Source organism: Comamonas sp. E6 (genome assembly GCF_001010305.1).
Taxonomy (GTDB): Bacteria; Pseudomonadota; Gammaproteobacteria; order Burkholderiales; family Burkholderiaceae_C; genus Comamonas; species Comamonas thiooxydans.
The window spans coordinates 1-57671 of record NZ_BBXH01000006.1 but is presented as its reverse complement, the minus strand read 5'-3'; the positions used below and the strand labels follow the sequence as shown (position 1 = coordinate 57671).

Here is a 57671-nt window from a genome sequence, read left to right as displayed (position 1 = left end):
TCACACACTCTGAAGAATGTCCGGACGTCATCGTCCGCCGGGCATACCGAAGGAGCAAGCGAGCAGCGCCGCAAGGCCCTGCCTCGTGAATCTCTCAGGTCCAGAACAGAGGGGGCGTCCGCTGCGCATGTTGCGCACGGGCTCCACCCTTGACGTGTCTGGAATCTGAATCATGAAGACAATCGCCGTCATCGGCGGTGGCATCACGGGCGTGACCACCGCCTACGCCCTCGCACGCCGCGGATTTGCCGTCACCCTGTTCGAGAAGCAGCGCTATGCCGCCATGGAAACCTCGTTCGCCAATGGCGGCCAGCTCTCGGCCTCGAACGCCGAGGTCTGGACCCATTGGTCCACCATCGTCAAGGGCCTCAAGTGGATGCTCAAGAGCGATGCTCCGCTGCTGCTCAATCCCAGGCCCAGCTGGCACAAGATTTCCTGGTTCTGCCAGTTTCTCGCTGCCATCCCCCATTACGAGAAAAACACCGTGGAAACCGCCAGGCTGGCGATTGCGGCACGCGAGCACCTGTTTGACTGGGCGTCCAGCGAAGGCATTGACTTCGATCTGAAGCGAAAAGGCATCTTGCATATCTACCGCGACCGAGCAGGCTTTGAACATGCGGGCAAGGTTTCCCGGTTGCTGGCCAAAGGCGGTCTGGAGCGCCGCGCCGTGACACCGCAGGAGATGCGCGCCATAGAGCCGACCCTGTCCGGAACCTTCTATGGCGGCTACTTCACCGAGAGCGACTCCACGGGCGACATCCACAAGTTCACCAGCGGCCTGGCTGCCGCCTGCGAACGACTGGGCGTGCAATGCCGCTACGGCCAGGAAATCATGTCGGTGAACAGCAACGGCAAGCAGGCCAGCGTGACCGTGCGCCAGGGCCTGGAAACCGAGACCTCGACTTTCGACGCCATGGTGGTCTGCGCAGGCACGGCAAGCCGCGCCCTGGCTGCCCAGCTCGGCGACAGCGTCAACATCTATCCGGTCAAGGGCTATTCCATCACGGTCAATCTGCCGGACGAAGCCAGCCGCGCCGCAGCCCCCGTGGTGAGTCTGCTGGACGACGAGACCAAGCTGGTCACCAGCCGCCTCGGCAACGATCGCTTCCGCGTTGCCGGTACGGCCGAATTCAACGGCTACAACAAGGACATCCGAGCCGACCGCATCCGTCCACTCATCGAATGGGTTCAGCAGTGCTTCCCGGGCGTCAGCACGCGCAGCGTCGTGCCCTGGGCGGGCCTGCGCCCCATGATGCCGGACATGCTGCCGCGCGTGGGCCCTGGCAACAAGCCCTGCGTGTTCTACAACACCGGCCACGGCCATCTGGGCTGGACCTTGTCGGCCGTCACCGCCGACATGGTCGGCGACCTCGTGCTGCAGTCCATGGGCAGCGCCAGCAGACAGCCCCGACCGGCCACGCTGAGCACCGCCAGCGCCTGACCACGACCTGAAAACCTCATCAACAAGCCAGACACGGCAGCCGCAGCGCCCCGTGAGGGGCAGCTGTTGCCGTGTGAATGGCAAAACGGAGACATACAACATGAGTCGAAATCATCCAAGCGCAGCCGGGGAGTCGCTGCAGCAGACAGGGGAGCTGGAGCGCGGCCTCAAGGACCGGCACATCCAGCTGATCGCCCTGGGCGGCGCCATTGGCGTGGGCCTGTTCCTGGGCTCGGCCAAGGCAATCCACAAGGCTGGTCCGCTGCTGCTGGTCAGCTACGCCATCGCGGGGCTGGCCATCTTCTTCATCATGCGGGCACTGGGCGAGTTGCTGGTGCACCGCCCGGTGGCCGGCTCTTTTGCCACCTATGCCGAAACCTATGTCAGCCCCTGGGCCGGATTCGTCACCGGCTGGACCTACTGGTTCACCTGGGTGGTGACGGGCATGGCGGAGCTCACTGCCATAGGCATCTACACCCATTACTGGTTTCCCGCCATTCCCGGCGCTCGCCACCCTGGCCGTGCTGCTGGGCGTGAATCTGATCGCGGTCAAGGTCTTCGGCGAGCTGGAATTCTGGTTCGCGCTGATCAAGGTCGTGACCATTGTTGCCACGCTGGTGCTGGGTGTGGCCATCATCACCACGGGCTGGGGACCGCTGGGCCAGACGGCAAGCTTCACCAACCTATGGTCGCATGGAGGCTTTGCACCCGTGGGCATGGTGGGCGTGGTCTTCACCTTGCAGATAGCCTGCTTTGCCTATACCGGCGTGGAATTGATAGGCGTGACAGCCGGTGAAGCCGAGTCGCCCGAGAAAGTGCTGCCCCGTGCCACCAACAGCATCGTCTACCGCATTCTGATCTTCTATATCGGCGCCCTGATCGTCATCATGTCGCTGGTGCCCTGGAACGAACTCAGCCCCGACATGAGCCCCTTCGTCCATGTCTTCGACAAGCTGGGCATTCCCGCCGCTGCCGGCATCATCAACTTCGTGGTCATCACCGCCGCAGCCTCTTCGTGCAACAGCGGCATCTTCAGCACGGGCCGCATGCTCTATACGCTGGCGCAATTCAAACAGGCGCCCGCCCGCCTGGGCCGGGTCAATGCGCGCCATGTGCCTGCGGCCGGCATTGTGCTGTCGGCGGCATTCATGCTGCTTGGCGTGGTGCTGAACTATCTGGTGCCCGAGGAAGCCTTCATCTACGTGACCAGCATTGCCACCATAGGCGCCGTCTGGACCTGGGGCATCATCGTCTTCTCCCATCTGCGCTATCGCCGCGCCGTCAGGCTGGGTCATGCCGCAGCCGTGGCCTACCGCATGCCCGGCGCGCCGTTCACCAACTGGTTTGTGCTGGCTTTTCTGGCCGTGGTGCTGGTCTGCCTGTCGCTGGATGCCAGCACCCGCGTGGCGCTATATATCGCGCCCCTGTGGTTTGCGCTGCTGACGATCGGCTACCGGCTCTACGCGGTCAAGCCCGAGCAGCGCCAAAGCCTGGCGCAAGCGCAGCAGCAAGCCGCCTGAGGCTCAGCACAGCCGCGCTGTCGATGCCCTGGCTGTAGCCAGCTGAGACCGCGACAGCCGCGGCGGCACGCTATTGATTCAGAAGCTTCTTGCGCTTTTTCATAGTTCATTTCAAAGACTTTTAGCTTTGAAAATGAGACTAGGCAAGCGCAGGAAGCTCTTGAAATCAGAGCTGCAGACAGATCAGCACCAGGCCCAGCATCATCAGCGCCATGCCCAGCTTTTCTGTCAATGAGAGCTTCTCGCTGAACACCTTGCGCGAGACGATATAGCTGAACACCACCTCCACCATGCCCAGGGTGCGCACGGCGGCTGCCCCCTGCATGGCATAGGCGGTGAACCAGGCCAGCGAGGCCGCAGCGCCCATGCTGCCGGCCAGCAGCGAGATGCGCCAGGCCTTGAAGATGGGGCGCAGGCCCTGTTCATGGGTTCTGGCAATCCAGGCGCTCATGACGACGGACTGCATGGTCTGCGCGATCAGCACGCCCCAGGCCCCCGACAACCAGGGCGAGCTCACGCCCAGTGTTGCGATCTCGACCGCGCCACCGCGAAAGCCCACCGTGGCCAGCGCAAAACAGGCGCCGCAGATCAGCCCGTAGACCGAGGATTTGCTGGTCCAGGCCGAGAGCGTGAACAGCTGCCCGCGCGGCGGCAGCGACAGCATCAGCACGCCCACGGTGGCAAGCACCATGGCCAGCAGCGCCAGCCGGCTCGGCAGCTCATGCAGGAACATGGCGGCAAACAAGGCCACTTGCAGTACCTCGGTCTTGGACAGCGTGACCGCCACGGCAAAATTGCGCTCCTTCATGGCCATGAGCAAGGCAGCCGTGGCCGCAACCTGAAAGAAGGCACCAAGTGCGATCCAGCCCAGATAGGCGGCGCTGAACTTCGGCAGCACCTGGGACGGATCGCCCAGACCATACAGCGCCAGCAGATAGATGGCAGCAAACGGCAAGCCATAGAGAAAGCGCACCAGCGTGGCTGGCAAGGTGCCGACCTGCGCCGTCAGCGAGCGCTGGGCCGTGTTGCGCACCGTCTGCGCCGCCGCCGCAAACAGCACCACCCCCACCCACAAATATTCCATTCCTATGCCCGGCATGAGACGCTTTCTTTTCTGTTAGCGCGCCAGCATAGCGCCGGCTGCCGGACGGTGCTGACGCGATTCGTGCAGTCCACCCGCTCAAGCCAAGGCGACGTGAAGCACGAACGGCTTCCGTTCTGATGACGAAGTCTCCACCCCGGCAAAATAACCTCAAATCCAGACCATTGCTGCGTCTTTAGCTACAATTTCAGCCGGGTGCCCGCCGCACGAGGTGGCGATGGCAGGTGAATGTTCATGCGCAGGTCGGGCCGCCAGCGCACCAGTCGTTTGCAGTGCAGACGGCACCAGCAGGCATTGCCTCAGGTGCCGCACGCCTTCAGCGTACGACTTCAGACACCTACCGACACATGGACCCACAAACACTTGTGCAGGCCCCTGCGCCTTTTGCATCCCAAAATTCACCCCGTGTTTCCGCACTGCAATCCGCGACCGAGCGCGTGCAGGCACAAATCTCGCACCTGCTGCATATCGAATCCTTTGCCGGCATGGTGCTCATGCTGGCCGCTGCGGCAGCCCTGATCTGGGCCAACTCCGGCGCGGCGCAAAGCTACTTTGCACTGTGGCATGCCCCCGTCGCGCTGACGCTTGGCCCCTGGAGCTTCAGCACCGATCTGCATTTCATCGTCAACGATGTGCTGATGACGGTGTTCTTTCTGGTCGTGGGCATGGAGATCCGGCGCGAGCTGCACAACGGCGCGCTGGCCAGCCTGCGTCAGGCCAGTCTGCCGCTGATCGCAGCCATCGGCGGCGTGGCCGTGCCCGCACTCATCTACGTGGTCCTGGCGGGCAACGACAGGACGCTGCTCAACGGCTGGGCAATTCCGACGGCGACCGACATCGCGTTTGCCGTGGGCGTGCTGGCCTTGCTGGGCCGCAATATCCCGGGTGCACTGCGTATCTTCCTGCTGGCCCTGGCCATCATCGACGACATCGTGGCCGTGCTCATCATCGCCTTCTTCTACTCCGGCGGCCTGCAGGCCATGGGCTTTGTGGTTGCCGCAGCCGGCGTGCTGCTGGTGCTGCTGTTCAACCGCATGGGCATTGCCGCCGCGCCCCTGTATGTGCTGCCCGGAGCCATTCTCTGGTTCGGCCTGCTCAAGACCGGCGCTCATCCCACTCTGGCAGGTGTGGTGCTGGGTCTGATGACGCCTGTATTTGTACGCCCCGCTTCCATGCCGCTGCTGATCACGGCACAGACGGCCATGCGCAAGGCCGGCGAGCAGATGCTGAGCGGCCGGCCCGATCCGCAGCACCTGCTGCAGGAGTTGCGCACTGCCCAGCTCGCACAGCGCGACCTGCTGCCGCCTGCTCTGCGCCTGCCCATGATTCTTCATCCCTGGGTGGCTTTTTGCATCATGCCCATCTTTGCGCTGGCCAATGCCGGCGTGCAGTTCTCGGACATAGACCTGAGCGCAGCCGCACCACAGACCACGGCCATGGCCGTGCTGGTGGCCCTGGTGCTGGGCAAGCCCCTGGGGGTCTTCATCTGCACCTGGCTGGCCGTCAAGAGCGGGCTGTGCAGCCTGCCCGAGGGCCTGAACTGGCGCGGTGTGCTGCTGGTGGGCCTGCTGGCCGGCATAGGCTTTACCATGTCCATCTTTGTCGGCGGTCTGGCCTTTGCGGATGCGAGCCTGCTGGGCGCGGCCAAGCTGGGCATTCTGGCCGGCTCGGCCATGGCAGCCTTGCTGGGGCTTGGTTATGGATTTGCCATGCGCAAGCGTTTCGAGCAGCCCTGAACGCCACGACACACCGCCGGAAATCAAAAAGGTCAGCCCTGCAAAGGACTGACCTTTTTTCATGCCGCAGAACAATCAGCTCTGCTCGAAAGGTTTCGGGTAAGTGCCGGGCAACAGAATTTCTTTGCCGACCTGGTTGATATTGGTGTGCCCGCAGAAGGCCATGGTGGTGTCCAGTTCCTTGTGGATGATCTGCAACGCCTTGCTCACGCCGGCCTGGCCATAAGCGCCCAGACCGTAGAGGAAGCTGCGACCTATCATCGTGCCTTGCGCACCCAGTGCACGGGCCTTGAGCACGTCCTGACCGCTGCGAATGCCGCCATCCATCCAGACTTCGATGTCCTTGCCCGCAGCCTCTGCAATCGATGGCAAGGCTGCAATCGAAGAAGGCGCACCATCGAGCTGACGGCCGCCATGGTTGCTGACCACCAGCGCATCAGCACCGCTTTGCGCGGCCAGACGCGCATCTTCGGCATCCATCACGCCCTTGAGAATGATCTTGCCGCCCCAGAGCTTCTTGATCCATTCCACATCGCTCCAGTTCAGTGACGGATCGAACTGATCTGCCGTCCAGGACGACAGCGAGGACACATCGCCCACACCATCCACATGGCCGACGATATTGCCGAAGCTGCGGCGCTTGGTACCCAGCATTCCAAGGCACCAGTGCGGCTTGGTCGCCAGATTGATGAGGTTTGCCAGCGTGGGCTTGGGCGGGGTGGACAGGCCGTTCTTGATGTCCTTGTGGCGCTGACCCAGGATCTGCAGGTCCAGCGTCACCACCAGCGCCGAGCAGTTGGCTGCCTTGGCCCGATTGATCAGGCGCTCCATGAAGGCCTTGTCGCGCATCACATAGAGCTGGAACCAGAACGGATGGCGATCGGTGTGCTCGGCTATGTCCTCCAGCGAGCAGATGCTCATGGTGGACAGCGTGAACGGCACGCCAAAGGCCTTGGCGGCCTTGGCTCCAAGAATCTCGCCATCGGCATGCTGCATGCCGGTCAGGCCCGTGGGTGCAATCGCCACCGGCATGGCGACCTCCTCGCCGATCATGGTGGTGCGCGTGCTGCGCCCTTCCATGTTCACGGCCACACGCTGACGCAACTTGATTGACCGGAACTCGTCTTCGTTGGCCCGATACGTGCCCTGGGTGTAAGAGCCCGAATCGGCGTAGTCATAGAACATGCGCGGCACACGACGCTTGGCCACCACACGCAGGTCTTCGATACAGGTGATTTTGGAAAGATCGCTCACGACTTCTAGCCTTGTAATTGGAGTTGAACCCGATGGTAGCCCTCATCGCCGTCATCGGCAGTTCACTATGGTTTGAAGTGATTTATGCCGGTTTTGAAATTTTCTTCAGCGAGGGGAAATCAAGGGCTAATGCTAGGTATGCAAGCCTATTCGCACAGCCACCATCCTTGTCACCACAACAAACAGGAGACAACAGAGATGGTTTGGCAACAGGTCTATGACCCTCTATCGAATATGTGGCTATCCACATTGCTGGCGGCCATTCCGGTCGTGGTGATGCTGGTGGGCCTTGGTTTTCTGCACATGAAGGCCCACCTGGCCGCAGGAGCAGGCCTGATTGCAGCGCTGCTGATTGCAGTCTTTGTCTACAACATGCCCGGCGAAATGGCGGGGCGCGCAGCCTTGTTCGGCGGCTTCACCGGCCTGCTGCCCATTGGCTGGATTGTGCTGAACATCATCTTCCTGCATCAGCTGACCGAGCAGAACGGCAGCTTCAAGGTGCTGCAGGACTCACTTTCCGGGATCACCGAAGACCGCCGCATCCAGTTGCTGCTGATTGCCTTTTCTTTCGGTGCCTTTTTCGAGGGCGCTGCCGGCTTCGGGACACCCGTGGCCGTGACGGCAGCCATCCTGATCGGCCTGGGCTTTTCTCCACTGGCGGCATCCGGTCTGTCGCTGATCGCCAATACCGCACCCGTGGCCTTTGGCGCCCTGGGCACGCCCGTCATCACGCTGGCCAAGGTCCATGGCTACGATCTGATGGAAGTGACCGCCATGATCGGCCGCCAGCTGCCTTTCTTCTCGGTGCTGGTGCCGTTCTGGCTGATCTGGGCCTTTGCCGGTCGCAAGGGCATGATGGAGATCTGGCCCGCGATTCTGGTCACCGGCCTGTCGTTTGCCATTCCCCAGTATCTGGTCTCCAACTTCATCGGCCCAGAGCTGGTGGACATCATCGCGGCCATTGTTTCCATGGCCAGCCTGATCCTGTTCCTGCGCGTCTGGCAGCCCAAGAAGATCTGGACCTCGGCCTCGCTGCGCGGTAAGGATATCAGCGCCTCCGAAGTCAAGCCGCCACAGCCTGTGGCCAAGCACAGCAAGAGCGCGCTGATCGCCGCCTGGACACCCTGGATCATTCTCTCGGTGTTTGTGTTCATCTGGGGCCTGCCACCGGTCAAGGCCTGGCTCAACAGCCTGTTTGCCCCCGCCTTCCCCATGACGGGCCTGCACAATCTGATCGAGAAAATGCCGCCCGTGGTGCCCCAGCCGACCAAGGAGGGTGCGGTCTACACGCTGAACCTGCTGTCTGCCACCGGAACCGCCATTCTGTTCTCGGCCATCGTCAGCGCCTTCGTCATGAAGTACAACCCGGTGACCATAGTGCGCACCTTCTTCAAGACCACATGGCTGGTGCGCTACTCGCTGCTGACCATCGTGCTGATGCTGGCCCTGGGCACGCTGACACGCTACTCGGGCACAGACACCACCCTGGGCCTGGCCTTTGCCAACACAGGTGTGCTCTACCCCTTCTTCGGCACGCTGATGGGCTGGCTGGGCGTGGCGCTCACAGGCTCGGACACGGCATCCAACGTGCTGTTCGGCGGCATGCAGAAGGTCGCCGCCGACCAACTGGGCCTGTCCCCCAACCTCATGGGCGCCGCCAACAGCTCGGGCGGCGTGATGGGCAAGATGATCGATGCGCAATCCATCGTCGTGGCTTCGACCGCCACACGCTGGTTCAACCGCGAGGGCGACATCCTGCGCTACGTATTCTTCCACTCCATCGCCCTGGCCTGCCTGATGGGCCTGTTCGTCACCATGCAGGCCTATGTCTGGCCGTTCAAGCTGATGGTGAACTGAGCCCCCGAGCCGCTTTGCGGCTTGCCCTGACGGGACACCCTAAAGGGCCACACTGACCCTTGCTCGGCATCTCTGGCCTGGGCCGCGGCAGTTTTCCACCGCGCATGTCCCTTTTCTCAACCCACCAGGTGGGCCCCCAGCAGCCGCAGCGCCTTCGGGCCTGCGGCTTTTTTGCGCCGTTTGCAGGGATCAGCGTAACACCAATCCGCAAATTGGTATTACCAATCAATTGCTCAAAACAAGGGAAAACCACTAATTCATGACCAAAACCCCATTTCTATAATCCATCCAACCCGAAATCGCCACATATTGGTCATACCAATTTAGCAAGCGAAGCCGAACAAGACTGCATGACAGCGTCCGGCGCAGGGCGGCATGGTTGTTTAAAGAATTGACGGGGAAGCTTCTGGACGCTCAGGAGGGTTGCCCTCCCCGCATAAATCCAGGAGATCAAGGCAATGCAAGAAATCTGGTCGCAGAACTACGACCCCGCAGGCAATGTGTGGGTGTCGGCGCTGGTGGCGCTGATACCCATCATCTTTTTCTTTCTCGCGCTGACCAAGCTGCGCCTCAAGGGCTATGTGGCGGGCACCATCACGGTGGCGCTGTCCCTGGCCGTGGCGCTGCTCTTCTACCGCATGCCCGTGGCCAATGCGCTGGCAGCAGGCGTCTACGGCTTCTTCTACGGCCTGTGGCCGATTGCCTGGATCATTGTCGCGGCGGTCTTTCTCTACAAGGTCTCGGTCAAGACCGGACAGTTCGACATCATCCGCTCGTCGATTCTCTCGGTCACAGAAGACCAGCGCCTGCAGCTCATCCTGGTGGGCTTTTGCTTCGGTGCCTTCCTTGAGGGAGCCGCCGGCTTCGGCGCCCCCGTGGCCATCACGGCGGCGCTGCTGGTGGGCCTGGGTTTCAGGCCTCTGTATGCAGCCGGCCTGTGCCTGATCGGCAATACCGCCCCCGTGGCCTTCGGCGCCATGGGCATTCCCGTCATCGTAGCCGGTCAGGTCTCGGGCGTCGATGTCATGGCCATCAGCCAGATGGCCGGCCGCCAGTTGCCGTTCATGACCATCATCGTGCTGTTCTGGCTCATGGCCATCATGGACGGCTGGCGCGGCGTGAAGGAAACCTGGCCTGCGGTGCTGGTGGGCGGCGGCAGCTTTGCACTCGGACAGTTTCTGACGGCCAACTACATCGGCCCCGAACTGCCGGACATCACCTCGGCCATCTTCGCCCTGGTGACACTGACCACTTTCCTCAAGTTCTGGCAGCCCAAGCGCATCTTCCGCTTCGACACCGAGCCGGGCGCAGCAAAGATCCAGACGACAGCCCCTGCCAAACTGACGACCGGCATGGTGATCAAGGCCTGGTCGCCCTTCATCATCCTCACGGCCATGGTGACCATTTGGAGCCTCAAGCCCTTCAAGGCGCTGTTCGCCTCGGGCGGTGCACTGTCCGGCACGGTCTTCAGCATTCCCGTGCCCATGCTGCACAATCTGGTGCAGAAAATGGCTCCCGTCGTCGCCGCGCCCACGCCCTATGGCGCGGTCTATTCCTTCAACTGGCTGTCGGCCACTGGAACCGCGATCCTGATCGCCGCCGTGCTCGCCATTCTTTTGCTGCGCCTCAAGCCAGCCGTGGCAGTCCAGACCCTGGGCGAGACCTTCAAGGAACTGGCCCTGCCCATCTACTCCATCGGCATGGTGCTGGCCTTTGCCTTCATCGCCAACTACTCCGGCCTGTCCACCACGCTGGCCATGGCCCTGGCCCATACGGGCAAGGCCTTTGCGTTCTTCTCGCCCTTCCTGGGCTGGGTCGGCGTGTTCCTCACGGGATCCGACACCTCGGCCAATGCGCTGTTCGGCGCCCTGCAGGCCACGACGGCAGCGCAGCTGGGGCTGCCCGAGGTTCTGGCCGTGACGGCCAACACCACCGGCGGTGTGACCGGCAAGATGATCTCGCCCCAGTCCATCGCCATTGCCTGCGCAGCCGTGGGCCTGGCCGGCAAGGAATCGGACCTGTTCCGCTTCACCGTCAAGCACAGTCTGGCCTTCCTGGTGCTAATCGGCATCATCTGCACGCTGCAGGCTTATGTGTTTCCGTGGATGATTCCCACCACCTGAAACTCCTGCCCGACCCCATGCCCGCCATCCGCCTGTCCGACCGCGTTGCCCAGCAGCTGCTGGAGCTGATCCAGAGCACCCAGCTCCAGAGCGGCGCCAAGCTGCCGACCGAGCGGGCGCTGGCCGAGCAGTTGGGGGTCTCGCGCACGGCGCTGCGCGAGGCCATACAGAAGCTGGCCAGCCGCGGCGTGCTCGAAAGCCGCGTGGGCGCCGGCACCTTTGTCGGCTCGCGCGTGCCGCTGTGGCACGAACAAGCCGTCGCACCGCTGGAATCCTTGCTGCGCGACGACCCCCAGTATCGCTACGACGTGCTGGAAGCACGCCAGGCGCTCGAGCTCAGCACCGCCTGGTATGCGGCCCAGCGTGCCACCGACAAGGACAGGGACCGCATCCGCCACTGCTTCGACGACATGCTGCGCCACCAGCAGGCGCGCGATGCCGCCAGCGCGGCCCGCTCCGATGCGCAGTTCCATCTGGCAATTGCCGAGGCTTCGCACAACGCCGTGCTGGTGCAGCTCATGGGCAGCCTCTTCGAGCTGGTGCTTGGCACCGTGGCCCAGAACCGGCGCCTGATGTTCGTGCATGATGATCTCTCGACGCTGGAGCATCTGACTGGACAGCACCGCAATCTCATGCAGGCCATTGTCGACGGCGAGCCGGAGCAGGCCAGAAGCGCTATCGGCCAGCACCTGGCCTATGTTCACGAAAAGCTGTCCGAGTCGGATGCCGAGGCGGCCCGACGCAAGCGGCTGGATCGTTTTTCCTCTTCCTCCGCCATTTTTTCATGATCATCTCCTCTACCACCGACTACCGCGCGGCTGCGCAAAAGCGCCTGCCGCCCTTTCTATTCCACTACCTCGACGGCGGTGCCTATGCCGAGAAGACGCTGGCCCGCAATGTCGACGACCTGGCCGACGTGGCCCTGCGCCAGCGCGTGCTCAAGGACATGAGCCAGCTGGACACCAGCATCGAGCTGTTCGGCGAGAAGTTCTCGATTCCCGTGGCGCTGGCTCCCGTGGGGCTGACCGGAATGTTCGCCCGCCGTGGCGAAGTACAGGCCGCCATGGCCGCTGATAAAAAGGGCATCCCCTTCACCATGTCCAGCGTCTCGGTCTGCCCCATCGAGGAAGTCGCGCCCAGGCTGGGCCGCCCGATGTGGTTCCAGCTCTATGTGCTCAAGGACCGGGGCTTTATGAAGAACGCGCTGGAGCGAGCCCAGGCCGCCGGCGTCTCCACCCTGGTCTTCACCGTGGACATGCCCGTGCCTGGCGCCCGCTACCGCGATGCGCATTCGGGCATGAGCGGCCCCAACGCCGCCATGCGCCGCTACCTGCAGGCCGTGACCCATCCGCACTGGGCCGTGGACGTGGGCTTGATGGGGCGCCCGCACACGCTGGGCAATATCTCCACCTACAAGGGTCAGAACGTCTCGCTCGAAGACTATATGGGCTATCTGGGCGCGAACTTCGATCCCTCCATCTCGTGGTCGGACCTGGAGTGGATCCGTGACTTCTGGAAGGGTCCCATGCTCATCAAGGGCATTCTCGATCCCGAGGACGCCAGGGATGCGGTGCGCTTCGGCGCTGACGGCATCATCGTCTCCAACCACGGCGGGCGCCAGCTCGACGGCGTGCTCTCCTCGGCACGCGCCCTGCCTGCCATTGCCGATGCCGTCAAGGGCCAGATCAAGATCCTGGCCGACTCGGGCGTTCGCAACGGCCTGGACATCGTGCGCCTGCTGGCCCTTGGAGCAGACTGCACCATGATAGGCCGCGCCTTCGTCTACGCGCTGGCTGCAGAAGGCGAAGCCGGCGTGACCAACCTGCTGAACCTGCTCGAAAAGGAAATGCGCGTGGCCATGACGCTGACCAGCGTCAAGAAGGTCTCGGAGATCACTGGCGATCTGCTGGTACGGGACTGATCCCGCACAGGCTCCGGCCCAGGGCCGGGCCTTGCGGGGATCAGCGCGCCGCACCCTTCTGCCCCAGCCAGATGCCGCCCAGGACCAGGGCCACGCCCGCCATCTGCACGCTCGTCAGCGTCTGGTCCAGGAACACCCACCCCAGCAAAATCGCCGTCAGCGGACTCAGAAAACCCAGCGGCGCCACCATGTTCGGCTCCAGCCGGGCAATGCCGCGAAACCACAGCACATAGGTCAACGCCGCGCCCACCAGACCCAGCCAGGCCAGTCCGATCAGATGGCCGGGCGTGGGCGCCGGAAAATCCGGTCCGGCCCACAGCGCCACCGGCAGCAGCAACACTCCGCCGGCCGTGAGCTGCCAGGCGGTGAAGGTCAACAGCGGCACGGGCGGGCGCCACTTGCGCGTGAGCACCGTGCCGCAGGCCATGGAAAGCGCTGCTGCCAGGCCTGCCGCAATACCTGTCGCATCCAGCGCCACGCCGGGCGTGAGCACCAGCAGGGCCACGCCCGCCAGTCCGGCCAGGGCTGCGAGAACCGAGGCCGGTCGCAGTGCACTGCCCAGCACCCAGGCCGCGAGAAACACCACCACCAGCGGCTGCACGGCCCCCACAGTGGCGGCCGCCCCGCCCGGCAGACGGTAGGCCGAGACGAACAGCATGCTCCAGAACACCGAGAAATTGAGTGCTCCCAGGATGAACACCCGCAACCACCACATGCCCTGCGGCAGACGCCGTGCAAATGCCAGCAACAACAGGCCTGCGGGCAGCGCGCGCAGCAAGGCCACGGTCATCGCGGGCACCTGCGGCAGTAGCTGCGTGGTGACGATATAGCTGCTGCCCCAGATGGCGGGCGCCAGCCCTGTCAGCAGCAGATCCCATGCCCGGGTCTGCCCCGGTGTTCGCACCGCTTGCCGGGCGCTCATGCGAACTCCAGCACCTGCTCCAGCGGCCGGCGCGGCTTCTGCGGCCAGTTGCCGGCTGCTGCACGGCCCACGGTGACAAGCATCACTGGAACCTCCTCGCTCGCCAGACCGAAGCTCGATGTCACGCCTTCGGCGTCGAAGCCCGTCATCGCACAGGACGCCAGACCCATGGCCTGCGCCGCATGCATCAGCGTCATGGCGCCAAAGCTGGCCGAGCGCAGGGCCTCGTCGCGCACCGCCTGCGCGCTGGCGTACTGCTGCTGCGCGGCCTGCAGCCATCCCTGCGCCATGGCGGCAGGCATGAAGCCCCCGTCCACAAAGGGCTGCAGCCGTTCGGCCAGCGCCTCGGGGTCGGCCAGCACGCCGCAGACGATGAAGCAGACGGCCGCCTCCTGCACCTTGGCCTGATCCTGGGCCAGGGCGCGCAGCCTGGCTTTGACTGCGGGCGTGCGCACGGCGATGAAGCGCCAGTTCTGAAGGTTGTAGGCCGTGGGTGCACGCGTGGCCAGTTGAACCAGCCGCGCTATCTCGGCATCGGCCAGGCTGTGGGAGTCATCGAAGCGGTTGGCCGAGATGCGCTGCTCGATGAGAGCGAGTGTGGGGTGAGGGGTAGTCATGGCATGACTGTAGATAATTCACTCTGAATTGATAATTGGCTTTTATAAAAACAAACCATTCACCAACAGAGAAGAATCACATGGACCGACTGACCGCCTTGCAAGTCTTTCATCGCGTCGCGCAGCGCGGCAGCTTTGCCGAGGCGGGCCGCAGCCTGGGCCTGTCGCCAGCCGCGATCAGCAAAAACATCGCCGAGCTGGAGGCCCATGTGGGCACGCGCCTGATCCAGCGCACCACACGGCGCATGGCGCTGACGGAGGAAGGCCGCCTGTATCTCGAGCATGTCACGCGGGCGCTGGATGCGCTGGCCGATGCCGACTCGGCGCTATGCCCCTTCAAGGCCGCGCCCAGCGGCCTGCTCAAGGTCAGCGCACCCATGACATTCACGCTGACGCAGATGTCTTCCGCCATTCCCGCCTTCCTGGAGCGCTACCCCGAGCTGCAGCTGGACCTGCACCTGGACGATCGGCGCGTCGACATCGTGCGCGAAGGCTTCGATCTGGCCATACGCGGCAGTGACCGGCTCGAGGACTCCTCGCTGATCGCGCGTCCGCTGACAAGCATGTCACATGTGCTGTGCGCCACTCCCGGCTATTTCGAAAAGCACGGCCGCCCGCACACGCCTGCCGACCTCAACGGCCTGGAGCACATACGCTTCAGTCTCTCGGGCCATGCGGATGCCTGGGAATTCGAGCAAGGCGGGCACATGGAGAGCGTGGCAGTCAACGCGCGCTATTCGGTGTCCTCAAGCCTGGCAGTGCGCGACGCACTGCGCGCGGGCTTTGGCGTCAGCCTGATCCCGCGACCCTATGTCGAGGAAGACCTGCGCACGGGCCGGCTGCAGGCCGTCCTGGAGGACTGGAGCACGGTGAAGACCACGCTCTATGCGATTTATCCATCACGCCAGCATGTGACGCCCAAGCTGCGCGCGCTGCTGGACTTTCTGGTCGCGCAGTTCGATTCCGGCAACTGAGCCTCCGGGTCATTGGCCAGCCTTCAGCGCCGGCGTTGACTCTGGATCTGCTCCGGCCCGGCCACCAGGGCGCCGGCACCGCGCACCTCGAGCGCAATGCTGTCCAGCACCTTGCCGGAGGCATCGAGCAGCTCCAGCCTGTGACGCCCCGGCCAGGGCAGCCAGCCCAGCTGACTGCCGCGCCCCAGCTCGCGCTGCACTTCTCGCATCACGGGTTGAGCGTTCTTGTCTGCTGTGGCCGGCGCTCCATATTGCCGGGTCACCAGCCGCCAGCGCAAGCTGCTGTCGCGCCAGTCCTGCTCGGCCGCCATGCCGGCCTGGCGCGCCACCAGCTGCACGCGCTGGCTATCGGGTGGAATATCGGGGTCCAGCGCCAAAATGGTGCCATTGGCCGGGCGCGAGATACGTACAGCGGCCGCAGCCACGGCACTGCCGGACTTGCTGGCTTTTTGCCTTGCAAGGTTTTTCTGTTCCGTGCCGCCAGCCACGTGATCCATGGCAAACAGTGATTGCTCGGTCCCTGCCACAAACCATTCGCCGCGTGCACTTTCGATAGGCATGCCGCCGCTTGCCAACGCACCGAACTGCACTTGCTGCTGCAGCACGCCGATCGGAGCCCTGGGCGCGCGGCTGGACAGGTTGCGATGCAAAAAGCCCATGATATCGGCCCATATGGGCGCTGCGCCGCTGGTGCCGCTGACCGAATGCATGGCCTCGCCACCCGCATTGCCCACCCAGACGCCCACGGTGTAGCGCTCGGACCAGCCCACGGCCCAGTTGTCGCGCATATCCTTGCTGGTGCCGGTTTTCACGGCCGTCCAGAAGCGCGTGGCCAGCACGCTGTCCGTGCCGAACGTCGGGGCCCGCGCCATATTGTCGGAGAGAATGTCGCCCACGATAAAAGCTGCCCGCACATCCAGTGCCTGCACCGCGTCGTCGCCGGTTTTGCCGCCGGCCTTGCGGCTTTCAGTCTGAGGCAAGGCCCAGCTCACGGGACGATATTGACCGCTATTGCCCAGTGCCCGATAGGCATTGGTCAGATTGAGCAGCGCGACCTCGCTACTGCCCAGCGCCAGGCTGAAGCCGTAATAGCCCCCGCTTTCACGCAGCGGCAGACCCAGTTTTTTGAGCTGCTCGAAGAAGGCGTCGGGCGTGACCATGACCAGCGTGCGCACCGCAGGCACATTGAGCGAGGACGCCAGCGCCGTGCGCGCCGACACCCAGCCCTTGAAGCGCCGGTCGTAGTTCTGCGGAATGTAGAGGCCGTTCTGCGTGGGAATATGGGCCGATGAATCCTCGATCAGCGAGGCGGCCGTGATGCGCTTTTCGGCAATCGCCTGGGCGTAGAGAAACGGCTTGAGCGTGGAGCCGGGCTGACGCAGCGCGGTCACGCCATCGACCTCGGACGCCTGGCTCAGCGTTCCTGAGGAGCCCACCCAGGCCAGAATCTCGCCTGTTCGGTTGTCCAGCACCACGGTCGCACCATCTTCCACATTGCGGCCCTGCAGCTCGCGCAGATGCTGCTGCAGGCTGGCCACGGCAAAGCGCTGCAAGGGTGCGCTCAAGGTTGATCGCACCTGCTCCTGCCCCCTGTTCTGGGGCAGCGCCAGCCAGCGCCGTGCGAAATGCGGGGCCACGCCCTCGCTGGCCAGCCATTGACGCCGCTGCAGAACGCTGGAGGTGTAGAGCTGCATGGCCGAGCAATCCCTGGCCGCCACATCATCGGGCACCATCACCTGCAGCACGCCGCAGGCACGCTGGGCCACCCGCTCCACCGAGGCATTGGGTGCCCGCACCAGGGCTGCGGCAATGGCGGCCTCGCGCGCGTCCAGCCCGTGTGCGGCCTTGCCGTACAGGCTTTGCGACAGCGCAGCGATACCCACGATCTCGCCGCGGAACGGCACCAAGTTCAGATAGGCCTCGAGAATTTGGTCCTTGCGCCAGCGCCTGTCCAGCACCTGGGCCGCCACAGCCTGCCCCACCTTCTGCACCACGCTGCGCCCACCCGGTCCCTGACGCCAGTCTCCATCCAGCAGACCGGCGAGCTGCATGGTGATGGTGCTCGCGCCGCGCGTGCGTGTGTTCCAGAGGTTGCCCCAGGCAGCTGCGGTGACGGCAGCCCAGTCCACGCCGCTGTGCTCGTAGAAACGCTTGTCCTCGCTGAGCACCAGGGCCGTGCGCAGTGCCGGCGAAACATCGGCCAGAGCCACCCAGGGTCCGCGGCGCACCGTGCTGTCGGTGCGCAAACGCTGCAGCACCTCGCCTTCGCGCGAAAGCAGCAGGGTCTCCGACGAGCGATGGTCGCTGCGCACCTCGTCATAGCTGGGCACGGCTTGGCTGCTGGCGGCAAGACCCAGCCACAAGGCGGCCGTCATGCCAACGGCTCGCCAGGACGGCTTCATTCTCGAGGGCTGGAAATACCGCTGCATGCCTTGTTTCATGTCTTTGTGCGCTGTTGAAAGTCAGCAGGCATTGTCCCAAAGATGGCACGGCAAACTGTCCGCTCAGACAAGCGGCAATAAAAAAGCGGCTCCAGCGAGCCGCTTTTTCCGGAACCACTGCCTTTTCTTCAGGCCGTGAACTTCTTGATCTTGAACGCCAGTATCACCATCAGCACGCCAAAGATGACGGCATAGGTCGCCAGCACCCACAGCATGGCCATCATGCCCGCGCCGGGTTGCATCAGCACGAAGATGCCGAAAAGCACCGAGAGCAGCCCCCCGAGCACCAGCACCCATTCGCCTTGAATTTCCTTGCGCAGACGCAGCGCCGCGACGATCTGCAGCACACCAGTCATCAAGGCCCAGACGCCGATATAGATAGTCAGAACCAGCGCGGTAATCGCAGGGTTGATGACCGTGAGCACCCCCACCACCACACCCGTCAGCCCCCACAGCAAAACCACCCACCAGTGGCGCGACTGCTGGCGGCTCTTGATGGCGGTGTAGATGCCTAGCAGGCCGTCGACAAACACATAGGCGCCAAACACCAGCACCAGCGCGGCGGCGGACGCCGCAGGCTGCATCCAGGTCAGCACGCCGAAGATGATGGCGGCGGCGCCGCGCAGCAACAGCACCCACCAGCTACGGTGCAACATGATGGACATGGACGGAATTTCTACAGGCATGAAGACTCCTCTCTTTTAGAACGTGTTTACGTTCTCAGGGTTTCACAACAGTGCGACTTGTGCAGCCACTCGTCTCTCGACTCCAGCTCCGAACCTAGCAACAAGCTCAGTCCAGCGTCAACATCACAGGCTGGTGGTCAGACGCCTGTGTGGCGCTGTCAACACTCCAAGTGTGCACTCTCTGACACAAGCTGTCGCTGACCCATATCAAGTCACATGCCCCAGGCTCTGCTCCCCAGGTTCGATCCACTAGTCTGAAGGTCGGAGGCTGCGGTTGTCCGGGATACAGCACATCCCAGCTATTGCGCCACTGCCCGGCCTGCAGACAGCCTTCCTCACCAGCAGCCCAAGGTGCGGACAGAACGGCATATTCGGGCTCGTGCGGCTCGAAGTTGAAATCCCCGCAAAGCACGGCATGACGGGTATGCGGCTTGGTTTGATAGGGCGAGCCATCGTTGGCCGGCTGGGGCGGGGCATCCGCCAGCGCACAGGCCTGCATCTGCAGGGCACGCAGTGCGCCGGCCTGCGCCATGCGCTGACGCGTCGAGAAATATTCGAGATGCGTGGTCATGATGCGCACCTGCCCCAGCGCCGCGTCATCGACCGTGACCACGGAACACATGCGCTGCATGCAGCGCATATCGGCTTCTGCCGGCATGGGCAGCAGATAGTGCTGAACCAGCAGCACCGGCAGCCGCGTGGCAATCAGATTGCCAAAACGCTGATGGCCCCGGGGCGTGAACTCATCGACCGATGCGCCAAAGAAAATCTGCCAGCCCGGCAACAGCGCCTTCAGCTCGGCCAACTGGTCGCCGGGCCTTCCTTGCAGATCGGGGTAGTTGACGGCGATTTCCTGCAGGCACAGCACATCCAGACCGCCGGACTGCTCGCCCATTTGCAGCGCGTGACGCACGATGCGTTCCACACTGACCAGTCCATCCATGCCGCAGCACCATTGCACATTCCAGGTCAGGATATTCATCTTGTCGCGTCTTTCCAGATTGAAAGTGGCTGAAGCCCCCGCAGCCACCATTTTTACAGCAGCTGATCAGGCCAAGTTCTCGCGCAACTGGAACACATTGCCTTCCTTGTCCATGGCATTGCAGGCCGCAAAGCCAGGACCTTGCCAACGCTCGTCAAACACCTGTCCGCCCAGCGCCTGTGCAGCGCTTTCGGCTTCGGCAATCGCCGGCACGGTGACGAAGAACTTGAGCGCCACATCGGCACGGCGCTGCGGTGGCGTGCCGATCTTGACCCGCGCCGCAATCTCGGCAGGCAGGGCGTGAATCACCAGTTGCAGGGCTGCGGACTCCAGCACGATGACGTGCGCATCTTCATGCAGTCGCCGCATGCCCAGAACCCGCTCATAGAAGCCTGCCAGACTCTGGAAATCCTTGGCATAAATCAGCACACCAGCAGCAGCGGGACCGGGCATCGTCAACTCCTCAAATGGTTTGACTGTATCCCAGTCACTTGATGCCTGCGCGCATGAAGCTTTGCACGAACTGGCGCTGGAACAGCAGGAATGCAATAAGCAGCGGCCCTGAAGTCATCAGTGTGGCGGCGCAGATAGTCGACCATTCCACGCCCGATTCCACGCTGGAGAAAACCTGCAGGCCCACGGTGAGCGGACGCGACTGCACGCTGTTGGTGATGATCAGAGGCCAGAGAAAATTATTCCAGTGAAAGCTCACCGAAACCAGCGCAAATGCCGTGTAGACCGGCCTGGCCAGCGGTACGTAGACACGCCAGAGAATCTGCAGCGTGCTGGCACCTTCCACGCGCGCAGCTTCGTCCAGCTCGCGGGGTATGCCCATAAAGGTCTGGCGCAGCAAAAAGATGGCAAAGGCCGAGGCGAAATACGGCAGACCTATGCCCGCCAGAGTATCGACCGCTCCCAGCCCGGACATGGTCTGATAGTTCGCCACCAGCAGAATGTCCGGCATGATCATCAGCTGTATCAGCACCAGCGCAAACGCCACATTGCTGCCGCGAAAGCGCAAGCGTGCAAAGGCAAATGCAGCCAGCGTGGACAGCAGCAGCTGCACCGCCAAAATCATGGCCACCAGCAAGATGGTGTTGAGAAAATAGCGCGCAAACGGCGCGGCTTCCCAGGCATGGCGGAAGTTCTGCAGCGTCCAGGGCGCGGACAGATCCAGGCGCGTGGACGCATCGGAGGGGTGAAACGCCGTCCAGACAGCATAGGCCAGCGGCAGCAGCCACAGCAGCGCCAGCGTCCAGGCGGCCAGGGTGTCCAGCCATGAAGCGCCATAAAAGCTCACGCCCTGGCTCTCCCGGGCGCTCCTGCGCCCCGGCAGAAATGAAGCAGCTGTCATTGATAGTGCACCTTTTTGTCCAGCACAAAGAACTGGAACAGTGCCACGGCAGCCAGCACCACGACCAGCACCACGGTGATGGCCGCGGCATAGCCGGTGTCCCAGAACTTGAAGCCCACTTCGTAGAGGTGATAGAGCAGCAGCGTGGAGGCATTGTCCGGCCCGCCACGTGTGAGGATGAACACATGGTCCACCAGCCGGAAGGCATTGATCACGGCGTTGACCAGGATGAACAGCGTGGTCGGCATGAGCAGCGGCCACTGCACGCGGCGCAGGAAATACCAGCGCGATGCGCCTTCGATGACCGCTGCCTCCTTGAGGCTGGGGTTGAGCGTCTGCAGCGCGGCCAGATAGAAGATCATGAAAAAGCCGGCCTCCTTCCACACGGCCACCAGCGTGATGCAGGCCAGGGCCGTGGACGGATCGCCCAGCCAGTTGTGCGCGTCCAGGCCCAGTGCGCCGCGCAACTGCTCCAGCAGTCCGTACTGAGGCGTGTAGAAGAACAGCCAGATATTGGCCACGGCAATCATGGGCAGCACCGTGGGCGTGAAATAGGCCATGCGCAGCAAGGCCCGCCCCGCGAGCTTCTCGTTGACCCACAGCGCCATCAGCAAGGCCAGCCCCATGGACAGCGGAATGGTGGCTGCGGCAAACCAGAGGTTGTTGCGCACGGCCTGCCAGAAGACGGGATCATCGACCATGAGCGCATAGTTTTCCAGCCCCACCCATTCGCCGGACTGGCCGCCACGACCCGTGGCATGCAGGCTGTCGATCAACGTGGACAAGGCCGGCCAATGTGTAAAGCCCAGCAGCAGCACCAGCGCCGGCATGAGCAGCAGCCAGGCATGCACGGCCTGCTTTCGCGCTGCGGCCTGCGCCAGCCTGCGGGCGGTCCTGGATGGCAAGGGCGCAGACATGACGCCCTTGTCGGTTTCAAGCGCCGGACTGCTCATTACTTGTAGCGACGCAGAATGCGCTCGGATTCCTTCTGCGCCTCTTCCATGGCCTGGGCTGCGGTCTTGGTGCCGTTCAGGGCCGCCTGAATCGCATCGTTGAGCACCTTGGTCACACGCTGGTTCTCATGGGTGGAATACTCGGCCACCGACACCGGCAGTTGATCGCGCGCCACCAGTGCCTGGGGAAATTCCTGGCCGTACTTCTTGAGTGCGGGAGTCTCGTAGGCTGCAGGCGAGACCGCCACATAGCCGCTGTCCATGCTCCACTGCGCGGCACGCTCTGGCTGGGTCACCCATTTGGCAAACTCGAACGCAGCCTGCTGCTGCTGCCTGGGCGCATTCTTGAAGATGTAGAAATTGCCCCCGCCCGTGGGCGAGCCCTTGCGGACATTGCCGGCGATCTGGCCCACGCCGAAGTCGAACTTGGCATTGGCACGGATATTGGTGAGATTGCCCGTGGTCGTCACGATGATGGCGGCCTTCTTTTCCATGAAGTCCCTGGGCGTCGTGCCCCACTCCACCACACCTGCCGGGTGCACGCCGTCCTTGACCAGGCCGACCCAGAAGTTCAGCGCTTCCACCACCTTGGGGTGGTTGAGCATGACGCGGGTGCCGGACTCGTTGGCCAGCAGCACATCATTGGGCGTGGTCAGGGTCTGCAGCATCCAGTAGCCAAAGCCGGTGGACGGAATCTGGATGCCGTATTGCACGACCTTGCCGCTGGCGTCCTTCTTGGTCAGCTTGTGGGCGGCCTCCTTGAGCTCCTTCCAGTTCTGGGGCGCCTGGTCGGGGTTCAGGCCGGCCTCCTTGAAAGCTTCCTTGTTGTAGTACATCACCACGGTGGAGCGCTGAAAGGGCACGCCCCAGGTCTTGCCACCGGTCTGGCTGTTGGCCATGAAGGCGGGGTAAAAGCCCTTGAGCCAGGCCTTGTCGGCATCGGTCTTCACGAAGTCGTCAATAGGCGCAATCGCGCCCTCGTCCATCAGCGTGAACATATCGGTGGACAGCAGCACCGAAGTCGCAGGCGCCTTGCCGGCCTTGTGCGCCGTCAGCGCCTTGACGATGGTTTCCTGATAGGTGCCGGCATAGATGGGCGTGATCTTGTATTGCGGATGCGCCTTGTTGAAGTCCGCCGCATAACCGTCTATCACCTTGGTGATGGGGCCGCCCACGGCCACGGGGTAATAGAAAGGCACTTCCAACGGGGACTGCGCAAGAGCAGTGCCCGCCAGGCCAAGGCCGGCGGCAGCGGCGATCACGCCATGAACAAAGGTTTGACGACGCATGGGAATCTCTCCTCGGGAATTGCAGACAATGGAAAACACCGGCGGCTCAGGCTGCGGCCAGCAAGGAGCGAGCGGATTCCACCGCCTGCCCGCAAACATGAATGCGCCCGCCCTGCGCATCGAACCAATGCGAAGCCTGCTGCGGCCAGTACAGGATCACGCCTTGTCCAGGCCGCAGATCGGCATGGGCATGGCCGGGCACACGCGCCGTCAGCAGCTCGCTGCCCACCCGGCAGCGCAGCACCAGATCGGCACCCAGATATTCAAAGCCCTGCACGGTGGCCGGAATGCCGTTGCCCAGACCCTCGTTGCCGCCGTCGGCATTACCTGCCACGGCAATCACCTCGGGCCGCACGCCCAGCGCCTGCGGATAGGCGCTGCCAGCCACCAGATCCGGGGCAACGACCACATCGCTGCCTGCAATCCGGTTGCCCTGCAGGGCCACGATGTTCATGGCGGGCGTGCCGATAAAGCGCGCGGCAAACGTGGTGGCGGGCTTGGCATAGATCTCGCGCGGCCCGGCCGCCTGTTCCACCCGGCCCTTGTTGAGCAGCACCACCTGATCGGCCATGCTCATGGCCTCGGCCTGATCGTGGGTCACATAGACCACGGTGAGGCCCAGACGCTGCTGCAGCTCGCGCAGCTCGGCGCGCATTTCCTGGCGCAGCTGGGCATCGAGATTGGATAGCGGCTCGTCCATCAGACAGACCCTGGCCTGCGCCACCAGCGCACGGCCCAGCGCCACGCGTTGCTGCTGGCCGCCCGAGAGTTGCCCGGGCCGGCGCTCCAGCAGTGCCGTCAGCCCCAGCAGCTCGGCCGTTTGCTCAAGACGCTGCTCGCGCTCGGCCTTGCCAAGCTTGCGTACCCGCAGACCGAACTGAATGTTGTCGGCCACGCTCAGATGCGGGAACAGCGCATAGTTCTGAAACACCATGGCAATGCCGCGCTCTGCGGGCGGCAGATGTGTGACGTCGCGACCATCGATGTGCACCGACCCCGAGGTGGGAATGTCCAGCCCGGCAATCATGCGCAAGGTGGTGGATTTGCCGCAGCCCGAAGGGCCGAGCAAGACGCAAAACGAGCCTGGTTCAATGCGCAGATTCACGGCATGCAGGGCCGTGGCGTCACCCCAGGATTTGGCGACGTTCTCCAGCTCGATCAAAGACATCACACCAGTCTAGAAAGACTGGATGACAGCCGCGTGTCAACCCGGATACTGTAAAAAACAGGAGCTGCCTTCGCTTTTCATTCATTGATTTCAGATAGAAATACCCTTGAATCATCCTTTTCAAAAGCGCAAGCAGCTTCTGTATTCATAGCATCCATGCATGAAAAAGCCCCGGCTGCTTGCGCAGACCGGGGCTTGGCGTACGGCCGAGAAGCCGCGGAGGGCTTACTTCGGCATCACCACCTTGAGCTTGGCGTTGGGAATCTCGCCAAACATCTCGGGCGCATACAGCGCTTCGGCACGCGTGGGCGGCAGGGCAAATTCACCGGCGTTGTTCAGGCGCACCGTGTATTCGACCTTGGTCGTCCCTGCGGGCAGGTACTGGTAGTAGGCACGGTAGGACTCGAAGCTGCGCTCCTCGTAGGCCAGCCAGCCGGCCCCCTCCTGCTTCTCGCCCTTGGATGCGATCTCGGAATCGCGGCCCAGGCCGCCACCCAGAATGGTCGCCCCCGTGGGGACGGGATCGGTGATGGCCACCCAGGTCATATCGGTCTTGGCCTGCACCTCCAGCGTCACGCGCAGCACATCGCCGCGCGTGTACTGGCCGCCACCAAACATGCCCTTGTCCGCCTGCTCCACGGGCGTGACGGTCTTCTTGATGGTGTAGCCGGCGCTGAAAGGCGCCTTCAGGGCCACGGCCGCCACGGACTGCACGGTCAGCCAGGGCTTGCCCGTGCCTTGCTGCGTCACGCTCAGCTGGCCCTTGCCAGCCTTGGCCCAGGGCATGAACATGGTGTTGTTCATCAGGCCGCCGGCACGCACGGGCTCGCCGAAGACGCTGTTGGAGTGGGCCGTGCCCTGCGCATCCTCGGACGTGGCACGCCTGACCTCGGCCCAGTTCACCTTGGCCTCGTTGCCGTTCATGCTGGCCACGGTACTGCCGGCCACGGGCTCGGACTCGAACTTCTGCGAGAAGCGGCGCAGGGCCAGAGCTCCCCAGAGGTTAGCCGTGGTCGTGTTCCAGGCACCGGACTGCTGGCGTGCGATAAAGCCGCTGACCAGGCGCGGCATGTCTTCGGCCCATGCCGGGTCGTTGATGGTCGCGAGGATCAGGCGTGCCAGATTCACGTCAGGGCCCTGCATCAGCCACCACCAGCTATCGTCCTGGTCGGTCGAGAAGCCGGCGCGCGTGCCGTTGTAGGTCAGGCGGGCACGCAGAATCTGCATGGCCTGTGCCAGGCGCTCGTCGCGCTGGGGCGCATCGCTCATGCGCTGCAGCAGCATCACCCAGTCGATGACCGTGTGCGTGGGCCACTGGTTGGGCGTGGCATTGATGCTGTCGAGCATGCGCGGCGTGGCCTTGCCCGACAGTGCCAGTGCAGCAATCGCCGCCAGCTTGCGCATTTCCAGATCCTTGCGCGGGCTCCAGAAGTTGCGCTGGATGCGGCCTTCCACAAACGCGATCAGGCCGTCCTCCATGCGCGCACGTTCGGCGGCAGGAATCACGAAGCGCTTGTCAACGCCCTGCGCCATGGCCGACAGGTTCAGCAGATGCGCGGTCAGCGTATCGCTGCCGCGGCTGACCGATCCGTCCTGGGGCGGGAAGTAGTTGGCCAGGCCGTCACCGTCCAGATAGTTGGGCAGCTGGGCCATGGTGCTGCCCCAGAGATCGGCGTTGTTCATGCCGACGGCCTTGCTGGTGGTCTGCTCCAGGCAGGAGTAGGGGTAGCGGGCCCACCAGTCGCGCACGCCGGGCAGGCCTTCGGTCAGCTTGGGCACCAGCGACATCTGCAGACCACCGCGACCGGGCAGGGCATCGGCGGGCGGATTCACGGGCACGCTATAGCTGCCGTTGACCTGCACCAGCGTGGCCTGCTGCACCGACAGTGGCACGGCGGGCACGATGCGCTGGCTGATCTTGAGCGCATCCTGCGCCGCATCGGCGCCGCCAGCGGTGTCGCGCGCGGAAATCTCCCAGATCAGCGCCTCGGCACGCGTGCCGGAGAGCTGGGCCGGAGCCTTCACATCCCAGGCCACTTCACGCGCCTCGCCGGCGGGAATCTCCACGGTCTGGGCCTTGAGCTCCAGCATGGTGGCGCGCGGCGTGACCTCCACCTTCATGGCCTTGGCCGAGGTGTTGCGCAGCGTGACCTGGGCGCGGAACTGATCGTCCTCGCGCACCAGGGGCGGCAGGCCGCTGATGATCTGCAGATCCTGCGTGGTGCGGATCGCCGCCTGGCCGGTGCCGAACAGGCTCACGCCCGCATCGGCCACGGCCACCACCTGGAAGGTGGTCAGGGCGTCGTTGAGCGGCACCTCGATCAGCGCCATGCCGTTGCCGTCCAGCACCACATCGGGCTTCCACAGCAGCAGGGTATCGAGCAGTTCGCGCGTAGGGCTGCGGCCACCGCCACCGCCCGCAGGCACGGCCTTCTTGCCGTAGTGGCGCCGGCCGATCACCTCCATCTGGGCCGTTGCCGTCTGCACGCCCCATTCGCGGCGCGTCAGCATGGCATCGAGCAAATTCCAGCTGCTGTTGGGCATCAGCTCCAGCAAGGCCTGGTCCACGGCCGCCAGCGCCACATGGGCACCTGCTGCAGGCTTGCCATCGGGCAGCGTGGCCTTGATGGTGACCTTGGCCGTGCCGCGCACCTTGTAGCTGGACTTGTCCGAGGAAACCTTGACGTCCAGGGTATTGCTCTTCAGGCCCACGCGAATTTCGGACATGCCGAAACGGAAGGCCGGCTTGGAGAGGTCCACCATGGAAGTCGGCGCGATGAATTCCTTGCCGTCATTCCAGAAGGCACGCCACCACTCCAGCGGCGACTTGAAGCCCCAGGTGAAGAAGCTGTACCAGGGCACTTCCATCAGGCGGCCGCGCAGCGCCAGCACGCTGACATAGGCATTGGGGCCCCAGTTGTCTTCGATCTTGACGTCCACCGTGGGGTTGTCACCCGCCAGCTCCACCACCTGGGTGCTGACGATGCCTTCGCGCTCCACGGCCACCAGCGCCGTGGCGCGGCGGAAAGGCATGCGCACCTGAAAGCGCGCGGTCTCGCCGGGCTCATAGCTCTTGCGCTCGGACAGCACGTCCATGCGGTCATGGTCTTCGCCGCCGAACCAGAGTTCGCCCTGGCCCGTGACCCACACCGAGGTCGCGGCCTGGCTGCTGCGGCCTTCCTTGTCGGCGGCCTTGACGATCAGCTCCACCTCGCCGGGCTGGGACAGCTGGGCCTCGCATTGAACAAGGCCATGACTGTCGCTGGTGCCCGAGCACACGGTGCCCAGATTCTTGAGCGTGGTCTGGTTGTCGTAGCTGTAGAAGCCGCCCACCAGCCGCTTGCGGCTGGAGGTGGTGATGCGCGCCACGGCCTCGACCTTGACGGGCACGCCGGCCTGGGCCTTGCCTGCCGTATCCAGCGTCAGCGCCTGAAAGCGCAGCTTGCGGTCCACCGAGATCCAGTTCTCGGAGCGCACGCCGGCCACCACGGCAGCCGGCCAGATGGTGCGTGTGCTGCGCAGGGTCTGCACCTCGCCGTTCGGGTCGGCGTAGGTCGCTTCCATCAGCAACTCGCGCGGCTCGCCGGACTTGGGCAGCTTGTCGATAGCGACCTTGCCCAGACCATTCTTGTCCAGCGTCACGGGAAGCTTGTCAGCCACGACCTTGGTGTCGTCGGCCGCCGTGCTTTCCTCATCGTCGCTGCTGCCCACGTCCTGGGCACTGCGCGGCGGGTTGAAGCTGAAGCCGTCCCAGCCCGCGAAATCCAGCGATTTGGAACGCAGCAGAGCCGACACCTTGACCGGCAAATTGGCGGCAGCGCCACCCGAGACATAGTTGATCTGCACTTCGGCAGGCACGCTGCTGACAGCGTAGAGCTGCTCCTTGCCGGCCGGGCCCACACGTCCCTCCATCACCGGAAGGCGGAACTCCTCGACACGGAAGATGCCCGTGCTGAAGCTGGAGCGACGGCCGCTGCCATTGGTATAGCCCAGCTCCACCGCATATTCGCCGAGCTTGGCGGCCTTGGAGATGGGGAACTCGCTGCTCGCGCTGCCATTGGCATTCCAGCTCAGGGCCTGGGTAAAGCGCTGGCCACTGCCCAGATGGGTGATGGTCAGGCGGTCAGGCTTGTCCTGGGTCTGTTCAAAGCCCGTGGAGTTCTTGCCGGGGCCCGTCAGGGCACGCAGAAAGTGCTTCATGGACACGGTTTCGCCAGCACGGAACAGCATGCGGTCAAACACCGTATGCGCGACTTCGTCGCGCTTGCTGCTGGAGCTGGTCGGCACATTGAAGCGCCAGGACTCTATGCCCTTGTTCCAGTTGCTCCAGACAAAAGCCAGTTCCTCGCCAGCCTCGGTCTTGGCACGCGCACTCACGAAATAAGAGTTGCTGCGGTAGTAGCCGTCTTCGTTGCTGCAGGAAGGCGGATTGGGATTGAGGCCGTTGAAGGTCACCAGACCCTGGGCATCACTGACGGCCGAAGCAATCGCCTGACCGTTGCAGTCCGAGACCTGCACTGTGGCGCCCGGCACCACCTTGCCCTTGTCCAGCGTCGTCACCCAGGCCACGGAGTTCTCGCGCCCCAGCTTGAAGTGCACGGCCAGATTGGTCACCAGCACCGAAGTGCGCACATACATGGTGCGGCCCGCTCCATAGCCTTCGTCGAGCAGAGACTGGCCCAGCATGGGCGAGGCGATCTCCACTACCTGGAAGCCCGGGTTCAGCGGAATGCCGACGACCTCGAAGGGGCGCGGGTCGCTCTTGGCCGCCTTGGGCAGCTCCAGCGTCTGGGTCTGGCTCTGGCCGTCCAGCAGCGACAGCATGCGGGTCTGCACCCAGTGCTTGTCGTCGTTGATGACAGGAGGCAAGACCTTTACATCACGCGCGGCGCGCTTGCGCTCAACGCTGTAGCTGTCATAGCGCTCGACTTTCTTGAGCCAGGCGATGATGTCGGCGTCCGAGCCGCCCTTCTTGGTACGCACCACGCTGGCGTCCAGCGACTTGCCCAGAAGCTGCGGCTCCACATTGCGCAGCGTCACGGGCAGCAGCGCCGGGCCCTTGGGGCCTTCGGCAAAGCGCTCGACGATGCCGAAGGGCGCGGCGGCAAACTTCACCAGCGGCGGCATATTGCCCGTGGCCGTGGCCAGCGGGAACATATTGGCATTGCTCAGCGTGCGACCCGCGGCATCCTTGAACTGCGGCGGCAGCTCCACCACATACTTGGTGTTTGGCTGCATGGTGGCGGGAAAGCTCACGCTGTCCACCAGCGAATCCTCGGCCAGCTTGTCGCCGTTCTGCTCGATGATGGGTGCCACGGCCGAGGCACCGCTCTTGAGGCGTATGCCTTCGATCAGCTTGCGCGGCACGGGCGCGCTGAATGACAGACGCATGGGGCGGATCGGCAGGCAGGCGGCGTTGGCGTTCTCGCGCTCGCAGCTGAAGTCGGCGCTGAAGGGCTGGCGCACCTGGTACTCGTAGCGCTGCTCGTCCTTGCTGACCAGGCCATTGGCCATGGCCACGCCCTTGCCATAGACCAGGGTCATCTTGCTGCCCGAGGTCAGACGGCGGTTACAGGCCAGCACCACGAAGTTCTGCGGGTTCTTGGCCGCATCCTTGTCCCAGTGGCGCTGCTCGAGCACGGCCTCGCGGTCCTTGCCCTCGATCAGTTGCACGGGAATGCGCTCGCCCACACCTTCGGAGGTACACCAGACGCGCTGCTTGAGGCTGTCGACGGATGCCGCACCCGTCAGGCGCAGAGCAAAGTACTGCTGCTCGTCCACCTCTTCATAGGTATCGGGCGCGATGCGGGCCACCTGCGGTCCGCCGGTCTGGAACTGATAGCTGGCTGCGCCCGTCAGGGCCGTACCCGCGACGCTCTTGAACTGAGGGTTGAGCTGGGCCGTGCAACGCACGCCGGCGGGCAGGTTCTGGGCAAAATCGAATACCCATTCCTTTTCGCTATTCCAGCGCCCCGTGCCCTTGGCGGCCTGCGCATCGCTGCACTGCAGATTGACCGGTGCAGCGGCCTTGGGGTCGCCAAAGCGCACGGCTGCCCCATCGAACTGCACCACCACCTGGCCCACCTTGCTTACATCGCCCTGCGGGCTGAACTGGCGCACCCCCACGGCATGGGCCGCCGTGGCCGCCAAGCCCCATAACAGGCCTGCCTTGAGCAGCACGCGCCAGTGCGGCGCGATCTGCTCCCTCTTCCTTCCCTCTGCATAAGGCACAGTCATACAGTCACTTCCTTTTGGGGCCGGCGTGGCCGGCCCTGGCTGTTTGAATCTGAAGTCTGGAGTCAGCGACGCAGCAGTGCGGGACGGCAGAATGCAAAAAGCCCTGCCTCGCAAGTGAAGCAGGGCCTTGAGCAGGTGCCGCACGCGCGAAACTACTGCGGCTGGAAACCGCTGCGCTGAATGATACCGGCCCAAACCTTGGAATAGGCAGCCTCACGCTCCCCCAACTGGCGGGGATTCATGTATCCAACTGTAAGCCCCAACGCCGTCAGCTGCGCGTAGACGTCACGCTGCTTGAGCACATTGCCCACGGCTGCAGAAAAGCGCTCGACAAAGGCCTGGGGCACGCCCTTGGGCGCAAAGATGCCGTAGTAAGGCATGTCCTCGAAGCCCTTGATGCCCTGCTCCAGCAAGGTCGGCACTTCGGGCATGGAGGCCTGGCGCTTGGCGCCCAGCACGCCGATCACGCGCAGCTTGCCAGCCTTCTGGTTCTCCATGAAGTCCGGCACCGAGGCAATGCCGGCAGGAATCTGATTGCCCAGCATATCGGCCAGCAAGGGAGCGCTGCCGCGATACGGTGCTGCCACCAGATCGAGCTTGTAGTGGTCGGCCAGGATCTTGACCAGAAATTCAGGCGTCGAGGCCGGAGCCGGAATGCCGATGGTGCCGTTCTTGGCACTGCCCCTGGCCCAGGCCGCGTACTCGGCCAGATTCCTCACCGGCGTGTTGCTGGACACGGCCAGCGCATTCACGAAAGTGGCGACCCCGGCCACGGGAATGAAGTCCTGCTGCGGATCGAAGCCCGGCTTTTTCACGACCTTGGGCAGGATGGAGATGGTGTGGTCATGCGTGAGAAACAGCGTATGCCCATCGGCAGGCGAGGCCTTGAGCAGTTGCGCTGCAATCTGGCCACCGGCGCCGGGACGATTCTCCACCAGCACCGTCACGCCGCCCAGTTCGTCCTTGAGCTTGTCGGCCAGCAGGCGCGCAATCGCGTCCGAGCCACCGCCGGGCGGAAAGCCCACCAGAATGCGGATGGGCTGGCCCGACGAGGCCCAGGCCAGCGGCCCCAGGGCCGATGCTGCCACCGCTCCCGCACCGGCTCTCAGCAATTGACGACGAGATTGCGTCATGTGTTTTCTCCTTATGCTTTTTCCAGACTAACCAAAACAAAAGCGCCCGGCAAAGGGCGCTTTCAAGGCGTGAACGTTACGCCACAGTGCTTGAGTCCATCAGGCCAGACGAGCGTGGTGCTTGGCCAGCTGCGCACGCACCTGCGCCGGTGCCGTACCGCCCAGCGTGTTGCGGGCATTGAGCGAGCCTTCCAGGCTCAGGGCGTCGAACACATCGGCCTCGATGTTGGGGTTGAAGGCCTGCAGCTCGGCCAGTGGCAGCTCGGTCAGGTCCACGCCCTTCATGGTGGCCAGCTTCACGGCGTGAGCCACGGTTTCGTGGGCGTCACGGAAGGGCAGACCCTTCTTGACCAGATAGTCGGCCAGGTCGGTGGCCGTGGCATAGCCCTTGAGGGCAGCAGCGCGCATGTTCTCGGCATTCACGGTGATGCCGCCTTCCTTGACGCCGCTGGCGGGGTTGAGCTGGCCGCCGATCATCTCGGCGAAGATGCGCAGCGTGTCCTTCAGGGTGTCCACCGTGTCGAACAGCGGCTCCTTGTCTTCCTGGTTGTCCTTGTTGTAGGCCAGGGGCTGGCCCTTCATCAGCGTGATCAGGCCCATCAGATGACCGACCACACGGCCGGTCTTGCCGCGTGCCAGCTCGGGCACGTCGGGGTTCTTCTTCTGGGGCATGATGGACGAGCCGGTGGTGAAGCGATCGGCGATCTTGATGAAGCCGAAGTTCTGGCTCATCCAGATGATCAGCTCTTCCGACAGGCGGCTCACGTGCACCATGCACAGCGAGGCAGCAGCAGTGAACTCGATGGCGAAGTCGCGGTCGGACACGCCGTCCAGCGAGTTCTGGCTCACGCCTTCCATGCCCAGGGTCTTGGCCACGCGCTCGCGGTCCAGCGGGTAGGTGGTGCCGGCCAGGGCAGCAGAGCCCAGGGGCAGCACGTTGACGCGCTTGCGCACGTCCAGCATGCGCTCGGCATCGCGCTTGAACATTTCCACATAGGCCAGCATATGGTGGCCGAAGCTAACGGGCTGGGCCACTTGCAGATGGGTGAAACCGGGCAGGATCACGTCCACGTTCTTCGCGGCCACGTCGACCAGCGAGCGCTGCAGCTCCTTGAGCAGGCCTTCGATCAGGTCGATCTCGCTGCGCAGCCACAGGCGCACGTCGGTGGCCACCTGGTCGTTGCGGCTGCGGCCGGTGTGCAGACGCTTGCCGGCATCGCCGACCAGCTGGGTCAGGCGCGCCTCGATGTTCAGGTGCACGTCCTCCAGATCCAGCTTCCACTCGAAAGTGCCGGCCTCGATCTCGGCCGTGATCTGCGCCATGCCCTTCTGGATGGAGGCGAAATCTTCGGCTGCAATGATCTTCTGGGCCGACAGCATTTCGGCGTGTGCCAGAGAGCCCTGGATGTCGGCCTGCCACATGCGCTTGTCAAAGAACACGCTGGAGGTGTAGCGCTTGACCAGGTCGCTCATGGGTTCGGAGAACAGGGCAGACCAGGCTTCGGCCTTGGAATCGAGCTGGTTGTGCGAAGGAGCAGATGTAGACATGTGAGGGCAACAATCCCGTAAAACCACAGGCCGCCCAATGCAGAAGTTTGGCGTGACGGCTGTGCAAAGCAGAAACAGGGATTTTATCGGCCTGACCCGGTGCCGGCGCCAGAGCACCCCAGAGCCATTGCCGGCCACTGCGACAAAGCGGCATTCACGCCCCACAAACTCACTAATCAATAGCACCATGTATTTGATGGAAAAGGCCTGCAAGCCTTATTCCCCCAAACCGGCAAATCCGGCTGCAGCCACCCGGTTTCTGGCTTGCGCGGACAATCACATCGTCCCCGTTCACTTCCCTCCCAGGCCGCTGCCCAAGCGGCTGACGCGCCTCCCGGCATGCATTCCCGCTCTTCCCTGATTTCCGGCCTCGGTTTTGCGCTGGCCGCCTGCGCGCTCTGGGGCGCGATTTTTCTCGTGCCGGCCATGCTGCCGGAGTTCTCGCCGCTGCAGATCACCTTTGGCCGCTTCGTGCTCTATGGCGTGGTGGCCTTATGCGTTTTTCTGCCTCGGGCCACCAGGTTGCTGCCCAGGCTGCAAGCGGCCGATATCCGGCATCTGGTCTGGCTGGCCCTGACGGGCAATGTGGTGTACTTTGCCCTGGTCGCCACGGCCGTGCAATGGATAGGCATGGCCGTGACCTCGCTGATCGTGGGCCTGGTTCCCGTCACCGTGCCGCTGCTGGGACGCAATACCCATGGCGCGCTTCCGTTGCGCCGCATGCTGGCGCCCATGGCACTGATCCTGACCGGCATCGTGCTCGTCAACGCCCATGCGCTGACCACAGGGTCCGAAGACAGCCAGGGGCGCTATCTGCTGGGCGTGCTGATGGCCGTGCTGGCCATGCTCTGCTGGAGCCGCTACGCGCTGGACAACACCCGCTATCTGGCGCAAAGCCGCTTCAACGGCACGGAATGGTCCACGCTCTGGGGCCTGGTCGTCGGACTCATCAGCGCCTTGCTCTGGGCGCTGCTCTGGCTGGTATCGCCGGAGGCCAGCGGCGCTGGCAGCCCCGATATTCCAGCCCAGCGCTGGCAGCTGTTCTGGCTGTTGAACCTGGCCGTGGCCGTGCTCTCGTCCTGGCTGGGCAACTGGATGTGGAATGCCGCCAGCCAGCGCCTGCCCATCACCTTCGTGGGCCAGTTACTGGTGTTCGAAACCCTGTTTGCCCTGGCCTACCACTTCCTCTACGAGCAGCGCCTGCCCCGGCTCGTCGAGCTGGCGCCCATGCTGCTGATTCTCGCAGGCCTGGTCTGGTCGCTCAGACGCTTTCAGGCCGCAGGCCGGGCTGCTGCCTAGTTTTGAGTCAGCACAAACGCTGATGCATCAAACCGACAGATGCCGCGCGAATTGCAGCTGCACAGCGGCTACTGGCCAATAATCACAGGACTTGCACAATTTCGAACCGGGCATGCATCCCTGTCGACAGGGATGCCCTTTGTGCTTTTTTCGCCCCAGTCTGCATCCAAGACAGCGCCCTGCTCCAGACCACCTGTGCTCATTTCACCGCTCATCGCCGCCACTCCCGCATCGGCCCGCACGGTCCTGGTGTTCGACGCCTGCAATGCCGGTGTGGTCCTGCGTGCCGTGCTGTTTGTACAGGTGGTGGTGAGCACGGCCGCCATCTATGGCGCGGACTCGTTCTGGGAGTGGTTTTCCAGCGCCGCCCTGCTCACCGGGGCTTGCCTGCCCGGTACCCTGGTCTGGCTGATAGCGGCCTGCAGCCTCAAGCACCAGTTGCAGCGCCTGGGCACGCGCGGCCAGTATCTGGCCGGCGTGCTGCTGGGTGCCCTCGCGGGGCTTTACGCCTGCGGCATGCTGCTCTTCATAGGCATAGCCAAAGTCCCCTGGCTGGCCAGTGCCGTCACGGGAGGCCTGCTGGCCGCGCTGCTCGTGACGGCGCTGGTGCTGCGCGCGCGCGGCAACACGCCGGCGCAGACCCAGGCCCGTCTCACCGAGCTGCAGTCACGCATCAGACCGCATTTTCTGTTCAACACCCTCAACAGCGCGATTGCGCTGGTGCGTGCCGAACCCGCCAAGGCCGAGGCCTTGCTCGAGGACCTCAGCGACCTGTTTCGCTATGCGCTGGCCGAACCCCATCTGACCACCACGCTGGCCCAGGAGATAGAGCTGGCCCAGCGCTATCTGTCCATAGAGCAGGTACGCTTTGGCGAGCGGCTGCAGATGCAGTGGCAGCTCGATGAAAGCGTGCATGGAGCGCTGCTGCCGCCGCTGCTGCTGCAGCCGCTGGTGGAGAACGCCATCCGTCACGGCGTGGAGCCCAATGCGCGCGGCGGCAAGCTGCAGGTCCGCACCGAAAGGCGCGGCAACGAGGCGCTGATCCAGATCATCAACACCTTACCGCCTGCCAGCGCCGAGCATCAAAGCACGGGCCATGGCATGGCCCTGGACAATGTCAAGGCCAGGCTGTCGCTGCTGCACGATCTGCAAGGCAGCTTCAGCGCCAGGGTACGCGATGGGCTGTATGTGGTGCGCCTGAGCGTGCCTTTGCTGCAGACCGACCCAAAACCGGGACAATCCCGCCATGCACATTCTGATCGTTGATGACGAAGCTCTGGCCCGCACCAGGCTGCGCACTCTGCTCGGCGACTGCGCACATGGCCCCCACCATATCCAGGAAGCCGCCGATGGCGAACAAGCCCTGCAGATGCTGCAGGCCGCACAGCCGGCCCCGGTGCAACTGGTGCTGCTGGACATCCACATGCCGGGCCACAACGGGCTGCGACTGGCAGCGGCTCTGGCCGAGCTGCCCAACCCACCCGCCATCGTGTTCGTGACAGCGCATGCCAGCCATGCGCTACAGGCTTTCGAGCTCGATGCCGTGGACTATCTGACCAAGCCCGTACGCCTGGAGCGCCTGCAGCAATCGCTGCAGAAGGCCGAACGTGCGCTGAGCACGCGCAGCGTCGTGGACAGCGGCCCCGTGCTGCTGATCCAGGAGCGCGGCGGCACGCTGCGGCTGCCGCTGTCCGAAGTGCGTTTTCTCAAGGCCGAGCAGAAATACATCACCGTGCGCACCGTGCAGCGCAACTACATCCTCGACGGAGCACTGGCCGATCTCGAAACCCGCCATGGCGAGCACCTGCTGCGCATACACCGCAACGCCCTGGTGCTGCGCGCGGCCCTGCGCGGCCTCGAAAAATATGACGACCCGCAGGAAGGCGAAGGCTGGGGTCTGCGCCTGCAGGGCGTGAGCGAGCTGCTGCCGGTCTCGCGCCGCCAGCTGGCGGCGGTCAAGACCGAACTCAAAGATATTTCCTGAATGAAAAAACCGGCTGAAAGCCGGTTTTTTATCGAATGCAGTTGCAATCAATGCTCATGCTTGTGCGCCGCTTCATGGGCAGCCGCGGGCGCGGAGGCGGGCTCGTGCGAATGCCCGACCTCGGCGCCATGATCGTGCTCATGCTCGTGTCCATGGTTGTGCGCCGCACCGCTCATCACCGTCACGATGACGATGCCCAGCAGCAGCCAGAAGACCTGGGCTGCGGTTTCCTTGGCGCTCAGGCGCTTTTGCAGCTGGGGAATCAGGTCGGCTAGCGCCACATAGATAAAGCTGCTTGACGCAATGACCAGGAAATATGGCAGCAGCTCATGCAGCTGTCCGATGAGGAAATAGCCGGCCACCCCGCCCAGCGTGGTCACGGCTCCTGCCATGGACACCTTGATCAGCGCCACGCGGCGATTGCTGCTGGACTGGCGCAGCACCACGATATCGCCCATGTGGTGAGGCACCTCGTGCGCCAGCACCGACAGCGCAGCGATCAGGCCCAGACGGATGTCGGCCACGAAAGCCGATGCAATCAGCACGCCATCGCCAAAGCAATGCACGCTGTCGCCCGTCAGAATGGCCCAGCCGCCCTTGCCATGGCTGTGGGCGTGCGTATGCTCGCCATGCTCATGGCGGGCGTGACCATGCTGGTGATCGTGGCCATGACCGTGAGCATGGTGCACGGCAACAGGCTGGTGGGCGTCGCCATGCGAATGCTCATGGCCGTGGTGCCAGAGCTCGGCCTTGGACAGCAGAAAGAAAAACACCAGCCCGATCAGCAGCACCACGAACAGATCATGGGACTTGCCGTGGCTCTCGAACGCCTCGGGCAGCAAATGCATGAAGGCCGTGGCGAGCAAGGCTCCCGCCGCCAGGCTCAGCAAACGCTGGGGCATCAGCCCTGGCGTGCGCCCCCCTCCCAGACTCATCAACAACGCGGCCACCCAGACGCTGCCGATACCAGCAGCCAGGGTGGCCAGAATAATTGCTACCAATGTCATAGCTTTATATGGCTTAACCGCAACCTTTCACAGGCGAATCCTGGGGATTTTCGCAGAATGCGCGGTCCAACGCGGCCCGCTTGCGACTATCCCCATACCGTCAGCCCCGGATGCACATGACGTGCATGGCATGCCGGGACTTCTTTCACCTTAGCAAAGCTGTCAAGCCCCCCGTGCCGAAAATTTCGGCGCATGAGGCATCAGGCCACGCCATGCTGGTTGAACCAGGTCAGCATGCGCGTCCAGCCGTCCTGCGCGGCCTGCTCCCGGTAGCTGGGGCGGTAGTCGGCATGGAAGGCATGGGGTGCATCGGGGAAGATCACGAACTCCGAGGCCCTGGCCGCGGCAGAGCCGCTCTTGAGGGCGGCCTTCATGGCATCGACCGACTCAAGCGGAATGCCGGTATCCTTGCCGCCGTACAGGCCCAGCACCGGCGCCTTGAGCTGCCCCACCAATTCCAGCGGATAGCTGGGCTGCAAATCGTTCTTGTTGCCCTGCAGCCGCCCGTACCAGGCCACGCCGGCCTTGAGCGGCGCATGCGCCGCATAGAGCCAGGTGATGCGCCCGCCCCAGCAAAAGCCGGTAATGGCCAGCTTCTTCACATCGCCGCCCTGCGTACCCGCCCATTGCACGGCCGCGTCCAGATCGCCCATGACCTGGGCATCGGGTACCTTGGCGATCACCTCGCTCATGAGCTTGGCCATCTCGGCATAGGCCATGGGATCGCCCTGGCGCACAAACAGATCGGGCGCTATCGCCAGATAGCCGGCACGCGCCAGGCGGCGGCAGGTGTCGGCAATGTATTCGTGCACGCCGAAGATTTCGGAGATCACCAGCACCACGGGCAGATTCTGCCTGCCCGCAGGCATGGCCCGGTAGGCCGGCAGCTTGAAGCCTTTGACATCGATGCTGACCTCACCTGCCGTCAGGCCGTCGACCGGAGTCTTGATGGCCGTCTGCGCCATGACCGGCCCGGCAGCGCAGGCATAGCCCACGCCCAGGCCGGCCCCCAGGGCTGTGCGCAAGGCCGCGCGGCGGCTGGGCCGGGCATCGGCGCGACCGCCAAGCAGCCCCTGCATATCCTGAGCGATGTCTTCGTACTTCATGGATCCTCCTTGGGTTGATGGAATCTCAAGCCAGCCCGGCTCGCGCAGCAAGCCGAGCTGGCCATGCAGTCTAAGGCCAGTGCCTTGCCGTCAGCTCAGACCAGCCAGCGCAGCAGCGCCGCAGCAGCTGCCCCCAGAATCACCACCAGCAGGAATGGTGCCCGCAGCCACAGGGCCAGCGCCGCCACCAGCAAGGCGCCCAGGCGCGCATCCAGGCTGATGCGCGTGCCGCTGGCCAGGGTGTTCATCACCGTCAGCGATGCCAGCAGCGCCACCGTCAGACAGGCCGCGATCTGGGCCATGCGCGGGCTGCGCATCCAGCGCTCGGGCAGGCTGTAGCCCAGCAGCTTGGTCACAAAGGCCAGCGCACAGGCCAGCAAGATCCATTGCCACAGGGACAGCGTCATTGCTCGGCCTCCGAAGGACGCACCCAGCCCCAGAAGGCGCCCAGGGCCGCAGCCAGCAGAATCGGCACGCCTGCGGGCACCCAAGGTATGGCCAGAGCCGTGACCAGGCCGCAGGCCAGTGCCAGCGCCACCGGCTCGCGCGCATTCAGGCGCGGCCAGAGCAGACCGAGAAAGGCCGCCACGGCGGCTCCGTCGAGACCGAAGCGGCGCGTGTCGCCCAGCGCATTGCCCATCAGCGCGCCCAGCAAGGTGAACAGATTCCAGAGCAGGAACACGCCCGCCCCGGCGACCCAGAAGCCGCGCCGCTGCTCGGCCAGATCTTCCTGCCCCGATGCCGTAGCTGCGGATTCGTCGATGGTCCAATGCGCGGCCAGCCAGCGCTGCAGCCCTTTGACACCCAGCAGACGGCTCATCTGCATGCCGTAGATGGCATTGCGCACGCCCAGCAGCGAGGCCGCGCTCACGGCCGCCATGCCGCTGCCGCCACCGGCAACCACGCCGATGAAGGCGAACTGCGAACCGCCCGTGAACATCAGCGCGCTCAGCGCCATGGTCTGCCAGAGATTGAGGCCAGCCGCCACGGAAAGCGCACCGAAGGAGATGCCATACAGCCCCGTCGCCACCGAAATCGACAGCCCCATGCGCACGGCGGGCGTCATTGCAAAGCCTTTGAACAAGATATTTCCCGCTACAAGCTAGAACAATTCAGGAGCTGACAGCGCATGTGAACAAAGCACTTCAGGTCAAAAACAACCTGAAGTTCTTTATTAGAAAGCGCAGGCAGCTCTCTTTTTTAAGGATTCGTCTCGGCAAGACCTAGTCGCCCCGGGACAAACGCATATCAGTGCGCCTGTTGATGAAAAGCTCAATGCGCCTTTTCCCAGCTGCTGCCAAAGCCGATCTCGGCCAGCAGCGGCACGGACAGGTCGGCCACGCCAGCCATGATGGCCGGGATCTCGGCCTGCACCCAGTCCCTGGCGGATTCAGGCAGCTCGAACACCAGTTCGTCATGCACCTGCATGATGACCAGCACCTCGGGCTTTTCGGCATCCAGCCTGGCCTGCACGGCCACCATGGCCTTCTTGATCAGATCGGCCGCCGTACCCTGCATGGGGGCGTTGATGGCGGCGCGCTCGGCCGCTTTCTTGCGCGGGCCGTTGCCGCCATTGATCTCGGGCAGCACCAGGCGGCGACCGAACACGGTCTCCACATAGCCCTGGGCGTGGGCCAGCTCCACGGTCTGGTCCATATAGCGCTTCACGCCGGGATAGCGCTGGAAGTATTTGTCGATATAGGCAGCCGCAGCCTTGGTTTCAATGCCCAGGTTCTTGGCCAGGCCGAAGCTGCTCATGCCGTAGATCAGGCCGAAATTGATGACCTTGGCATAGCGGCGCTGCTCGCTGCTGACCTCGTCCACGCTCACGCCGAAGACTTCGGCGGCCGTGGCGCGGTGCACGTCCAGGCCGTTCTTGAAGGCGCTCAGCAGGGCCTCGTCGCCCGACAGATGGGCCATGATGCGCAGCTCGATCTGCGAATAGTCGGCGCTGGCAATCAGCTTGCCCTCGGGGGCCACAAAGGCTTCGCGCACGCGACGGCCTTCGGGCGTGCGCACGGGAATATTCTGCAGATTGGGGTCGTTGCTGGACAGACGCCCCGTCACCGCCACGGCCTGGGCGTAGTGGGTGTGCACGCGGCCGTCGCTGGGCAAGGCCATCTGGGCCAGCTTGTCGGTGTAGGTGCCCTTGAGCTTGGACAGCGAGCGGTGCTCAAGCAGCTTGGCGGGCAGCGGATAGTCCTCGGCCAGCTTTTCCAGCACTTCCTCGTCCGTGCTGCGCGCGCCGGTGGCGGTCTTCTTCACGACGGGCATGCCCAGCTTGTCGAAGAAGATCTCTCCCAGCTGCTTGGGCGAAGACAGATTGAAGGGCTGGCCCGCAATCTCGTAAGCCTCTTCCTCGAGCTTGAGGATGCGCGCGCCCAGATCGTTGCTCTGGCGTGCCAGCTCGCCCGCATCAATGCTGACGCCATTGCGCTCGATGCGAAACAGCGCTTCGCTGGTCTGCATTTCCAGCTCGTAGATATGCAGCAGACCGGCATGGGCCTGGATGCGCGGCCACAAGGTGTTGTGCACATCCAGGGTCTGGTCGGAGTCCTCGCAGCTGTACGCCGCGGCCTTGTCCACGCTCACCTGGGCAAACGGAATCTGGTTCTTGCCCTTGCCGCACAGGTCCTCGTAGCTGATGCCGCTGCGACTCACATGGCGCAGCGCCAGGCTGGTCAGATTGTGCGGGCGGTCGGCTTCGAGCACATAGGACTGCAGCATGGTGTCGTGCGCATAGCCGCGCACGGTGATGCCGTGATTGGCAAACACATGCTGGTCGTATTTGACATGCTGGCCCAGCTTCTTCTTGCCGGCATCTTCCAGCCAGGGCTTGAGCCTGAACAGCACCATGTCCATATCGAGCTGCTCGGGCACGTCCATGCCTTCGTGGCGCAGCGGAATATAGGCGGCCTCGCCCACGGCCACGCTGAAGGAGATGCCGACGATGCGGGCCACCATCTCGTCCAGCGAATCGGTCTCGGTATCCAGCGCGGTCAGCTCGGCGGCGCTGATCTTGGCCAGCCATTCATCGAGCTGAGCCTCGCTCAGAATCGTGGTGTAGAGGACATCGCGCTGCTGGGCAGTCACGGCGACCTCGGTCGCCGCCGCGTCATCAGCATCGAACAGGCCGCCCTGGGCACTGTCGACCTTGGCAGCCTTGCCTGGCTTGGCCGCCTTGGCTTCGGCCGCCGCGGCGCCCAGCGTGCGCACCAGCCCCTTGAAGCCGTATTTCTCGTAGAAGGGCGCAAGCGCTGCGCTATCGGGCTCGGCCAGCGTGATGGCATCGAGCTGCGGCAGGCCGCTGATATAGGAGGACAGATCGCAGTCGGTCTTCATGGTCACCAACTGGCGGCTCAGCGCCAGCTGACCGCTGGCAATCGCATCGCGCAGGTTCTGACCGGCAACGCCCTTGATATCTGCCGCGTGGGCGATCAGATTGTCCAGCGAACCATGCTCCTCCAGCCACTTGGCTGCAGTCTTGGGTCCGACCTTGGTCACGCCGGGCACGTTGTCCACGGTGTCGCCCACCAGGGCCTGGTAGTCGATCATCAGCGCCGGCGGCACGCCGAACTCGGCCGTCACTCCCGCCACGTCGCGCTTCTTGCCGTTCATGGTGTCGATGATGGTCACATGCTCGCCCACCAGCTGGCTCAAGTCCTTGTCGCCGCTGGAGACGATGACCTGTATGCCCTGGGCCGCCGCGGTCTGCGCCAGCGTGGCGATCACGTCATCGGCTTCCACGCCGGGCACGGCCACCACCTTCCAGCCCAGCAACTGAACCACCTCGTGGATGGGCTCGATCTGGCTGCGCAAGTCATCGGGCATGGGCGAGCGCGTGGCCTTGTACTCGGTGTACATCTCGTCGCGGAAGGTCGGGCCCGAGGCGTCGAACACGCAGACGGCGTAATCGGCCTGCACATCCTTCCTCAGCGCCTGCATCATGTTCACCATGCCGCGGATGGCGCCCGTGGCCGGGCTGGCCGGGTCGCCTGGAATCGCCCGCAGGTCGGGCATGGCATGGTAGGCGCGGTAGAGGTAGCTGGAGCCGTCCACCAGCACCAGGGTCTTGGAATTGCTCATACCCCGGATTGTGCACGCGTGCCCGGCTCCTGCAGTCTGCCGCCCAAAGACAGGCTGCGCCTGGCGGGACAATTCGAAGTCGCCCTACAATCTATGCATCATGCGCGCTGCACCACTTTTCATCATCCTGAGCCTGGCTGCCGGATCCGTTCTGGCCCAGTCCCCCACTCCTGCTCCGGCCAATGCCGTGGTCGCTCCTGCGCCCCAGGGCCAGCAGGACAACGCGGCGGCGACCGGCAGGCACAACCAGCGGATCGAACATATCCGCGTGGAAGATGCTGGCAGCCGTGTGGATGAAACCCGTGTGGGCGGTCAGACCCAGAGCATCACCGTGCAACCCAAGGTAGGCTCCATGCCCGAGTACGAGGTGCAGTCCAACGACGGCGCCCGCGCAGCCCGCAACCGCGACAATAACAGCGGCGACACCACGGGCACCCGCGTCTGGAATTTCATCAAATTCTGAAGCGCGGCGCGCTTTCCCCCATTCATGACAGGGCAGTGCTTCACTGCCCTGTTGCATATAGACACCTTCTCCCCGCTAGTTCGGCCGGTCGCCCCAGACCGGCGTATTCACCATGGCTGTTTTCACCGAAGTTTCCGATAAAGATGCGCGCGAGCTGCTGCGCCGCATGTCCCTAGGCGCGTTCAAGGAATTGCGCGGCATTCAAGGCGGCATTGAAAACACCAACTATTTTCTGACGACCGACCAGGGAGAGTGGGTGCTGACACTGTTCGAGCGCCTGAGTGGCGAGCAACTGCCTTTTTACCTCTACCTGATGAAGCATCTGGCACAAGCCGGGATTCCCGTGCCGGACCCGCAGGGCGAGGCACGCAGCGGTGACATTCTGCTCAAGGTCTGCGGCAAGCCCGCATCCATCGTCAACCGCCTGGCCGGCAAGAGCCAGCTGACCCCGGCTGCCGTGCACTGCGCTGCCGTGGGCGAGATGCTGGCGCGCATGCATCTGGCCGGTCAGGACTACAACCGCCAGCAGCCCAATCTGCGCGGCCTGCCCTGGTGGAATGAAACCGTGCCCGTGGTCCTGCCCCATCTGGGCGAGGAAACCGCCGCCATGCTGCGCGCCGAGCTGGCCTACCAGAACCATATCGCCGCCTCGGCCAGCTATGCGGCCCTGCCGCGCGGCCCCATCCATGCCGACCTGTTCCGCGACAACGTGATGTTCGACGGCGACCGGCTGACCGGCTTTTTCGACTTCTATTTCGCGGGCGTGGACACCTGGCTCTTCGATCTTGCGGTCTGCCTCAACGATTGGTGTATCGATCACGCAACAGGTGCACATGATGCCGAGCGCGCCAAAGCCATGCTTGCGGCCTACCAGGCCGTGCGTCCGCTGACCGGGCCCGAGCGCGAGTTGCTCAACGCCCAGTTGCGTGCCGGCGCCCTGCGTTTCTGGATCTCCCGCCTCTGGGACTTCCATCTGCCGCGTGAAGCCGCACTGCTGCAGCCCCACGACCCCACCCACTTCGAGCGCGTGCTGAGCCAGCGCATCGCACATCCGCTGACGCTGGACTGAGTACCAGGCAAGCTGATTGCTCCGGGGCTTTTGATGGCCCCGCTCAGCCGTCTCGGGTACAGTGCAAGAAGCGACTTTTGCACGCTCTCGCAAAAGTATTTCAGCCTCTTCCATGAAACTTCAAATCGTTCCACCCGGCACCGGTCTGCAATGGGTGCTGCAGGGTCTGCGCACCTTCAAAAGCCAGCCCCTGGCCCTGGCCGCCCTGTTCTTTCTGGGCATGGCCAGCATGTCTCTGATCTCGGCCCTGCCGCTGATCGGCCCCGTCATTGCACTGGCACTGCTGCCATGCATCTCGCTGACCATGATGGTCGCGGCATCCGAAGCCGCCCACGGCCGCAAGCCCACACCGGCGCTGCTGCTGGTGGCTTTCCGCTCCGGCAGCCAGCATCTGCACTCCATGCTGATGCTGGGCGGCCTCTATGCCGCAGGCTTTTTGCTCATCATCGGTGCCTCCAGCCTTGTGGACGGCGGCACGTTTGCCAGCGTCTACCTGGGTCAGACTCCCATGACCCGCGAACTGGCCGAAGAGCCCGAGTTCCAGTCCGCCATGTGGCTGAGCATGTTTCTCTACCTGCCGCTGTCTCTGGCCTTCTGGCATGCTCCGGCGCTCATCCACTGGCATGGCATCAGCCCCGTCAAATCGCTGTTCTTCAGCTTTGTCGGCTGCATTCGCAATATCGGTGCCTATCTGGTGTTCGGTGTCTGCTGGATCGGCGTGTTCATCGTCTCCGGCATGGCCCTGGCCATCGTGACCGGCATCCTTGCCATGCTCATCGGCAGCATTGCCGGTGGCCTGATGGTGGCAACGGCACTGATGCTGGCAGCCATCTTTTTTACCTCGATTGTGTTTACCTTCCGTGACAGCTTCAGCCCGCCCGATGACGACCAGACTCTGACCGACTCCTCATCGGACACAGCGCCGCCATCATCGGACTCCTAAGCTCGAGCAGTACCCCGCACCAGCCCCGGCCCCAGGTCGGGGCTTTTTTATGGGCCGAACAAAGGCCCGCGCCAGCAGATCATTCATCCCGGCGTCATCAAGCCGCCACGGCACTGTCATATTTGTTTCCTAGGATTCGCAGGACTGACCAAGGCATGCATCTCATGTCCTGGCATTCATCCAATTCAGCGCGGCCCCAAGTCTGCGCTTCACCCCACACTGCGAAACTCTCATGGCACAAAATCTGCTCAGCCGTCGTAAGGCCCTGCAACTCTTTTCCGGCGCTCCTCTGCTCCCACTGGGTTCGGTCGTGTCCGCATCCAGCCTGCTGGCCGCATGTGGTGGTGGTGATGACGACACACCGACAACGCCTACGACGCCTCCCGTCACCAAGAACTATGTTTCCGCCACCTTCACCAGCATGGCCGCGCCTACGCTGAGCACCCCTGACAAGATGGCGACCATGTATGCGGCCTCGCAGCTCAAGGTCGCTTTCGACGACAAGAGCGAGCAGGTCTACGACCTGGGCTATCAGCCTTTCTTCGTGACCGGCGACATGGTCTCCAACGGCAAGGGCGACCAGGTGCTGGCCGGTGGTTACTACGACATCTACAACAACAAGATCATCGACAAGACGGTCGCTGGCAAAGAGCGCCACTTCTTCTCCGATTCGCCCGACGGCACCTCGCTGCTGACCGTTCCTGATGCCAAGGTAGAAGGCGTCAAGGGCAAGCCCGTCTTTGCCGTGGTGCAGTTCGAGTACACCACCTGGGCTCAGGACGGCAAGACCGATATGTACGGCAAGCTGCCCTCGCCCATCGCCGTGCTGACGCTGGACCAGGACCAGAGCACCGGCAAGCTGAGCCTGGTGAAATACCACAATGTGGACACCTCCAAGGTTCATGGACTGTGGATCACCTGCGGTGCCAGCCTGTCGCCCTGGGGCACCCATCTGTCGTCGGAAGAGTACGAGCCCGATGCCTTCAGCATCGGCAGCAACACCATGTTCCAGGCTTACAGCCAGAACCTGTATGGCGACCAGAACAAGGCTAACCCCTACCACTACGGCCACATGCCCGAAGTGATCGTCAATGTCGACGGCACGGCCACCATCAAGAAGCACTTCTGCATGGGCCGCATCTCGCACGAGCTGGTGCAGGTCATGCCCGACCAGCGCACCGCCCTCATGGGTGACGATGCCACCAACAGCGGCTATTTCGTTTTCGTGGCAGACAAGGAAAAAGACCTGTCGTCGGGCACGCTGTATGCCGCCAAGGTCGGCGCGGGCTTCTCCATCGACCCTGCAGCCAAGAGCGCTGCACCCCTGACCTGGATCAAGCTGGGTTCTGCCACCAGCGCCGAGATCGAGAACCTGGCCAACACGCTCAAGCCTGCGGACATCATGACCGTGCTCAAGGCCGACCCGAGCGACTCCAGCTACACCAAGATCGTGGCCAACGGCAAGACCGAGTGGATCAAGATCAACCCCGGCATGGACAAGGCCGCCGCCTTCCTCGAAACCCATCGCTATGCAGCCTTCAAGGGTGCCAGCCTGGGCTTCACCAAGATGGAAGGCACGACCGTCAACGCCAAGGACAAGATCGCCTACTCCGCCCTGCAGAACGTGCAGTCCTCCATGGTGGCCGGCAATGCCGCCAACGTGCCTGGCAACGGCGTCTCCGTGCCCAAGCAGCTGGTCGCCGGCGTGGTGATGGCGCTGAACCTCAAGGGCGGCCAGAAGGACACGACCGGCACGGCCATCAACAGCGAATGGATGCCCGTGGACACCGCTCCCCTGCTGGCTGGCGAGGATCTGCTGGACAGCGACGGCAAGACCCTCAAGGGCGACGCCCTGGGTAACACCGCCAACCCCAACAAGATTGCCAACCCCGACAACCTCAAGTTCTCGGAGAAAATGCGCACCCTGTTCATCGGCGAGGACAGCAGCCAGCACGTCAACAACTTCATGTGGGCCTACAACGTGGACACCAAGCAGCTGTCGCGCGTGCTGTCCGTGCCCGCAGGTGGTGAATCCACCGGCCTGCATGCCGTGGACGAGATCAACGGCTGGACCTACATCATGAGCAACTTCCAGCACGCTGGCGACTGGGGCGGCATCCACGCCAACGTCAAGACCCAGCTGGATCCGCTGATCAAGGCCAACTACAAGGACAAGTTCGGCTCCGCCGTGGGCTACATCACGGCCTCGCCCGCCCAGATGAAGCTCAGCGCCAAATAAGCGCCAACGCCTCATAAAAAAGCCGCCTTCTACAAGGCGGCTTTTTACTGGGCAAAGGCGCTATGCCTCAGTCCACAATCGTCAGCTTGGCAATCGCCAGCGCCAGCCACTTGGTGCCATGGCGGCCAAAGCTGACCTGGGCGCGCGCATCGTCACCCGTGCCTTCCACGGCCAGCACCTTGCCCTCGCCGAACTTGTTGTGGAACACCGCGATACCGGCCTTGATGCCGTGCGCAGGCTCGGCCTTTTGCTGCGGCACGGGCGGGCTGGCAAAGACTTCGGTCTGCTTGCCGCCCGAGCCCGAGCCGTATTGACCTCCAGCCCTTGATCCCCAGGCACCACCGGCGCCTGAAGAGGGCGCAAAACTGCCAAAGCCGCTTTGCCTGGGCGTGATCCACTTGAGCGCCTCTTCGGGCAACTCGTCAAAGAAGCGGCTCTTGACGTTGTAGCGCGTCTGGCCATGCAGCATGCGCGTCTGCGAATGGCTCAGATACAGACGCTTGCGCGCACGCGTGATGGCCACATAGGCCAGGCGCCGCTCCTCCTCCAGACCGCCACGATCCATCATGGCGTTCTCGTGCGGGAACAGGCCTTCCTCCACGCCGCCGATGAACACTGCATCGAACTCCAGGCCCTTGGAGGCATGCACGGTCATCAATTGCACCGCATCCTGGCCTGCCTGGGCCTGGTTGTCGCCGGCTTCCAGCGCCGCATGCACGAGAAAAGCCTGCAGCGGCGACAGCGTCTCGCCGGTATCGGCATTGACCATGGAGGCTGCAGTACCTGCCGGTGCCCTGAGCGCCTCGTCCAGCAGCGGCTGATTCGGGTCCAGCCCCTGGCTGACGGGCGACTGGCTCAGCTGCGGCGCATTCTGCTGCTCGTCCAGCGGCATGGCCACGGCATCGCGGCCAAAGCCTTCCTGGGTCACAAAGCTCTCGGCAGCCGTGACCAGTTCCTGCAAGTTCTCGATGCGGTCCGCGCCCTCTTTCTCGTTGCGGTAATGCTCTATCAGCCCGCTTTGTTCTTCCACGGTCTCGATGATTTCACGCAGCGTGCGCCCCTGCGTCTGCTCGCGCAGCACATCGATCTGGGCCACAAAGCCCTGCAGCTTGGTGCCGGCCGCGCCGCCCACGGCGGTGACGGCGTCGCTCAGCGAAGTGCCGCTGCTGCGTGCCGTGTCCTGCAGGACTTCGATCGTGCGCGCGCCGATGCCGCGTGCGGGAAAGTTCACCACACGCAGGAAACTGGTGTCGTCGTGCGGATTCTCCAGCAGGCGCAGATAGGCCAGGGCGTGCTTGATTTCGGCACGCTCGAAAAAGCGCAGGCCGCCGTACACACGGTAGGGAATTTTGGAATTGAACAGCGCCGACTCGATCACCCGGCTCTGCGCATTGCTGCGGTAGAGCACGGCAATTTCCTGGCGTGTGAAGCCGTCGTTTCTGACCAGCTGCTTGATCTCGTCGACCATCCACGCGGCCTCGGCCAGATCGCTGGGCGCCTCGTAGATGCGCACCGGCTCGCCCGGGCCCTGGCTGGTGCGCAGGTTCTTGCCCAGGCGGTTGCTGTTGTTGCTGATCAGCGCATTGGCGCAGTCGAGGATGTTGCTGAAGGAGCGATAGTTCTGCTCCAGCTTGATCTGGTTTTTGACGTCGAACTCGCGGATGAAGTCCGCCATATTGCCCACGCGCGCTCCGCGAAAGGCATAGATGCTCTGGTCGTCGTCACCCACGGCAATCACGCTGGCTGCCGACTCGTAGCGCCCGCCCACATCGTCGCCCGCCAGTTGCTTGAGCCACTGGTACTGCAGCTTGTTGGTGTCCTGGAACTCGTCCACCAGGATGTGCTGAAAGCGGCGTTGGTAATGGTGGCGCAGATGGGCATCGTCACGCAGCAGCTCGTAGCTGCGCAGCATCAGCTCGCCGAAATCGACCACGCCTTCGCGCTGACATTGCTCCTCGTAGAGCTGGTACAGCTCCACTTTCTTGCGAGTGTCGGGGTCGGTCGCCACCACATCGCCGGGCCGCATGCCCTCCTCCTTGCAGCCCGCGATGAAGTACATCAGCTGCTTGGGCGGAAAGCGCTCGTCATCCACATTGAACTGCTTGCACAGACGCTTGATGGCCGAGAGCTGGTCTTGCGTATCCAGAATCTGGAACGCCTGGGGCAACTTCGCGGCCTGATAATGAGCGCGCAGCAGTCGGTTGCACAAGCCGTGGAACGTGCCGATCCACATGCCGCGCACGTTGTAGGGCAGCATGGCCGACAGGCGCGTGAGCATCTCCTTGGCGGCCTTGTTGGTGAAGGTCACGGCCATGATGGAGCCGGGCGTGGCCTGCCCGGTCTGCAGCAGCCAGGCGATGCGTGTGGTGAGCACACGCGTCTTGCCCGAGCCGGCACCCGCCAGAATCAGCGCATGGCCCGCAGGCAGGGTCACCGCGGCCAGCTGCTCGTCATTGAGGCCGGTCAGCAGGGGCGAGTGAGAGGCGGGATTGGCGCCGGAATTTGCACCGTCTGGCGCGGAGTCAAGCAGGTCGATCGGGAACATAGCCCCCCATTGTAGAAATGCTGGCGACTCCCTTCGACTTGCTGCTGCTTTCGCGGCTTCATGCTCCTGAAAGAAAAGCTGCCTGCGCTTGATAAATATGGATTTCAGACATCTTCATATCTGAAATTCATGCATATCAAGCGCAAGCAGCTATCAATTCATTCAAGCCACGGCACTCACACTCAGTGGCCACCCGCACCGGGCTCGACCGTGCGGCTCGGCCTGGGTGCCAGCCAGATCGCGCAGGCCGCCAGCACAAAGCCGCCCGCGATGATGAACATGATCTGGTTGGTGGCCAGCATCACGCTCTGGCTGGTGATGAGCTGATCGAGCGCCGACAGCGCCGCATCGGGACTCATGCCCGACTGCTGCAGCCCGTGCAGCACCTCGCCGCTGGCATCGCTCAAACCCACCAGATCCGCATGCTTGCGCGTCGTGCCGTTCTCCCAGGCCGTGTTGACCACGGAGACCGCAGCCGCGCCCGAGAGGGTGCGCAGAAAGTTCATCAGGCCGGCGGCGTTGTCCATCTCCTGCGGCTCCACGCTGGCCAGCGCCAGCCCGGTGGTCGGTATGAAGAAGAACGGCAGACCCAGCCCCATGAACATCAGCGGCAGGGCGATGTCCCAATAACCCATGTCCGTGGTCGCAAACGCGCGCCAGCAGGTTATCACCCCCATCCAGAACACGCCGCCAAAGATCAGCCGGCGCGGGTCCACCCGGGCCGCCAGCCCGGCCGCAGCCGGCGCCACGAAGAGCGCGAACAAGCCCGTCCAGGCCGTGACCAGACCCGCCAGCGTGGCCGTGTAGCCCATGAAGCTCTGCAGCCACAGCGGCGTGAGCACATTGACGGCGAAGAAGGCCGCAAACGCGAGGCTGATCGTCAGCACGGCCATGGAAAAGCCGCGATGCCTGAAGACGCGCAGATCAACGATCGGGTGCTCGGCATGCAGCTCCCAGATCATGAAGGCCGCAAAGCCCACCACGGCGACCACGGCCAGCGCCACGATCATGGGCGAGGCAAACCAGTCCAGATTCTTGCCTTCGTCCAGCATCAGCTGCAGCGAACCCACCCAGACGATGAGCAACATCAGGCCCACGGTGTCTATGGGGTTCTTGAGCAGCGGCTGCTCGTAGCGCCTGACCAGATGCCAGACCGCGAACGCGCACACCAGGGCAACCGGGATGTTGATCAGAAAGATCCAGTGCCAGGTGTACTCGTCGCAGATCCAGCCGCCCACGATGGGGCCCAGCACGGGCGCGATCAGCGTGGTCATGGACCACAGGCCGATGGCCGCGGGCGCCATGCGCGGCGGAAAGATACGCAGCAGCAGCGACTGGGACAGCGGCATCAGCGGGCCGCCGGCCAGACCCTGCAAGATACGCGCAAACACCAGCATGCCCAGCGAATTGGCCAGGCCGCACAGCAGCGATGCCAGACCGAACAAGCCCATGGCCGTGGCAAACACGCGCACCGCACCGAAGCGCGCCGCCAGCCAGCCGGTCAGCGGCACGGTGATGGCCTCGGCCACCGCATAGCTGGTGATGACCCAGGTGCCCTGGCTGGTGGTCGCGCCCAGGTTGCCGGCAATGCTGGGCACGGAGACATTGGCCACCGTCATGTCCAGCACGGCCATGAAATTGGCCGCGGCCAGCACCAGGGCCGCCAGCCACAGCGTGCCCCCCGTCAGCGGCACCATGCCGGCGGCCATGGGCACGGCGGGCGCATCGGCCGCCGCGGCCGCACTTGCGTTGTGATCGCTCATGAGACGCTCACTGCGCGGCCGTGGTCGCCACGCCGGCTGCGTCGGCAGGGCCGCTGCGGGTGTCCACCGTCACCTGCATGGACAGGCCCACGCGCAGCGGGTTCTTGGCCAGCTCGGCGGCATCGAGCTGAATGCGCACTGGCAGGCGCTGCACCACCTTGATCCAGTTGCCCGTGGCGTTCTGCGCGGGAATGGCCGCAAACGCCGATCCGGAGCCGCCGCTGAAGCCCACCACAGTGCCGCTGTACTTCACATCGCTGCCGTACAGATCGGACTGCAGCTGCACGCGCTGGCCCACGCGCACCTTGCCCAGCTGGCCTTCCTTGAAGTTGGCATCCACATAGATCTGCTGCACCGGCACCACCGTCATCAAGGGTGCGCCTGCCTGCACGCGCTGCCCGATCTGCACGCTGCGCCTGGCCACCACGCCATCGACGGGAGCGCGCACCGTGCTGCGATCCAGATCGACCTGAGCCTGATCGCGCCGCGCCTGCGCCAGCTGCACCTCGGGGTTGGTCTCTGCATCTGCACCCTCGATCAAGGTGGCGTTGACCTGCTTGGCGCCCACGGCGGCTTCGCGGTTGGCCCTGGCCTGTGCCTGCGCGGCCACGGCCGATGCCAGCTGCGCCTTGGCTGCGGCAAAAGCGTTCTGCGCCTGCGTCAGCTCCTCGCCCGAGACCGAACCGCTCTTGGCCAAGGCCTGGCGGCGCTGCAGGTCGATGGTGGCACGCTCCATATCGGCCTCGGCCGCCAGCAGCTGCGCGGCCGCGCGCTTTTCATCGGCCTCGCGGGCCGTCACCTGGGCCTTGAGGCCGCCATCATTGGCCACGTAGCCCTTGACGCGGCGCATGGCGCGGGCCAGCTCGGCCTCGGCCTGGGCCAGTGCCAGCCTGGCGTCCGTGGGATCGATGCGCACCAGCACATCGCCTTGCTTCACGGCCTGGGTGTCCCTGACCAGTACCTCCAGCACCGTGCCGCCTATGGAGGGCGTGACCTGCGCCACCTCGGCCGCCGCATAGGCGTTGTCGGTGGAGACGAAGCGGGAGGCATGCAGCCACCAATAGGCGCCGGCAACCGCACCGCCAAGCAGTACCACGCCAGCCAGCCCGGCCAGCAACCGGTTGCGGCGCTGTTCGCGCGCAGCGGGATTCGCGCTCACGGAAGAAGCGTTTTCAGTCATACAAAAAAACCTCGGAAATATTCATGGGAGTCACGCAAACAAGACTGCAATCACAGCCTGCCTGCTGAGGCAGTCGTCTTGCCCGAACCTGTTTTGCGCAAGTCGTGATTCAGTTCTGGAAAGTGGCTCAGGCCTTTGGCGCGATCGCGTCAGAGGCGCCGGCGGACTCGCTCCAGCCGCCGCCCAGTGCGCGATGCAGACTGATATCGAGCGTCAGGGCGCGCGACTGCACATCGACCAGCTGGCGCACGCTGGCCAGCAACTGGTCTTCGGCCGACAGCACATCGAGATAGCGCGCCAGCCCGCCCTCATAGCGGTTGCGCGCCACGCGATGCGCCTCGGTCGCAGCCGTCACGGCCTGCTGCATGGCCGTCAGCTGCTGCAGCAGCGCTCGCTGGCTGACTGCGTTGTCCGCCACCTCCTGCAAGGCCCGGTTGAGCGTGCTGCGGTACTGGGCCACGGCCTCGTCATAACGGGCGCGCGCGGCACCCAGTTGCGAGCGCAAACGGCCGCCATTGAAGATCGGCAGGCTGACGGCCGGGCCCACGCTGGCGATGCCGGAGCCGCTGCGGCTCAGCATGTCCAGGCCCAGCGACTGCACGCCGACAAAGGCGCTGAGATTCACATCGGGATAGAACTCGGCCTGCTGCGATGCCACGCGCGACTCCAGCACCTGTGCCTGCAGTCGGGCGGCCACCACATCGGGGCGACGGCCCAGCAGATGCGCCGGCAACTGCTCGGGCAAGGCCCATTGCTGCTGCCACGGCGATTGCAGGCGCCCGGCATCGAGCACGATGGCCGCACCACGATCGGGAGCGGCTCCGATCAGCGCAGCAATGCTGTTGCGCTGCAAGGCGACCTGCTCCTGCATCTGTGCCAGCTCGGCCTGCGCGGCTGCCAGACGCGCCCTGGCGCTGTGCACGCTGCCCTGGTTTTCGAGCCCGTTGGCATAGCGCTGCTCAAACAACTCGGCCGTGGTCCGGCGCACCTGCACCGATTGCTCCAGCGTCTGCGCATTGGCGGCCAGACGCAGCAGCTGCGCATAGGCCAGGGCCACATTGCTGGACAGCAAGAGACGCGCCTGGGCTGCATCGGCCTCGCGCGCTGCCAGCTCGCCGGCAGCGGCGGCCACGGCGGCGCGCTGCTTGCCCCACAGGTCCAGCGACCAGCTCAGGTCCAGCGTGGCGCGGCCGTAGTCATTCATGCCGCGCGGCGCGAAGGCCTCTGGCGTCAGATGGTTGTAGCTGAGCTTGTCCTCGCTGACCGAGGCGCGGGCGGAAAGCTGCGGCGCAGAAGCCGCCTCGCTCACGCCCAGCATGGCCCTGGCCTGCAGCACGCGGGCTGCGGCGGCCGCCATATCGGGAGCGCCCTCCAGAGCCTCGGCGATCAGCTGATCGAGCTGTGCGTCGCCATAGCGCTGCCACCATTGCTGGGTGGGCCAGTCCATGGGCGGGGCATGGCTTGCAGCCTGCAGAGTCTCGGGCACGGGCTGCGCCAGCATGGCCTTGCCCTCCCATTCGGGAATCTGGGCACAGGCTGCCAGAACCGCCGGCAAGCCCAGAACCCACCAGCCATGGCGCCCGCGCCGAATCCTCTGCGGCGCAGCGGCTATGCATTGAGTCATGAAATACTTTAATAATGAACTGTACGGTACAGTATATGTTTCCAGCGTTTGAGATCGCAAGCGCTACACTGAAAGACATCACAACCGCCCCAGGACATTTCGCCCCATGCGCACCAAAACGGAAGAAAAGCGACAAGCCATCATTGACGTTGCAGCGGCCACCTTTGGCGAACTGGGCTTCGAGCGCACTTCCATGTCCGAGATCTGCACGCGGCTGGGCGGCTCCAAGGCCACGCTCTACAACTACTTCCCGTCCAAGGAAGCGCTGTTTCTGGAGGTGATGTTCCAGGCCTCCGAGGCCGACTTCCAGAACACCATGCTGGCGCTGCAGACCGGCAATGACGATGCGGCGCAGACGCTGTGCAACTTTGGCCAGCGTTTCCTGGGTCTGCTGTATTCGCCGGAGGTGATGGCCGTGCGCCGCCTGCTGGTTTCCGAAGGCGGGCGCGCCAATATCGGCCAACGCTGCTGGGACATGGGGCCGGCGCGCGGCAATGCTGCCATCAACGCCTTTTTGCAGCAGGGCATAGAGCGCAGCCTGCTGCGCCGCGCCGATACCGAGGTCATGCGCCATCATCTGCTGGCGCTGCTGGAGGCCGAGTTGCTGCCGCGCTTCATGTTCCAGCACCTGCCCGCCCCTACTGCGCAGGAGATTGTCCTGTGCACCGAGCGCGCCGTGGATGCCTTCATGCGGGTCTATGGCACATCGGGTGAGACGCAGGGCAAGAGCGACTCTATAAGAAAATCCTTATAACCCTCATAACGATGTCTGGACATACGATTTGCGCCAGCGCCGTATAGAATCAATCACCGGGCCCAAGTTTTTTGAGGTCCGGTTTTTTTTGCCTGCTGCATGCCGGCACCGCCAAAAACCGGGCTCCAAGCCAAGCGCCTATCCTTGAAAATTGAGGTGGGTGAGATTCCCGCCGTGACCTTTTCCGGAGCTTGGAACCATGGAAATCTTCGACTACGACAACATTCTTCTGCTGCCCCGCATGTGCCGCGTGGAAAGCCGTTCGGAATGTGACACCAGCGTGGTGCTGGGCAACCGCAGCTTCAAGCTGCCTGTGGTGCCCGCCAACATGAAGACGGTGGTGGACGAGAAGATCTGCACTTATCTGGCACAAAACGGTTTCTTCTATGTGATGCACCGTTTTGACATCGACAACGTGGCCTTCACCAAGGACATGCAGTCCAAGGGACTGTTTGCCTCCATCTCTCTGGGTGTCAAGCAGCCGGACTACGAGACGGTGGACCGTTTCGTGGCCGACGGCATCTGCCCCGAATACATCACCATCGACATTGCCCACGGCCATGCCGAGAGCGTGAAGAACATGATTGCCTACATCAAGGCCAAGATCCCTGCGGCCTTTGTGATTGCCGGCAACGTCGCCACGCCCGAGGCCGTGATCGACCTCGAAAACTGGGGTGCGGACGCCACCAAGGTCGGCGTGGGCCCCGGCAAGGTTTGCATCACCAAGCTCAAGACCGGCTTCGGCACGGGCGGCTGGCAGTTGTCGGCGCTCAAGTGGTGCGCCCGCGTGGCGACCAAGCCCATCATTGCCGACGGCGGTATCCGCAGCCACGGCGACATCGCCAAGAGCATCCGTTTCGGTGCCACCATGGTGATGATCGGCTCCCTGTTTGCGGGCCATGAAGAGTCGCCCGGCAAGACCGTGGAAGTGGACGGCCAGCTGTTCAAGGAATACTACGGCTCGGCCTCCGACTTCAACAAGGGCGAGTACAAGCATGTGGAAGGCAAGCGCATTCTGGAGCCCGTCAAGGGCCCGCTGATGAATACGCTGGTCGAGATGCAGCAGGACGTGCAGTCCTCCATCAGCTACGCAGGCGGCACCAAGCTCATGGACATCCGCAAGGTCAACTACGTCATCCTCGGCGGCGACAACGCCGGCGAGCATCTGCTGATGTAGGCCGTAAAGCGCGACTCACCAGCGCGAAGGTGAACCTCCAAAAAAAGCATCAAGGGCAGCTCAGGCTGCCCTTGTTGTTTTCAGCTGTCCCTTTTTCTGCATCCTGCGCGCACAACTGATCTGTGATCATGGCCGCGATTGCGGCCTTCACCAGGGCTTAGCATGTCGTCATTCATAAAAGCTCCAGGGAAACAACGCCATGAACACATTGAAGATCGCAGTTCTGGGCACGGGCATGATGGGCCTGCCCATGGCCCGCCGCCTGGCCCAGGCCGGCCATGAGGTCCACATCTGGAACCGCACCCGCGCCAAGGCCGAGCCGCTGGCTGCCGATGGCGCGAGCATCCATGACAGCGCGGCAGATGCCGTACGCGGCGTGGACTTCGCCGTGAGCCTGCTGGAGAGCGGCGCCATCGTGGGCGAAGTGCTGTTCACGCTGGGGGTTGCCGACGCCATGCCCAATGGCTCGCTGTTCATCGACATGGCCTCCATCCAGCCACGCGAAGCGCGTGAACATGCCGGCAAGCTTGCCGCGCTGGGCGTGCGGCATCTGGATGCCCCCGTCTCGGGCGGCACGCTGGGTGCGCAAGCCGGCACGCTGGCCATCATGGCCGGTGGCGAGGCTGCGGATTTCGAACATGCCCTGCCTGTCTTTGCCGCGCTGGGCCGTGCCACCCATGTGGGTCCGCATGGCGCAGGCCAGCTCGCGAAACTGGCCAACCAGATGATCGTGGGCATCACCATCGGTGCCGTGGCCGAAGCCCTGCTGCTGGCCGAACGCGGCGGTGCCGACCCTGCCAAGGTGCGTGAAGCCATCTCCGGCGGCTTTGCCGACAGCCGCATCCTGCAAGTGCATGGCGAACGCATGGTCAAGCACGACTTTGCGCCACGTGGGCGCATGACGGTGCAGCTCAAGGACATGCGCAACGCCATCGCCACGGCCGAGGAAGTCGGCTTTGACGCGCCCATCACCGGCCTGCTGGAGCAGCTCTATGCCGAGGGAGTGAAAAACGGCCTGGGCGACCTGGACCAGGCGGGCCTGTTCGTCGAATTGCAACGCCGCAACGCACTGGATTAAAAAAACCCGCGGGTTTTCCTGCAAGCCCTCCAGAATTAGCGCATAATTGCGGTCTCGCTTGCAGCGCAGGCGTTGTGTGGGGCTCTTAGCTCAGCT

The 57671-nt window shown here is 63.9% G+C and carries 41 protein-coding genes, 1 pseudogene and 1 riboswitch (1 of these 43 running past the window's edge); of the genes and pseudogenes, 18 read left to right on the top strand and 24 right to left on the bottom strand.

The features are described from left to right. Window position 1, top strand: a riboswitch (glycine riboswitch) (it extends 99 nt beyond the left edge of the window). A 171-nt stretch (window positions 2–172) separates the two neighbouring features. Together CSE6_RS03535 and CSE6_RS03530 are read left to right on the top strand one after the other, a co-directional pair. Next, the gene (locus tag CSE6_RS03535; protein ID WP_059439906.1) at window positions 173–1441 is read left to right on the top strand and encodes a D-amino acid dehydrogenase; all 1269 of its coding nucleotides are present in this window, start codon (window positions 173–175) and stop codon (window positions 1439–1441) included. A gap of 100 nt (window positions 1442–1541) precedes the next feature. Beyond that, a pseudogene (locus tag CSE6_RS03530) lies at window positions 1542–2961 on the top strand (amino acid permease). Window positions 2962–3127: 166 nt separating this feature from the next. Here the strand turns inward: CSE6_RS03530 and CSE6_RS03525 are convergent. Continuing rightward, window positions 3128–4060 (bottom strand): DMT family transporter, encoded by a 933-nt coding sequence (locus CSE6_RS03525; protein WP_034408578.1) that lies wholly within the window; start codon window positions 4058–4060, stop codon window positions 3128–3130. A gap of 350 nt (window positions 4061–4410) precedes the next feature. Here CSE6_RS03525 and nhaA point away from each other — a divergent pair, with 350 nt between their 5' ends. Then, window positions 4411–5799, top strand: a complete 1389-nt coding sequence (gene nhaA, locus CSE6_RS03520) for a Na+/H+ antiporter NhaA (RefSeq protein ID WP_059439905.1) — start codon at window positions 4411–4413, stop codon at window positions 5797–5799. A gap of 75 nt (window positions 5800–5874) precedes the next feature. Here nhaA and CSE6_RS03515 read toward each other — a convergent pair whose 3' ends face one another. After that, the gene (locus CSE6_RS03515; protein WP_045838343.1) at window positions 5875–7053 is read right to left on the bottom strand and encodes an alpha-hydroxy acid oxidase; all 1179 of its coding nucleotides are present in this window, start codon (window positions 7051–7053) and stop codon (window positions 5875–5877) included. 198 nt (window positions 7054–7251) lie between these two features. On the opposite strand from CSE6_RS03515, the gene CSE6_RS03510 reads away from it, so the two are divergent. The 4 genes from CSE6_RS03510 to lldD all read left to right on the top strand — a co-directional run bounded on the left by CSE6_RS03510 (window position 7252) and on the right by lldD (window position 12954). Continuing rightward, a complete protein-coding gene (locus CSE6_RS03510; RefSeq protein ID WP_003067746.1) occupies window positions 7252–8910 on the top strand; it encodes an L-lactate permease in 1659 nt (552 codons plus the stop codon). Window positions 8911–9368: 458 nt separating this feature from the next. Continuing rightward, window positions 9369–11033, top strand: coding sequence for an L-lactate permease (gene lldP, locus CSE6_RS03505; RefSeq protein ID WP_003067748.1), 1665 nt, complete (start codon window positions 9369–9371; stop codon window positions 11031–11033). Between the two features lie 17 nt (window positions 11034–11050). Continuing rightward, window positions 11051–11821 (top strand): transcriptional regulator LldR, encoded by a 771-nt coding sequence (lldR, locus tag CSE6_RS03500; protein ID WP_059439904.1) that lies wholly within the window; start codon window positions 11051–11053, stop codon window positions 11819–11821. Next, on the top strand, window positions 11818–12954 hold the full coding sequence (gene lldD, locus CSE6_RS03495; protein ID WP_034353288.1) for an FMN-dependent L-lactate dehydrogenase LldD: 1137 nt from the start codon (window positions 11818–11820) through the stop codon (window positions 12952–12954). The genes lldR and lldD overlap by 4 nt, the downstream gene beginning before the upstream one ends. A gap of 40 nt (window positions 12955–12994) precedes the next feature. Here lldD and CSE6_RS03490 read toward each other — a convergent pair whose 3' ends face one another. Further along, window positions 12995–13876, bottom strand: coding sequence for an EamA family transporter (locus CSE6_RS03490; RefSeq protein ID WP_059439903.1), 882 nt, complete (start codon window positions 13874–13876; stop codon window positions 12995–12997). Further along, window positions 13873–14493, bottom strand: a complete 621-nt coding sequence (locus CSE6_RS03485) for a nitroreductase family protein (protein WP_059439902.1) — start codon at window positions 14491–14493, stop codon at window positions 13873–13875. The genes CSE6_RS03490 and CSE6_RS03485 overlap by 4 nt, the downstream gene beginning before the upstream one ends. Window positions 14494–14573: 80 nt before the next feature. Here CSE6_RS03485 and CSE6_RS03480 point away from each other — a divergent pair, with 80 nt between their 5' ends. Then, entirely contained in the window at window positions 14574–15467 is an 894-nt protein-coding gene (locus CSE6_RS03480; RefSeq protein ID WP_059439901.1) for a LysR family transcriptional regulator, read from the top strand. Between the two features lie 23 nt (window positions 15468–15490). On the opposite strand, the gene pbpC is transcribed toward CSE6_RS03480, so the two are convergent. From pbpC to argH, 11 genes are all read right to left on the bottom strand, one after another. Next, window positions 15491–17869, bottom strand: a complete 2379-nt coding sequence (gene pbpC / locus CSE6_RS03475) for a penicillin-binding protein 1C (protein WP_059439900.1) — start codon at window positions 17867–17869, stop codon at window positions 15491–15493. A gap of 167 nt (window positions 17870–18036) precedes the next feature. Continuing rightward, complete coding sequence (locus CSE6_RS03470) at window positions 18037–18594, bottom strand: HdeD family acid-resistance protein (protein WP_012837236.1); 558 nt, start codon at window positions 18592–18594, stop codon at window positions 18037–18039. Between the two features lie 106 nt (window positions 18595–18700). Beyond that, window positions 18701–19576 carry an endonuclease/exonuclease/phosphatase family protein gene (locus CSE6_RS03465; RefSeq protein WP_059439956.1) on the bottom strand — a complete coding sequence of 292 codons (876 nt, stop codon included), beginning with the start codon at window positions 19574–19576 and terminating at the stop codon, window positions 18701–18703. A 66-nt stretch (window positions 19577–19642) separates the two neighbouring features. After that, entirely contained in the window at window positions 19643–20029 is a 387-nt protein-coding gene (locus tag CSE6_RS03460) for a VOC family protein (RefSeq protein ID WP_034353277.1), read from the bottom strand. A gap of 34 nt (window positions 20030–20063) precedes the next feature. Further along, window positions 20064–20930 carry a carbohydrate ABC transporter permease gene (locus tag CSE6_RS03455; protein WP_034378648.1) on the bottom strand — a complete coding sequence of 289 codons (867 nt, stop codon included), beginning with the start codon at window positions 20928–20930 and terminating at the stop codon, window positions 20064–20066. After that, window positions 20927–21847 carry a carbohydrate ABC transporter permease gene (locus tag CSE6_RS03450; protein WP_059439955.1) on the bottom strand — a complete coding sequence of 307 codons (921 nt, stop codon included), beginning with the start codon at window positions 21845–21847 and terminating at the stop codon, window positions 20927–20929. Before CSE6_RS03450 ends, CSE6_RS03455 begins: the two co-directional genes overlap by 4 nt. A gap of 35 nt (window positions 21848–21882) precedes the next feature. Then, window positions 21883–23172, bottom strand: coding sequence for an ABC transporter substrate-binding protein (locus CSE6_RS03445; protein ID WP_034378646.1), 1290 nt, complete (start codon window positions 23170–23172; stop codon window positions 21883–21885). 46 nt (window positions 23173–23218) lie between these two features. Beyond that, entirely contained in the window at window positions 23219–24340 is a 1122-nt protein-coding gene (locus CSE6_RS03440) for an ABC transporter ATP-binding protein (protein ID WP_059439899.1), read from the bottom strand. Between the two features lie 225 nt (window positions 24341–24565). Continuing rightward, the gene (locus tag CSE6_RS03435; RefSeq protein WP_059439898.1) at window positions 24566–30577 is read right to left on the bottom strand and encodes an alpha-2-macroglobulin; all 6012 of its coding nucleotides are present in this window, start codon (window positions 30575–30577) and stop codon (window positions 24566–24568) included. Between the two features lie 152 nt (window positions 30578–30729). Beyond that, window positions 30730–31710 carry a Bug family tripartite tricarboxylate transporter substrate binding protein gene (locus CSE6_RS03430; protein ID WP_034353263.1) on the bottom strand — a complete coding sequence of 327 codons (981 nt, stop codon included), beginning with the start codon at window positions 31708–31710 and terminating at the stop codon, window positions 30730–30732. Window positions 31711–31809: 99 nt separating this feature from the next. Further along, the gene (gene argH / locus CSE6_RS03425; RefSeq protein ID WP_059439897.1) at window positions 31810–33258 is read right to left on the bottom strand and encodes an argininosuccinate lyase; all 1449 of its coding nucleotides are present in this window, start codon (window positions 33256–33258) and stop codon (window positions 31810–31812) included. A 339-nt stretch (window positions 33259–33597) separates the two neighbouring features. Here argH and CSE6_RS03420 point away from each other — a divergent pair, with 339 nt between their 5' ends. From CSE6_RS03420 to CSE6_RS03410, 3 genes are all read left to right on the top strand, one after another. Further along, window positions 33598–34557 (top strand): DMT family transporter, encoded by a 960-nt coding sequence (locus CSE6_RS03420; protein WP_059439896.1) that lies wholly within the window; start codon window positions 33598–33600, stop codon window positions 34555–34557. Window positions 34558–34752: 195 nt separating this feature from the next. Then, a complete protein-coding gene (locus CSE6_RS03415; RefSeq protein WP_059439954.1) occupies window positions 34753–35823 on the top strand; it encodes a sensor histidine kinase in 1071 nt (356 codons plus the stop codon). After that, a complete protein-coding gene (locus CSE6_RS03410; protein WP_059439895.1) occupies window positions 35804–36541 on the top strand; it encodes a LytTR family DNA-binding domain-containing protein in 738 nt (245 codons plus the stop codon). Before CSE6_RS03415 ends, CSE6_RS03410 begins: the two co-directional genes overlap by 20 nt. Before the next feature lie 47 nt (window positions 36542–36588). Here the strand turns inward: CSE6_RS03410 and CSE6_RS03405 are convergent, their stop codons facing one another. The 5 genes from CSE6_RS03405 to polA form a co-directional block, all read right to left on the bottom strand. Then, window positions 36589–37548 (bottom strand): ZIP family metal transporter, encoded by a 960-nt coding sequence (locus tag CSE6_RS03405; protein ID WP_059439894.1) that lies wholly within the window; start codon window positions 37546–37548, stop codon window positions 36589–36591. Between the two features lie 200 nt (window positions 37549–37748). Beyond that, window positions 37749–38654 carry a dienelactone hydrolase family protein gene (locus CSE6_RS03400; protein ID WP_034408551.1) on the bottom strand — a complete coding sequence of 302 codons (906 nt, stop codon included), beginning with the start codon at window positions 38652–38654 and terminating at the stop codon, window positions 37749–37751. 95 nt (window positions 38655–38749) lie between these two features. Next, window positions 38750–39061, bottom strand: a complete 312-nt coding sequence (locus CSE6_RS03395; RefSeq protein WP_003067787.1) for an AzlD domain-containing protein — start codon at window positions 39059–39061, stop codon at window positions 38750–38752. Beyond that, window positions 39058–39720, bottom strand: coding sequence for an AzlC family ABC transporter permease (locus CSE6_RS03390; RefSeq protein ID WP_034353248.1), 663 nt, complete (start codon window positions 39718–39720; stop codon window positions 39058–39060). The genes CSE6_RS03395 and CSE6_RS03390 overlap by 4 nt, the downstream gene beginning before the upstream one ends. Window positions 39721–39926: 206 nt before the next feature. Continuing rightward, window positions 39927–42740 carry a DNA polymerase I gene (polA, locus tag CSE6_RS03385; RefSeq protein ID WP_059439893.1) on the bottom strand — a complete coding sequence of 938 codons (2814 nt, stop codon included), beginning with the start codon at window positions 42738–42740 and terminating at the stop codon, window positions 39927–39929. 100 nt (window positions 42741–42840) lie between these two features. On the opposite strand from polA, the gene CSE6_RS03380 reads away from it, so the two are divergent. The 4 genes from CSE6_RS03380 to CSE6_RS03365 all read left to right on the top strand — a co-directional run bounded on the left by CSE6_RS03380 (window position 42841) and on the right by CSE6_RS03365 (window position 47454). Then, window positions 42841–43203: a hypothetical protein gene (locus CSE6_RS03380; protein WP_003067794.1), complete on the top strand. Its 363-nt coding sequence runs from the start codon at window positions 42841–42843 to the stop codon at window positions 43201–43203. A gap of 112 nt (window positions 43204–43315) precedes the next feature. Then, window positions 43316–44272: a homoserine kinase gene (locus CSE6_RS03375; protein ID WP_059439892.1), complete on the top strand. Its 957-nt coding sequence runs from the start codon at window positions 43316–43318 to the stop codon at window positions 44270–44272. A 112-nt stretch (window positions 44273–44384) separates the two neighbouring features. Beyond that, a complete protein-coding gene (locus CSE6_RS03370; RefSeq protein ID WP_059439891.1) occupies window positions 44385–45215 on the top strand; it encodes a BPSS1780 family membrane protein in 831 nt (276 codons plus the stop codon). Window positions 45216–45447: 232 nt separating this feature from the next. Continuing rightward, window positions 45448–47454: a PhoX family phosphatase gene (locus CSE6_RS03365; RefSeq protein ID WP_034378624.1), complete on the top strand. Its 2007-nt coding sequence runs from the start codon at window positions 45448–45450 to the stop codon at window positions 47452–47454. A gap of 67 nt (window positions 47455–47521) precedes the next feature. Here CSE6_RS03365 and CSE6_RS03360 read toward each other — a convergent pair whose 3' ends face one another. The 4 genes from CSE6_RS03360 to CSE6_RS03345 form a co-directional block, all read right to left on the bottom strand. Beyond that, on the bottom strand, window positions 47522–49999 hold the full coding sequence (locus tag CSE6_RS03360) for a UvrD-helicase domain-containing protein (RefSeq protein WP_059439890.1): 2478 nt from the start codon (window positions 49997–49999) through the stop codon (window positions 47522–47524). A 182-nt stretch (window positions 50000–50181) separates the two neighbouring features. Beyond that, the gene (locus CSE6_RS03355; RefSeq protein WP_059439889.1) at window positions 50182–51762 is read right to left on the bottom strand and encodes a DHA2 family efflux MFS transporter permease subunit; all 1581 of its coding nucleotides are present in this window, start codon (window positions 51760–51762) and stop codon (window positions 50182–50184) included. 7 nt (window positions 51763–51769) lie between these two features. Then, window positions 51770–52942, bottom strand: coding sequence for an HlyD family secretion protein (locus CSE6_RS03350; RefSeq protein WP_059439888.1), 1173 nt, complete (start codon window positions 52940–52942; stop codon window positions 51770–51772). 127 nt (window positions 52943–53069) lie between these two features. Continuing rightward, a complete protein-coding gene (locus CSE6_RS03345) occupies window positions 53070–54566 on the bottom strand; it encodes an efflux transporter outer membrane subunit (RefSeq protein ID WP_059439887.1) in 1497 nt (498 codons plus the stop codon). 106 nt (window positions 54567–54672) lie between these two features. On the opposite strand from CSE6_RS03345, the gene CSE6_RS03340 reads away from it, so the two are divergent. From CSE6_RS03340 to CSE6_RS03330, 3 genes are all read left to right on the top strand, one after another. Then, window positions 54673–55320 carry a TetR/AcrR family transcriptional regulator gene (locus CSE6_RS03340; protein WP_059439886.1) on the top strand — a complete coding sequence of 216 codons (648 nt, stop codon included), beginning with the start codon at window positions 54673–54675 and terminating at the stop codon, window positions 55318–55320. Window positions 55321–55519: 199 nt separating this feature from the next. Then, window positions 55520–56497 (top strand): GMP reductase, encoded by a 978-nt coding sequence (locus CSE6_RS03335; protein ID WP_012837214.1) that lies wholly within the window; start codon window positions 55520–55522, stop codon window positions 56495–56497. A gap of 199 nt (window positions 56498–56696) precedes the next feature. After that, window positions 56697–57575 carry an NAD(P)-dependent oxidoreductase gene (locus CSE6_RS03330; RefSeq protein ID WP_059439885.1) on the top strand — a complete coding sequence of 293 codons (879 nt, stop codon included), beginning with the start codon at window positions 56697–56699 and terminating at the stop codon, window positions 57573–57575. Window positions 57576–57671: the final 96 nt, after the last annotated feature.

What these genes read in the sequence shown, in the direction of transcription:
- CSE6_RS03345 (WP_059439887.1), bottom strand. Translation starts at nt 54,566, where the DNA reads ATGACTCAATGCATAGCCGCTGCGCCGCAGAGGATTCGGCGCGGGCGC.
- lldD (WP_034353288.1), top strand. Translation starts at nt 11,818, where the DNA reads ATGATCATCTCCTCTACCACCGACTACCGCGCGGCTGCGCAAAAGCGC.
- CSE6_RS03335 (WP_012837214.1), top strand. Translation starts at nt 55,520, where the DNA reads ATGGAAATCTTCGACTACGACAACATTCTTCTGCTGCCCCGCATGTGC.
- CSE6_RS03380 (WP_003067794.1), top strand. Translation starts at nt 42,841, where the DNA reads ATGCGCGCTGCACCACTTTTCATCATCCTGAGCCTGGCTGCCGGATCC.
- CSE6_RS03390 (WP_034353248.1), bottom strand. Translation starts at nt 39,720, where the DNA reads ATGACGCCCGCCGTGCGCATGGGGCTGTCGATTTCGGTGGCGACGGGG.
- CSE6_RS03350 (WP_059439888.1), bottom strand. Translation starts at nt 52,942, where the DNA reads ATGACTGAAAACGCTTCTTCCGTGAGCGCGAATCCCGCTGCGCGCGAA.
- CSE6_RS03420 (WP_059439896.1), top strand. Translation starts at nt 33,598, where the DNA reads ATGCATTCCCGCTCTTCCCTGATTTCCGGCCTCGGTTTTGCGCTGGCC.
- CSE6_RS03450 (WP_059439955.1), bottom strand. Translation starts at nt 21,847, where the DNA reads ATGTCTGCGCCCTTGCCATCCAGGACCGCCCGCAGGCTGGCGCAGGCC.
- CSE6_RS03410 (WP_059439895.1), top strand. Translation starts at nt 35,804, where the DNA reads ATGCACATTCTGATCGTTGATGACGAAGCTCTGGCCCGCACCAGGCTG.
- CSE6_RS03510 (WP_003067746.1), top strand. Translation starts at nt 7,252, where the DNA reads ATGGTTTGGCAACAGGTCTATGACCCTCTATCGAATATGTGGCTATCC.
- CSE6_RS03460 (WP_034353277.1), bottom strand. Translation starts at nt 20,029, where the DNA reads ATGCCCGGTCCCGCTGCTGCTGGTGTGCTGATTTATGCCAAGGATTTC.
- CSE6_RS03375 (WP_059439892.1), top strand. Translation starts at nt 43,316, where the DNA reads ATGGCTGTTTTCACCGAAGTTTCCGATAAAGATGCGCGCGAGCTGCTG.
- CSE6_RS03360 (WP_059439890.1), bottom strand. Translation starts at nt 49,999, where the DNA reads ATGTTCCCGATCGACCTGCTTGACTCCGCGCCAGACGGTGCAAATTCC.
- CSE6_RS03535 (WP_059439906.1), top strand. Translation starts at nt 173, where the DNA reads ATGAAGACAATCGCCGTCATCGGCGGTGGCATCACGGGCGTGACCACC.
- CSE6_RS03490 (WP_059439903.1), bottom strand. Translation starts at nt 13,876, where the DNA reads ATGAGCGCCCGGCAAGCGGTGCGAACACCGGGGCAGACCCGGGCATGG.
- CSE6_RS03480 (WP_059439901.1), top strand. Translation starts at nt 14,574, where the DNA reads ATGGACCGACTGACCGCCTTGCAAGTCTTTCATCGCGTCGCGCAGCGC.
- nhaA (WP_059439905.1), top strand. Translation starts at nt 4,411, where the DNA reads ATGGACCCACAAACACTTGTGCAGGCCCCTGCGCCTTTTGCATCCCAA.
- lldP (WP_003067748.1), top strand. Translation starts at nt 9,369, where the DNA reads ATGCAAGAAATCTGGTCGCAGAACTACGACCCCGCAGGCAATGTGTGG.
- CSE6_RS03485 (WP_059439902.1), bottom strand. Translation starts at nt 14,493, where the DNA reads ATGACTACCCCTCACCCCACACTCGCTCTCATCGAGCAGCGCATCTCG.
- CSE6_RS03455 (WP_034378648.1), bottom strand. Translation starts at nt 20,930, where the DNA reads ATGACAGCTGCTTCATTTCTGCCGGGGCGCAGGAGCGCCCGGGAGAGC.
- CSE6_RS03355 (WP_059439889.1), bottom strand. Translation starts at nt 51,762, where the DNA reads ATGAGCGATCACAACGCAAGTGCGGCCGCGGCGGCCGATGCGCCCGCC.
- CSE6_RS03330 (WP_059439885.1), top strand. Translation starts at nt 56,697, where the DNA reads ATGAACACATTGAAGATCGCAGTTCTGGGCACGGGCATGATGGGCCTG.
- CSE6_RS03400 (WP_034408551.1), bottom strand. Translation starts at nt 38,654, where the DNA reads ATGAAGTACGAAGACATCGCTCAGGATATGCAGGGGCTGCTTGGCGGT.
- polA (WP_059439893.1), bottom strand. Translation starts at nt 42,740, where the DNA reads ATGAGCAATTCCAAGACCCTGGTGCTGGTGGACGGCTCCAGCTACCTC.
- lldR (WP_059439904.1), top strand. Translation starts at nt 11,051, where the DNA reads ATGCCCGCCATCCGCCTGTCCGACCGCGTTGCCCAGCAGCTGCTGGAG.
- CSE6_RS03405 (WP_059439894.1), bottom strand. Translation starts at nt 37,548, where the DNA reads ATGACATTGGTAGCAATTATTCTGGCCACCCTGGCTGCTGGTATCGGC.
- CSE6_RS03465 (WP_059439956.1), bottom strand. Translation starts at nt 19,576, where the DNA reads ATGAATATCCTGACCTGGAATGTGCAATGGTGCTGCGGCATGGATGGA.
- CSE6_RS03430 (WP_034353263.1), bottom strand. Translation starts at nt 31,710, where the DNA reads ATGACGCAATCTCGTCGTCAATTGCTGAGAGCCGGTGCGGGAGCGGTG.
- CSE6_RS03365 (WP_034378624.1), top strand. Translation starts at nt 45,448, where the DNA reads ATGGCACAAAATCTGCTCAGCCGTCGTAAGGCCCTGCAACTCTTTTCC.
- CSE6_RS03445 (WP_034378646.1), bottom strand. Translation starts at nt 23,172, where the DNA reads ATGCGTCGTCAAACCTTTGTTCATGGCGTGATCGCCGCTGCCGCCGGC.
- CSE6_RS03470 (WP_012837236.1), bottom strand. Translation starts at nt 18,594, where the DNA reads ATGCCTGTAGAAATTCCGTCCATGTCCATCATGTTGCACCGTAGCTGG.
- argH (WP_059439897.1), bottom strand. Translation starts at nt 33,258, where the DNA reads ATGTCTACATCTGCTCCTTCGCACAACCAGCTCGATTCCAAGGCCGAA.
- CSE6_RS03435 (WP_059439898.1), bottom strand. Translation starts at nt 30,577, where the DNA reads ATGACTGTGCCTTATGCAGAGGGAAGGAAGAGGGAGCAGATCGCGCCG.
- CSE6_RS03440 (WP_059439899.1), bottom strand. Translation starts at nt 24,340, where the DNA reads ATGTCTTTGATCGAGCTGGAGAACGTCGCCAAATCCTGGGGTGACGCC.
- CSE6_RS03525 (WP_034408578.1), bottom strand. Translation starts at nt 4,060, where the DNA reads ATGCCGGGCATAGGAATGGAATATTTGTGGGTGGGGGTGGTGCTGTTT.
- CSE6_RS03340 (WP_059439886.1), top strand. Translation starts at nt 54,673, where the DNA reads ATGCGCACCAAAACGGAAGAAAAGCGACAAGCCATCATTGACGTTGCA.
- pbpC (WP_059439900.1), bottom strand. Translation starts at nt 17,869, where the DNA reads ATGAAGCCGTCCTGGCGAGCCGTTGGCATGACGGCCGCCTTGTGGCTG.
- CSE6_RS03395 (WP_003067787.1), bottom strand. Translation starts at nt 39,061, where the DNA reads ATGACGCTGTCCCTGTGGCAATGGATCTTGCTGGCCTGTGCGCTGGCC.
- CSE6_RS03370 (WP_059439891.1), top strand. Translation starts at nt 44,385, where the DNA reads ATGAAACTTCAAATCGTTCCACCCGGCACCGGTCTGCAATGGGTGCTG.